This window comes from Pseudomonas sp. TE6288 (assembly GCF_054062095.1).
Genome location: NZ_JBSSEW010000029.1, coordinates 1 through 55,885, shown reverse-complemented (window position 1 = coordinate 55,885; position 55,885 = coordinate 1). Strand labels below are relative to the sequence as shown.

The following is a 55,885-nucleotide window of genomic DNA, read 5'->3' as shown; positions in this document are numbered from 1 at the left end:
GAACGCCGGTTTGTAGATGTGTTTGCTCGCACGAACATCATCCATCAAACCGGCGTTCTTGTTTCTGTCTTTCCCGGGATTCCGTGAAGAACCTTCTTTTTTGGTGAGTGCCTGTATCGCCCAATCGCGGGGCAAGCCCACGTATGCTCGATTCGTGGGAGCGGGCTTGCCCCGCGATTGGCCCATTCATGAAACTTGTTTCATCGCTGTTTTATTTACTTAGCCTGCTAACAAACTCTATAAAGAGGGTGTGCGACACGCTGTCGCAGCCAACTGAAGCAGTGGAGTTTAACGATGACAGTCCAAGTAACCGAACGCGACGAATCGAAAATGTCCCACGAAGGCCTGGCCGCTGGTGTGCGGATCTGGGATGTGCATCAACAGGGCCAACTGGTCGGCATGTTCCATGATGAGCACCAAGCCCAGCAGTACCGCATGGAGCTGGAATACCTAGAGAACCAGCGACCGTCGCAATAACACCCCCTTCAAACGAAAAACCCCGCCTAGGCGGGGTTTTTCATGCTTACCACATCAGATCGTCAGGGATCTTGTAGGCTGCGTACGGGTCGTCCTCGTCCGCCTCCTCGACATGGGTGTTGAGCAGCAGGATGCGATTGGGGTCGCGCTCCTGGATCTTCACCGCCGCCTCGCGTGGAATCACTTCGTAGCCACCGCCATGAGCGACGACGGCCAGCGCGCCGTTGCTCAGCTTGCTGCGCATCAGGGCGTTGACGGCGATGCGCTTGACCTTCTTGTCATCGACGAAGTTGTAGTAGTCCTCGGTATTCAGCTTGGGCAGGCGGGTCGCCTCGATCAATTGCTTGATCTGCGCGGCACGGGCCTTCTGCTCGGCTTTTTCCTGGACCTGGCGGTTCAGCTCCTGGTCTTTTCGGGCTTTCTCGGCCAGGGCCTCCTTGGCCAGGCGCTGCTGGCTGTCGTCCACCTCGGCCTGGCCCTTGTGCTCCAGGCGTTTCTGTTTTTTCTCGGCCTTGTTGGTCTGAGAAACCTGTTTCTGGTTGACCAGACCGGCTTTGAGCAATTGGTCGCGAAGGGAAAGGCTCATGGAAGTTCACTCACTTATGCATCAGCTCAGCCGCAGCTGGGCAGGTTCTTTTCCTGACGCTTGGCCTCGCCCCACAGGGCGTCCAGCTCGTCGAGGGTACGATCTTGGATGTTCAGGCCCTGCTCGCGCAATGCCTGTTCGATGAATCGGAAGCGCCGCTCGAATTTGCGGTTGGCGCGGCGCAGGGCGTTTTCCGGGTCGTGGCGCAGGTGGCGGGCCAGGTTGACGGTGGCGAACAGCAGGTCGCCCAGCTCATCTTCAAGCGCATCGCTGTCGCCATCGGCCATGGCCTGCAACACTTCGTCGAGCTCCTCGCGCACCTTGTCCAGCACCGGCAGCGCGTCCGGCCAGTCGAAGCCGACCGTGGCGGCGCGCTTCTGCAGCTTGGCCGCCCGTGACAGCGCAGGCAAGGCCGCCGGCACATCGTCGAGCAGCGAGAGCTGTTCAGGCTCGCTCCTCTCGGCGCGCTCCTCGGCCTTGATCTCTTCCCAGCGCGACTTGACCTGGGCCTCGTCCAGCTTGGGGGTGTCCAGCGGCGCATAGAGCTCGCCGGTGGGGAATACATGGGGGTGGCGGCGGATCAGCTTGCGGGTGATCGCATCGACCACGCCGTCGAACTCGAAACGCCCTTCTTCCCGTGCCAGCTGGCTGTAGTAGACCACCTGGAACAGCAGGTCGCCCAGCTCGCCCTGCAGGTGCTCGAAGTCGCCGCGCTCGATGGTGTCGGCCACTTCATAGGCCTCTTCGATCGTGTGCGGGACGATGCTGGCGTAGTCCTGCTTGAGGTCCCAGGGGCAACCGTATTGCGGGTCGCGCAGGCGGGCCATCAGGTGCAGCAGGTCGTCGAGGGTGTAGGTCATGGATATCTTTTCCTCAGCGAGGGCCTTGCCCTCGATCGCCGGCAAGCCGGCTCCCACAGGGTTATGCCGTACCTGTGGGAGCTGGCTTGCCAGCGATGGGCCGCACAGCGGCCCCGTTCTGTCTCAAGGGGTACGGTTACGCCGCGTCTCGATGATGTTGGGCAACTGCGAGATCCTGCCAAGCAGGCGCCCGAGGGCGTCCAGCCCAGGGATCTCGATGGTCAGCGACATCAAGGCGGTGTTGTCTTCCTTGTTCGAGCGGGTGTTGACCGCCAGCACGTTGATCTTCTCATTGAGCAGCACCTGCGAAACGTCGCGCAGCAAACCCGGGCGGTCGTAGGCACGGATGATGATGTCGACCGGGTAGGTCTGCACCGGGATCGGCCCCCAGCTGACCTGGATCATGCGCTCCGGCTCCTTGCCCGCCAACTGCAGCACCGAAGCGCAGTCCTGGCGGTGAATGCTCACGCCACGACCCTGGGTGATGTAGCCGACGATGGCATCGCCCGGCAGCGGCTGGCAGCAGCCGGCCATCTGCGTGAGCAGGTTGCCGACGCCCTGGATCTGGATGTCGTTGCGCTTGCCCGAACGGATGCCCCGCGCCTGGCGCGGGATCAGCTCGACCGGCTCCAGGCGCTCGGGTTCGAGCAACTGCTGGGCGGCGTTGACCATATGCGCCAGGCGCAGGTCGCCGGCACCGAGGGCGGCGAACATGTCCTCGGCGGTCTTGACGTTGGCCTTCTCGGCCAGGCGCTCGAAGTCCACCTGCGGCAGGCCCAGACGCGACAGCTCGCGCTCGAGCAGGGTCTTGCCGGCGGCGACGTTCTGGTCGCGGGCCTGCAGCTTGAACCAATGGACGATCTTGGCCCGGGCCCGCGAGGTGGTCACGTAGCCCAGGTTGGAGTTCAGCCAGTCGCGGCTCGGGCTGCCGTGCTTGCTGGTGATGATCTCCACCTGCTCGCCAGTCTGCAGGCTGTAGTTCAGCGGTACGATGCGCCCGTTGATCTTGGCGCCACGGCAGTTGTGGCCGATCTCGGTGTGCACCCGGTAGGCGAAGTCCAGCGGCGTGGAACCCTTGGGCAGGTCGATGGCGTGACCGTCGGGGGTGAACACGTAGACGCGGTCCGGCTCGATATCGACGCGCAGCTGTTCGGCCAGGCCGCCGATATCGCCCAGTTCCTCGTGCCACTCCAGCACCTGGCGCAACCAGGAGATCTTCTCTTCGTAGTGGTTCGAGCTGGGCTTGACGTCGGTACCCTTGTAGCGCCAGTGGGCGCAGACGCCCAGCTCGGCTTCCTCGTGCATGCCATGGGTGCGGATCTGCACCTCGAGCACCTTGCCCTCGGGGCCGATCACCGCGGTGTGCAGGGAGCGATAGCCGTTTTCCTTGGGGTTGGCGATGTAATCGTCGAACTCTTTCGGAATGTGCCGCCACAGGGTGTGGACGATGCCCAGCGCGGTGTAGCAGTCGCGCACTTCCGGCACCAGCACGCGTACCGCACGCACGTCGTAGATCTGGCTGAACTCCAGGCCCTTGCGCTGCATCTTGCGCCAGATCGAATAGATGTGTTTCGCCCGGCCACTGATATCGGCGTTGACACCGGTGGCCAGCAGCTCGTTCTGCAACTGGTTCATCACATCGCTGATGAAACGCTCGCGGTCCAGCCGGCGCTCGTGCAGCAACTTGGCGATCTGCTTGTACTGGTCGGGCTCGAGGTAGCGGAACGACAGGTCCTCGAGTTCCCACTTGATATGGCCGATACCCAGACGGTGCGCCAGCGGCGCATAGATGTCGAACACCTCGCGGGCCACGCGCAGGCGTTTCTCGTCATCGGCGGACTTCACCGCCCGGATGGCGCAGGTGCGTTCGGCCAGCTTGATCAGCGCCACGCGCACGTCGTCGACCATCGCCACGAGCATCTTGCGCAGGTTCTCGACCTGCGCCTGGGAGCCGAGCACCAGCGACTGGCGCGGGCTGAGGCTGGCACTGATGGCCGCCATGCGCAGCACGCCGTCGATCAGCTTCGACACCACCGGCCCGAAGCGCTGGCCGACCTCGGCCAAGGTCACCTTGCCTTCGCGCACCGAACGGTAGATGACCGCCGCCACCAGGGAATCCTGGTCGAGCTTGAGGTCGGCAAGGATTTCGGCGATCTCGAGCCCCGCCTGGAAACTGGACGTGCCATCGGCCCAGGAATGCTTGGCCGGATTGCCTTTCTTCTCGACCTCATGGGCAAACTCGCAGGCCTCTTTCAACCCCGGGCGATCGAGTTGCGAATCGACGCTCACCACATGATCGAGCCATGCTTCGAGATTGATACTGCCGTCGTTGTTGACCGGCTGGTGCACTCTCACCTGTACCATCTTTGCTTTACCTTTCCATACAGCGCACCACGCGGGTGCACTGGCTATCACCTGTGCGCCCCTCACTCCCTGAAGGCCGCACCAAGAGGGCCAGCCCGGCTAGCCCACTTCGAATAACGCCATGGCCTCGACATGCGCCGTCTGAGGAAACATGTCGAGAATCCCGGCCCTTTTTAACCGGTACCCCTGCCCGACCAGCACTTGCGCGTCACGCGCCAGCGTGGCCGGATTGCACGATACGTAGACCAGCCGTTTCGCACCCAGCCGGGCGATGCCCTGCACCACCTCGAAAGCCCCGTCGCGCGGTGGATCCAAGAGTACCGCAGAAAAGCCCTCGACAGCCCATCCGGCGCCCGCCAAAGGCTGCGATAAATCGGTCTGAAAAAACCGTGCGTTATGCACATTGTTGGCGTGGGCGTTGGCCTCGGCACGGCTGACCATCGCCTGCACGCCTTCCACCGCCACCACCTCGCGCGCCTGACGCGCCAGGGGCAAGGCAAAGTTGCCCAGGCCGCAGAACAGGTCCAGCACCCGCTCATGCGCCTCGGGCGCCAGCCAGGCCAAAGCCTGCTGGATCATCAAGGTATTGACCTGGGCATTGACCTGGACGAAGTCGCCCGGTCGCCAGGCCAGCTCCAAGCCCCAGGGCTCCAGGGCAAAGCCCAGTTGCGCCGTAGCCTCCACCGGTGCCGGCTCGCCCTCGCCTTGTAGCCACAATTGGGCGCCGGCTTCGCGGCAGAATGCCTCGAGCCGCGCCAGGTCTTCCCTTGGCAATGGCGCCACATGCCGTACCAACACCGCCTCGGCGGTACCGCTGAACAGCTCCACATGCCCCAGCGCCTGCGGCTTGCTCAAGCTGCGCAACATGGTCCGCAGGTGACGCATGATCGCCTGCAAGGGCTGTACCAGCACCGCGCAGTCGTCGATGGCAACGATGTCCTGGCTGGCCTCGGCGCGGAAACCGACCTCCAGCTGACGCGCCTTGGTATCCCAGCGTACCGCTACTCGCGCCCGGCGGCGGTAGCCGAATTCCGGTCCGCACAAGGGAACAGCCCACTCTTCGGGCTGCACGCCGGCCACCCGCTGCAACTGCTCGGCGAGCAGGCGCTGCTTGAGCGCCAGCTGGCCGTCATGGGGCAGGTGCTGGAGGTTGCAGCCACCACAGCGGGCGTAATGCCGGCAAGGCGCTTCACGGCGCTCGGGGCTGGCCTGGAACACCCGCTCCAGGCGCGCCTCGACCACCTTGCCGCGCGCGGCAAGTACCCGCGCCTCGACGTCCTCGCCGCCCAGCGCGCCGCTGACGAACCAGGTGCGCCCCTCGCTGAAGGCGATGCCGCGGCCGTCACCGGCCACGCGCTCGATCAGCAGGCGCTGCTTCTTGCCCACCGGCACTTGTGCGGCACGGTTGCCGCCGGCCGGCTGGAAGCGCAGGCCGGTGTTGCTTTTCTTTCTGGACATCAGGTCGGATCGAACAGGCCGGTGGAAAGGTAACGGTCGCCGCGGTCGCAGATGATGGCGACCATCACCGCATTCTCGACTTCACGGGACAGGCGCAGCATCGCCGCAACCGCCCCGCCGGAGGATACGCCACAGAAAATGCCCTCTTCGCGGGCCAGGCGACGGGTGGTTTCCTCGGCCTCCTGCTGGGACATGTCGACCACGCGGTCGACCCGGGTGGCGTCGAAGATCTTCGGCAGGTACTCGTGGGGCCAACGGCGAATGCCCGGAATGGCCGAGCCTTCCATCGGCTGCAGGCCAATGATCTGCACCGCCGGGTTCTGCTCCTTGAGGTACTGCGAACAGCCCATGATGGTGCCGGTCGTGCCCATGGAGCTGACGAAGTGGGTGATCGTGCCCTGGGTCTGCTGCCAGATCTCCGGGCCCGTGCTGTTGTAGTGCGCGATCGGGTTGTCGCCGTTGGCGAACTGGTCAAGCACCAGCCCACGGCCTTCGGCCTGCAGTTTTTCCGCGAGATCGCGAGCCCCTTCCATGCCCTCTTCCTTGGTCACCAGGATCAGCTCCGCGCCATAGGCGGTCATGGCCGCCTTGCGTTCGGCGGTGGAGTTGTCCGGCATGATCAGGATCATCTTGTAGCCCTTGATCGCCGCTGCCATGGCCAGGGCGATGCCGGTATTGCCGGAGGTGGCTTCGATGAGGGTGTCGCCAGGCTTGATCTGGCCACGCAGTTCGGCACGGGTGATCATCGACAACGCCGGGCGGTCCTTGACCGAACCTGCCGGGTTGTTGCCTTCGAGCTTGAGCAGCAAGGTATTGCTGGTGTTCCCGGCGATGCGCTGCAGGCGAACCAGCGGCGTATGGCCGACGCAGTCGGCGATGGTTGGGTACTGCAGGGTCATGGGCGTTTTCGCAATCCGGACGGCAGGGGCGCCTATCATACCGGCAAACCCGGCGCGGCCATATCACGCAATTGTCGGTGGTTATAGCGGCTAGCTATAAGGAGTTGCTTCCTGGCAGCGGGCTTGCCCGCGCCGGACCAACCGATGGCCCCGCTTCATGGGCAGGCAGGCGCATGCACAGGCGCAGGCCACGCTCGCCATTGACCGCCCACACCAGCCCACCCTGGCGGCGGATCGCATTGCGGGCAATGCTCAAGCCCAAGCCGAAGCCACCGTCCCCGGGCCGTGCCCCGTCCAACCTGGAAAACGGCGCGAAGATCCGCTCGAGGTCTTCCTCGGCCACGCCACCGCCGTCGTCCTCCAGGTCGATACGCCAATACCCGCCTTCACGCCAGCCGCCCAGACGCACCACCCCCGCCTCGGGCGAGTGCCGGATGGCGTTGCGCAGCATGTTCTCCAGCGCCTGGGCAAGGTCGTTGAGGCTGCCCCGCACCCAGCAGTCCGCCGGCAACGCACAGCGCAACCGCCCAGGTGCCCAGCCGCTTTCGTAACAGGCATTTTCGCTGAGCAGGTCCCACAGCGCCGGCACCTGGATCGGCTCCAGGTTCAGCGGGGCGCGCTCGGCGTCCTGCCAGGCCAGCTGCAAGGTGTCTTCGACCAGCTGCTGCATGCCGTCCACCTCGCGGTGCAGGCGTTCGCGCAGGCGCTGCAGGTCGGTCTCGCCGTCGCAGGCCACGCGCAGGCGACTGAGCGGCGTGCGCAGCTCGTGGGACAGGTCGCGCAGCAACTGCTGCTGCAAGGCCACGGTGCCCTGCAGGCGCTCGGCCATCTGATCGAAGGCCCTGGCCAGTTCGCCCAGCTCGTCCTTGCGCCGGGTGGTGCGCGAATCCAGGCGCGCCGCCAGCTGGTCGGCGCGCCAGGCGCTGGCCTGTTCCCGCAATTGATTGAGCGGCACGATCAGCATGCGGTACAGGCCCACACACAACAGCAAGGTAAACAGTCCAGGGATGATGCCGTTGGTGACGATGCGCCAGAACAACCGGTACTGGCCCGGGTTGAAGCGTTCCGGCAGCTCGATCACCAGCATGCCCTGCTCCGGCGCGCCGGGGAACGGCAGACGCAACCAGGGCTGGCCGATACTGCGCCGGCTCATCGGCCAGTCGACGCCGCGCAGGCGGGTCAGGCGCTGGGCCTGCCCGGCGGTCAGGTCGGCACTGCCCAACGGCTGCAGGTCGCCATCGAGCACCCCCACCCAGCCTTGCTCGCGCCCACGCATCCCGGCCAGCCAGGCGTCGACACCGTCAGCGCCGCCGCTGCGCCAGGCCTGTTCCGCCTCGGCCGCGTAACCCCGCAGCACTTGACGCGCAGGTTCGGAAAGGAAGGCGTCCTGGGTCTCCATATGGCGACCCCAGCTGTAGCTGAGGCCGATCATCAGCAGGCAGAAGCCCACCAGCAGGACGGTCAGTTTCCAGAATAGCGAATGGCGATCGAGCACGGTTCAGTCGGCCTCGCCCACGCCGAACACATAGCCCTTGCCCCAGACGGTGCGGACTTGCCGCTCGTGATAGCCGATGGCCTTGAGCTTGCGGCGGATCTGGCTGACATGCATGTCCAGGCTGCGGTCATGCCGCGAATAGCCACGCTGCAGCACCTGCTGGTAAAGGAACGGCTTGCTCAGCACCTCATCCTGGCTGCGATGCAGGGTGTCGAGCAGGCGGTACTCACTAGGGGTCAGGCCGGCCCAGGCGCCAGCGAGGCAGACATCGGCCGCCTGCTCATCGAAGCGCAACTGCCCCGCCGCCGCCTCGCGTGGCACCAGCGCACGCCGCTCGAAGGCCACCCGGCGCAGGATCGCCTCGATGCGCACCCGCAGCTCGGCGAAACTGAAAGGCTTCGGCAGGTAGTCGTCCGCTCCCCGCTCGAAACCGCTGATACGGTCGGCCTCGGCCCCCAGCGCGGACATCAGGATGACAGGCGTGGCGCTGCACCGGCGCAGGCTGGCCAGGGCATCCAGGCCATTGAGGCCAGGCAGCAGGATATCCAGCAGAACCAAGTCGAAGACCTGTCGCCCCGCCGCCTCGAGGCCTTCCAGGCCACTGCGGCACCAGGTCACTCGGAAACCACCGCGGCGCAGCTCTTCGTGCAGGTAGGCACCCAGCACGGGGTCGTCCTCGATGGCCAGGATATTGGTGGCGCGAATAGCTTCAGGATGCATTGGCAACTGCCATCGATTCTCAGTTGCGTGATTATTGGGCAAGCGCTCCTGGCAAGGCAACCATTGCCCGACTGACGCACCATCGAGGGACCAGCCTCACTTGGCAAACAAAAAGCCTTACAAATGCCCCCGGTGCGGAGTAACGTTCCCGCTGATGCGCGAACAGCGCTTTTAAAGGCACATGACAGGAGACAGGTGTGCTCGACCGTTTGGGAATCCGCAGCCGCGTCCTGCTGCTGGCCTTGCTCCCCGCCAGCCTGATGGCCCTGGTGCTGGGCAGTTACTTCACCTGGTTGCAACAGAGCGACCTGCGCACGCAGCTGCTGCAACGCGGCAAGATGATCGCCGAGCAGTTGGCGCCCCTGGCGGCGCCGGCCCTGGCTCGCCAGTCCCCGGCGCAACTGGAGCGCATCGCGGCCCAGGCCCTGGAGCAGGTCGACGTGCGCGCCGTGGCGTTCCTCGCCGCCGACCGCACGCGCCTGGCCCACGCCGGCCCCAGCATGCTCAACCAGCCGCCCAGCGGCGGTACCGGCACGCAACTGCTGCAGCGCACCGGCAATGATGCCACCCGCTACCTGATGCCGGTGTTCGGCCATCACCGCGACCTGGCCACCGACGCCGTGCCCGCCGAGGCCGAGCGCCTGCTCGGTTGGGTAGAAATCGAGCTGTCCCACGACGGCACCCTGCTGCGCGGCTACCGCAACCTGTTCACCAGCCTGCTGCTGATCCTCGCCTGCCTGAGCCTGACCGCGCTGCTCGCCCTGCGCATGAGCCGCACCATCAACGACCCGATCAACCGCATCAAGCACGCGGTCAACCAGCTCAAGGACGGCCACCTCGACGAACGCCTGCCGGCCATGGGCAGCCACGAGCTCGACGAACTGGGTGCCGGCATCAACCGCATGGCCGAGACCCTGCACAGCGCCCACGAAGAGCTGCAGCACAGCATCGACCAGGCCACCGAGGACGTGCGCCAGAACCTGGAAACCATCGAGATCCAGAACATCGAGCTGGACATGGCGCGCAAGGAGGCCCTGGAGGCCAGCCGCATCAAGTCCGAGTTCCTCGCCAACATGAGCCATGAGATCCGCACCCCGCTCAACGGCATCCTCGGCTTCACCCACCTGTTGCAGAAGAGCGAGCTGAGCCCGCGCCAGCTCGACTACCTCGGCACCATCGAGAAATCCGCCGACAACCTGCTGGGGATCATCAACGAGATCCTCGACTTCTCCAAGATCGAGGCCGGCAAGCTGGTGCTCGACAGCATCCCGCTCAACCTGCGCGACCTGATCCAGGACACCCTGACCATCCTTGCCCCGGCCGCCCACGCCAAACAGCTGGAGCTGCTCAGCCTGGTCTACCGCGACACCCCGTTGTCGCTGGTAGGCGACCCGTTGCGGCTCAAGCAGATCCTCACCAACCTGGTGAGCAATGCCATCAAGTTCACCCGCGAAGGCACCATCGTCGTGCGCGCCATGCTCGAGGACGAGCAGGAAGACAGCGTGCAACTGCGCATCAGCGTCCAGGACACCGGCATCGGCCTGTCGCCGCAGGATGTGCGCACCCTGTTCCAGGCCTTCAGCCAGGCCGACAACTCGCTGTCGCGCCAGCCCGGCGGTACCGGCCTGGGCCTGGTGATCTCCAAGCGCCTGATCGAACAGATGGGGGGCGAAATCGGCGTCGACAGCACGCCGGGCGAAGGCTCGCAGTTCTGGATCAGCCTCAACCTGCCCAAGGCCCACGACGACACCGAGGAGCAACCCGCCCAGGCCCTGGTCGGCCGTAGCGTGGCCATCGTCGACGGGCACGACCTGGCCCGCCAGGCGTTGGAGCACCAACTGGAGGACTGCGGCCTGGCGGTCAGCGTGTTCGCCTCCTGCGACCAGCTGCTGCACGGCGTGCAGGCGGCAAGCCAGGCCGGGCAGCCGTTCGAGTTCGCCGTGCTCGGGGTCAACCTCGGCAGCCTGGCGCCGGAACAATTGGGGCAGTACCACCAACAGCTCGAGCGCCTGGGTTGCCAGTGCGTGGTGCTGTGCCCCACCACCGAGCAACCGCTCTACCATCCTTACCTGCCCAACGCCCACGGCCAATTGCTGGCCAAGCCCACCTGCACGCGCAAGTTGCGCCGCCTGCTGCTGGAACTGGTACAACCCCGCCGCCCAGTATGCGAGCAGCGCAGCAACGGCGGCCAGCGCATGCCCAAGCTCCTCTGCGTCGACGACAACCCGGCCAACCTGCTGCTGGTGCAGACCCTGCTCGAAGGGATGGGCGCCGAGGTACTGGCGGTGAACAGTGGCTATGCCGCGGTGCAGGCCGTGCAGGACGAGCCCTTCGACCTGGTGCTGATGGATGTGCAGATGCCCGGCATGGATGGCCGTGCCTGCACCGAACAGATCCGCCAGTGGGAAGCCAGCCAGAGCGGCCCGCCCCTACCCATCGTGGCCCTCACCGCCCACGCCATGGCCAACGAAAAGCGCGCCCTGCTGCACAGCGGCATGGACGACTACCTGACCAAGCCGATCAGCGAGCGCCAGTTGGCCCAGGTGGTGATGAAATGGACCGGCCTGAGCCTGGGATCACCGCCGCAGGAACGCCCCAGTGAGCGCCTGCCCGACAGCAGCGAGCTGAAGGTGCTCGACCCGGAGGAAGGCCTGCGTCTGGCTGCCGGCAAGCCGGACCTGGCGGCGGATATGCTGGCCATGCTCCTGGCATCGCTGGATTCTGACCGCGAGGCGATCCAGGCCGCTCGCGACGCGGCCGATCGCAATGCCATGATCGAACGGGTACACCGACTCAACGGCGCCTCGCGTTATTGCGGCGTACCGCAGTTGCGGGCGGCCTGTCAGCGCAGCGAGACCTTGCTCAAGCAGGACAGCCCCCAGGCGTTGCAGGCCCTGGACGAACTGGACCAGGCCATCAGCCGACTGGCCGAGCAGGCGCGCGAAAGCGCCTGAATAGGCTTTGCAAGAGTCGTGGGAGCGGCGGTGCATCTTGCCCCGCGACAGGGCCGTCACAGATCAATACCCGATCTCCCTGACGGCCTAGACTGTTGCCGACTCACAGAAGGAAGCCCCCCATGCGCGCCCTGTTGTTCAGCAGCCAGCACTACGACCAGGAAAGCTTCACTCGCGCCGCCAGCGCGGGCGCCCTGGAGCTGCACTACCAGCCCGCCCGCCTGACCCTGGACACCGCAGCCCTCGCCCAGGGCTTCGAGGTGGTCTGCGCCTTCATCAACGATGAACTCGACGCCCAGGTCCTGCAGCGCCTGGCCGCCGGCGGCACACGCCTGATCGCCCTGCGCTCGGCCGGCTACAACCACGTCGACCTGGCCGCCGCGCAGAGTCTCGGGGTCAGCGTGGTGCGCGTCCCGGCTTATTCACCGCACGCCGTCGCCGAACATGCCGTGGCCCTGATCCTGGCCCTCAACCGCCGCCTGCACCGGGCCTACAACCGCACCCGCGAAGGCGATTTCACCCTGCACGGGCTGACCGGCTTCGACCTGCACGGCAAGACCGTCGGCGTGGTCGGCACCGGCCAGATCGGCGCGGCCTTCGCCCGCATCATGGCCGGCTTCGGCTGCCAGCTGCTGGCCTACGACCCCTACCCCAACCCTGAGCTGGTCGCCCTCGGCGCCCGCTACCTGGAACTGCCCGAGCTGCTGCGCCAGGCACGCATCATCAGCCTGCACTGCCCGCTCACCGAGCACACCCGCCACCTGATCAACGCCCAGAGCCTGGCCCAACTGCAGCCCGGCGCCATGCTGATCAACACCGGCCGCGGCGCCCTGGTCGACACCCCGGCACTGATCGATGCGCTCAAGAGCGGCCAGCTTGGCTACCTGGGGCTGGATGTCTATGAAGAGGAAGCGCAGCTGTTCTTCGAGGACCGCTCCGACTTGCCGCTGCAGGACGACGTGCTGGCACGGCTGCTGACCTTCCCCAACGTGATCGTCACCGCGCACCAGGCGTTCCTTACCCGCGAGGCCCTGGATGCCATCGCGGCCACCACCCTGGACAACATCTCCCGCTGGGCGGCAGGCAATCCGCAGAATCTTGTAAACGGTTGATGCTAGTGTGGTGCTTTGCAAATACGCCCCATAAGTCGCGCGTGATTTTTGTGCTCAAGCAAGGCGTCGCGACGAGTCGTAGCCCGGCTACGGCGAGGAGCGACAACGCAGCATGAGCGCAAAAAGCGCCGCGAATTAGGGTCGTTATTTGTGAAGCACCACACTAAGATACGCGGCATTTCTGGAGGACCCATGGTCGAACACGATTTCCGCTACACCCTTTTCAACCCGCAACACACCCTGATCGAGTGCCGCGCGCTGGTGCCGGGCCGCTACCAGGTCACCGGCAACGGCGGCTCGATCCAGAAAGGCGACGCACTGCTGGTTTCGCTCAAAGGCAGCAAAACCCTGTCCATGCGCCTGACCGTGGACAGCGTACGCCACCTGATCAACCCCACCGGGCAGTGGGTGGCCGTGGCCCAGGGGCCAGTATTCAACGAACTGGAAATCCACGAGTGGCAAGTCAAGTGCGACGGCTGCGACGCGGTGCTGGACTTCGAGTTCGCCGCCGAAGCCAAGCTCGGCAAGAAAGGCCACGCCCCGGCAGCCACCGCCCGTGTCCAGGAGCTGGGCTGGGCCAGCCAGGGCGACAAGCACCTGTGCCCGCAGTGCCAGGAGCGCGCCTGAGTGAAACAGCTGCTGACCGGCGTGCTGATCGCCACCGGCCTGATGGGCTGCGCGTCGCAACCTTCGAAGCTGCAGCAGGAGCAAAGCTACCTGCTGGAGTGGATTGGTGAACGCCCGCTGATCGACTACAGCCACCTGACCCTGACCCTGGCCAGCGATGGCCGTGCCTATGGCAATGCCGGCTGTAACCACTGGTTCGCGCCCTACACGCTGGACGGCGAGCACTTGAGCTTCGGCAAGGTCGGCAAGACCCGCAAGCTGTGCGCGCCAGCGCTGATGGAGCAGGAGAAACGCTTCCTGCAGGCGCTGGAGACGGTGCAGCGCTGGGACGTGTCGCCAATCGAGCAGATCCGCTTCTGGCCGGCCGAGGGCAAGCCGCTGCGGTTCTGGCCTGAGGAAGGCTGAAACCATCGCGGAGCAAGCACGCTCCCACGTGGGGGCGGGCTTGCTCCGCGATGCTGGAACTCAGGCGCCGCCCTTGAGCGCCCTGATCTTCGCCTGCAGCCCTTCAAGCGTCTGCTCGCCCAGCAGTTGCTCGCGCACCTTGCCCTTGTCATCGATGATATAGGTCACCGGCAGCGCCTCGCTGCGCGGCAGCTCATAGCGCTCGGCCGGGTCTTGCGCGAGCACGGTGAAACCGATGCCGAGGGTCTCGGCGGCGGCCTTGAGGTCGGCGCCCTGCAAGCCATCGAAGTTCACCCCCAGCACCTTGATGCCCTGGGCATCCCACTGCTTCGCCGCAGCATTGAGCTCGGGGATTTCGGTACGGCACGGGCCGCACCATTCGGCCCAGTAATTGAGCACCAACCAGTGCCCGTCGACCTGTTCGGCCTTCACCGTATTGCCGTGCTGGTCCACGCCGTAGTCCGCACCGCAGCCGCCGAGCAGCAGGCTCGCGGTGATGGCCAGTGCAGCTGCCAAACGCCTTGCCATGGGTCAATCCTTCTCGAAGTTTTCAAGCATTGAAGTCGGTCGCTGCGGTTAGAATAGCCGCCACACCCAGCTGGATGCGACCCGTCATGACCGATCTGACCCTCTATCATAACCCGCGCTGCTCGAAATCCCGCGGCGCCCTGGAACTGCTCGAAGCGCGCGGCCTCGCACCGACCATCGTGCGCTATCTCGAAACCCCGCCGGACGCCGCCACCCTCGAACAGCTGCTCGCCAAGCTGGGCATCGGCGCGCGCCAACTGCTGCGCACCGGCGAAGACGAATACAAGGCACTGGAGCTGGCCAACCCAGCCCTGAGCGACGCTCAGCTGATCAAGGCGATGGTCGAGCATCCCAAGCTGATCGAACGCCCGATCCTGGTCGCAGGCGACAAGGCCGTGATCGGACGCCCACCCGAGAAGGTCCTGGAGATCCTGCCGTGAGCGAACCCTACATCCTGGTGCTGTACTACAGCCGCCACGGCTCCACCAGCGAGATGGCCCGGCACATTGCCCGCGGCGTCGAGATGGCCGGCCTGGAGGCGCGCCTGCGCACGGTGCCGGCTATCTCCACCGAGTGCGAAGCCGTGGCCCCGGACATCCCGGCCAGCGGCGCGCTGTACGCCACCCTCGACGACCTGCGCCACTGCGCGGGCCTGGCCATGGGCAGCCCGACCCGCTTCGGCAACATGGCCGCGCCGCTCAAGTACTTCCTCGACGGCACCAGCAGCCTGTGGCTGGGCGGCGAGCTGGTGGGCAAGCCAGCGGCGGTGTTTACTTCCACCGCCAGCCTGCACGGCGGCCAGGAAACCACCCTGCTGTCGATGCTGCTGCCGCTGATGCACCACGGCATGCTGGTCACCGGCCTGCCCTACAGCGAGTCGGCGCTGCTCGATACCCGCGGCGGCGGCACCCCGTATGGGGCCAGCCACCATGCCGGCGCCGACGGCAAGCGCGAGCTGGACCAGCACGAGATCACCCTGTGCCGCGCCCTCGGCCAACGCCTGGCCAACACCGCCAAGGCCCTGGGTGGCCAGTGTGGCTAGAAAACCCAAGGTGCTGCCGCCGCTGGAGTGGCTCGCCCCACGCGTACGGCTGACCCGCGCCCTGAGCCTGGCTTGCTTCTTCGGCCTGATCGCCCTGCTGCTGGTGAACAACCTGTGGTTCGCCAACCTGCACGGGGCGCGGGTCGAAGTGATCCTGGCCATCGAGCTGATCCCCCTGCTGCTGCTGCTGCCGGGCATGCTGATGGGTAGCGCCCGGGCGCATGCCTGGACCTGCTTCGTGGTCAATATCTACTTCATCAAGGGCGTGCTGGCCGCCTTCGACCCCGCCCGAGCGCTGTTCGGCTGGGTCGAGGTGCTGGTGAGCCTGGGGCTGTTCGTCAGCGGCTTGCTGTTCGTGCGCTGGAAGTTCCAGCAGGATCGACGCCTGGCTGGCGAAGGTGCCTGAACGTATCGGGGCCGCAACGCGGCCCCGGCGATCTCAATGGTTGACGGTATGCGCCAGCATCACCGACAACTGGCATAGTGGCCGCCCGCTTTCGGCGTGCCACTGATTGAACGCCTGCTGCACCAGCGCCAGGTCACGCAGGCTGGTCGGCGGCTTGTCGATGATCTTCTGGGCGATCAACGCGGCGGCCATGTCGTCGGTGGGGATGAAGGTGTCCTTGCCGACCATGCGCAGGAAACGCGGAGCCGATAGTCCGCCCAGCTGGTTGCCATGCTTGGCCAGGTACTTCCACAGCCCGACGATATCGGTCTCGGGCCAGTCGGCGATGAACGCGCCGAAACTGCCCTTCCCCTTCGCCACGTCGAGGATCATCTGCGCATTGCGCGGCACGCTCTTGAGCTTGCCCAGGTGGCGGATGATGCGCTCGTCCTGCATCAGCCGCTCCAGGTGCTCGGCGCCCATCAGCACCACTTTCTCCGGGTCGAAGCCAAAGAACACCTGCTCGAACGCCGGCCACTTGGCATCCACCAGGCTGTGCTTGAGCCCGGCGCGGAACACGCGCAGGGCCAGGGTCGACAGGTAGCGGTCGTCGGTGATGTCGCGCAGCTGCGCGGGTGTGCGCGGCTGCGGCAGGAAGGCTTCCAGCGCCTGGGCCGAACCGAAGCGGTTCAGGCAGTACTCATGCAACCACTGGTAGTCGCGCATAAGGTCAGATGTTCAGCACGTCGAGGAAGCGCGGGGTGGCGCTCTCGTCGATCTTCAGGCTGGTGAAGTCGAACAGGTTGCGGTCGGCCAGCTGCGACGGCGCGACGTTCTGCAGGGCGCGGAAGATGCTCTCGGTACGGCCCGGGTGCTTGCGCTCCCACTCCACCAGCATGTCCTTGACCACCTGGCGCTGCAGGTTTTCCTGCGAGCCGCACAGGTTGCACGGGATGATCGGGAATTCCTTCATGTCCGAGTAGGCCTGGATGTCCTTCTCGCTGCAGTAGGCCAGCGGGCGGATCACCACGTTGCGGCCGTCGTCGGCGCGCAGCTTCGGCGGCATGCCCTTGAGCGCGCCGTTGAAGAACATGTTGAGGAAGAAAGTCTCGACGATGTCGTCGCGGTGGTGCCCCAGGGCCATCTTGGTCGCGCCGATCTCGTCGGCGAAGGTGTACAGGGTGCCGCGACGCAGGCGCGAGCACAGCGAGCAGGTGGTCTTGCCCTCGGGCACCAGCTCCTTGACCACCGAGTAGGTGTCCTTCTCGACGATGTGATACTCGACACCCAGTTCCTTGAGGTAGGCCGGCAGCACGTGCTCGGGGAAGCCCGGCTGCTTCTGGTCCATGTTCACCGCGACGATCTCGAACTTGATCGGCGCCACCTTCTGCAGGTGCAACAGAACGTCGAGCATAGTGTAGCTGTCCTTGCCGCCGGACAGGCAGACCATGACCTTGTCGCCATCCTCGATCATGTTGAAGTCGGTGATGGCTTCGCCGGCGAGGCGACGCAGGCGTTTTTGCAGTTTGTTCTGGTTGACCGAGAGGGTGCCCATAGCGCTTGAATCCGCGAGGTGTGACAAAAGCCGGCTATTTTACGCACAAACCGGGCGGCGCAGTAGGTGAATCCGATAAAGACTTCAAGGGAATCAGCACCGGTCCTGACAGCGCGATTTGCTCTAAAAAGCCGGTTTTCTGTGGGGAACGGCTTCCTATACTGCGACATAAGGCCACATTGGCGCAGCACCTGGTGTCCTGGCCTCGGGCCATAGGCGCTCCATCCGGGGGGCGTTTGGCAACGACGATAGGAGTGACCCGTATGATTCATCACGTTGTTGGGCTGTTCACCCACCCCGACCAGGAGTGGCGGGAGATTCGTGGCGAGGACGAAAGCATCAGCCACATGTACCTGACACACACGCTGATCCTGGCGGCGATTCCCGCCGTGTCGGCGTTCATCGGCACCACCCAGGTCGGCTGGGTGATCGGCGAGCGGCCAGCCGTGATGCTGACCATGGAAAGCGCGTTGTGGATGAGCATCATGTCCTATCTAGCGATGCTCGCCGGGGTCGCGGTGATGGGCGCCTTCATCCACTGGATGGCGCGCACCTACGACGCCAACCCAAGCATGGCGCAGTGCATCGCCTTTGCCACCTACACCGCCACCCCGCTGTTCATCGGCGGCCTCGCGGCACTGTACCCGCACCTGTGGCTGGGCATGCTGATCGGCACGGCGGCGATCTGCTACACCGTGTACCTGCTGTATGTCGGCTTGCCGACCTTCATGAACATACCGTCGGATGAAGGCTTCCTGTTCTCAAGCTCCGTGCTGGCGGTGGGCCTCGTGGTTCTGGTGGCGATCATGGCCGCAACCGTGATCATCTGGGGACTGGGCGTGGGGCCCGTCTACACCAACTAAACGCATACCAACCAGATCCAACCAACACTGGGGCATCACCGAGGCCGCCGCAAGGCGGCCTCGCTTCGTGTGCCTGACCGACGGCTCGGCAGCCGCCCATTGCCTGCGGCATAATGCCCGGTCAGGAGAACTACCCCGCCATGCCCGAGCTGCTCAGACAACGCGTCGAAACCTGTTACCAGCAAGCCGAAACCTTCTTCAAACGCCCCTTCCCGCGCCCGCAGGTCAGCTTCAAGCTGCGCGGACAGAAGGCCGGCGTCGCCCACCTGCACGAAAACCTGCTGCGCTTCAACCTGCAGCTGTACCGCGAGAACGCCGAAGACTTCCTGCGCCAGACCGTGGCCCACGAAGTCGCCCACCTGATCGCCCACCAGCTATTCGGCGAGCGCATCCAGGCCCATGGCGAGGAATGGCAGTTGATCATGCGCGGGGTGTACGAGCTGCCGCCGAACCGCTGCCACAACTACGAGGTGCAGCGGCGCGTGGCGACACGCTACATCTACCGTTGTCCGTGCCCGGAGAGCGATTTCCCGTTCACCGCCCAGCGGCACAAGCTGGTGCGCCAGGGGCGGCGCTACCTGTGCCGGCGCTGCCGGGAGATCCTGGTGTATAGCGGCGAGACCCGGGTCGAATAATCGTCAACGCATGAAAAAGGCGACCCGAGGGTCGCCTTTTGTCTTTCATCTCACGCTCAACGCGCCGGGCCTTCGGCCACGCCCAGGTCGTCGGTCGGACGGGTGTCGATCAGCGGCGAGCCGCCAGACGCCAGTTCCGCCTGCAGGGTGTCGGTGTCCAGCTCCTTGACCCACTTGGCCACGACCACGGTGGCCACGGCGTTGCCGATCAGGTTGGTCAGGGCGCGGGCTTCGGACATGAAGCGGTCGATACCCAGGATCAGCGCCAGGCCGGCAACCGGCAGGTGGCCGACGGCCGACAGGGTGGCGGCCAGGACGATGAAGCCGGAACCGGTGACGCCCGCGGCACCCTTGGAGGCCACCAGCAGCACCAGCAGCAGGGTGATCTGGTGGGTGATGTCCATGGTGGTGTCGGTGGCCTGGGCGATGAACACCGCGGCCATGGTCAGGTAGATCGAGGTACCGTCCAGGTTGAACGAGTAACCGGTCGGGATCACCAGGCCAACCACGGATTTCTTCGCGCCCAGGCGCTCCATCTTGGCCAGCATGCGCGGCAGGGCCGACTCCGAGGACGAGGTGCCCAGCACGATCAGCAGCTCTTCACGGATGTAGCGGATCAGCTTGATGACGCTGAAGCCATGGGCGCGGCAGATACCGCCCAGCACGACCAGGATGAACAGCAGGCAAGTGATGTAGAAGCAGGCCATCAGGTAGCCCAACTGCACCAGCGAACCCACGCCGTACTGGCCGATGGTGAAGGCCATGGCGCCGAAGGCGCCGATCGGCGCCAGCTTCATGATCATGTTGATGATGTTGAACATGACATGGGCGAAGCGATCGATCAGGTCCAGCACCGGCTTGCCGTAGCTGCCCAGGCGGTGCAAGGCGAAGCCGAACAGCACCGAGAACATCAGCACTTGCAGGATGTCGCCGTTGGCGAAGGCGCCGACCACGGTGTTGGGGATGACATTGAGCAGGAAGCCGACGGTGGTCTGCTGCGCGCCGGCGGCGGCATAGGCAGCCACGCTGCTGGCGTTGAGGGTGCTGACGTCGACGTGCATGCCGGCGCCCGGCTGCACCACGTTGACCACCACCAGGCCGATGATCAGGGCGATGGTGGAGACGATCTCGAAGTACAGCAGCGCGTAACCGCCGGTCTTGCCGACCGACTTCATGCTTTGCATGCCCGCGATGCCGCTGACCACGGTACAGAAGATGATCGGCGCGATGACCATCTTGATCAGCTTGACGAAGCCGTCACCCAGGGGTTTGAGGGCTACGCCGGTCTCCGGGTAGTAGTGGCCGAGCAGGATACCGATGGTGATCGCGACGATCACCTGGACATACAGCGATTTGTACAGCGGCTGACGAGTCGTCATGGCTAATTTTTCCTCAAGTGGGCCGGCGCATCCTTCCCAGGATGTCGGGGCACCTGAATCGCGAACCCTCCTGTACCCGGAGGGATTTGTCGTTGTGTTCGAGCGCCTGGGCAGGCCTCTGCCAGGTGAATAGCAAGGGCGATGCCAAAGTGCCCGCTTGAGGTGCACAGCCAATGTTTACAGGGTGTGAATGCCCCGGGACGGGGCGTAAAAGCCAGTAGGTAATGGCGGATTTCCGCCCGATGGCGGAAATCGTACAGGGCGGGTTGGCGGGAATCCGCCCAGCGCGTTTCCTGTAGGAGCGGCTTCAGCCGCGAAGCCAGCGACGCGGTGCATGGCAACGGCTGGGCCGGTGATCGCGGCTAAAGCCGCTCCTACAAGTCTTGCGCGATTTCAATCGAGCCGGAAAGCGATGCGGAACGCAGCCCCGCCCAATTCGGAGTCGCCCAGGCTCAACTCGGCGTCATAGCTGTCGATGATGTCCTTGACCACCGCCAGGCCGATCCCTTGTCCGGGGTGCTGGCGGTCCAGCCGCTCGCCGCGTTCGAGAATGCGCTCACGCTGGTCGGGCGGCACGCCCGGGCCGTCGTCCTCGATCCACAGTTCCAGTTGCCCCGGCGCTTCGCGTAGGCTGACCCGCACCTGCCCCAGGCACAACCGGTAGGCGTTCTCCAGCAGGTTGCCGAGCAGTTCAAGCAAGGCCCCCTGTTCCATCGGCACCCGCGCATCGGCCGGGAGATCGAAACCGACCTCGACGCGTTTGTCGCGATAGACCTTGGCCAAGGTGCTGCACAGGCTGTCGAGCAACGGCTTGAGCTCGACCTGGTGCTTTACCAGGCCACTCTTGCGCAGGCTGGCGCGCTGCAATTGGTAGTCGATCTGCTGGCTCATGCGCTCGATCTGGCTCTGCAGCACCCGCGCCTGCTCGCGGTCGCCCTGCTCCATGCTCTCGCCCACGCCCTGCAGCACCGCCAGCGGGGTCTTCAGGCTGTGGGCCAGGTCGTCGAGCGAGTCGCGGTAGCGCTGGCGCTGCTCGCGCTCGCTGCGCAGCAGGCGGTTGAGCGAGCCGGTCAGGCGCAGCAGTTCGCGTGGGTGCTCGCGACTCAGTCCATCCCTGGCGCCGCTCTCCACGTCGTCCAGCTCGGAGCTGAGCCGACGCAGCGAGCGCAGGCCCCAGGTCAGGCCGGCCCAGAGCAGCACCATCAGCGCCAGCAGCGCCGCGCCGAAGCCGAAGTAGAGTTTCTCGCGCAGGCCATTGAGGGTGTCCTGGTATTCGCGGACCGGTTGCAGGGCGACGATGCTGAACGCCGCGCTCTTGCCGCCAAGCAGCCTGACCTCGACGTCATAGACGAAGAACTCCTCGCCGTCGTCCTGGTGAATACGGGCGAATTCGTTGCCACGCCCGTCATAGCGCGGGTGGTAGTTGATGTTGCGGTTGCGCGTGGCCCGCGACTGCCACACCAGCTTGCCCTGGCGGTCGAAGATGTAGCCGAGCAAGCCTGTATACGGCAGGTTGAAGCGTTCGTCCGGCAGCAGCGCCGGCATCTGCAACTGGCCATGCTCGATGCGCGCGGCGGAAATCAGCGTGGTCACGTCCGAGGCCAGGCGCTGCTCGATGGACTCCTGCAACGCCAGGCTGAAGGCCTTCTGCAGCGCCGGCAGCAACGCCAGCATGAACAGCAGCGCCAGCAACGCCGCCGCCAGCATCAGGCGCACCCGCAGCGAACGGATCATCGGCAGCGCTCGGTGAACAGGTAGCCCAGGCCACGCACGGTATCGATCGGCTTGAAGCCGTTGTCGCCCTCGAGCTTGCGACGCAGGCGGCCGACCAGCACCTCGATGACGTTCGGGTCGCGCTCCTCGTCGTCCGGGTACAGCTGTTCCATCAACCGGTCCTTGGCCACCACCTGCTGGTGATGGCGCATGAGGTACTCGAGGATGCGGTATTCGTAGGCGGTCAGCGCCAGCGGTTGCTCGTCCAGGGTCGCCTGCTTGCGGTTGAGGTCGAGCACCAGCGGGCCGGCGGCGATGGTCGACTGGGTGAAGCCGCTGGAGCGGCGCAGCAAGGCGTTGAGGCGCGCCTCCAGCTCTTCGAACTGGAACGGCTTGACCACATAGTCGTCGGCGCCGGCGGCCAGGCCTTCGACCTTGTCCTGCCAGTTGCCGCGGGCGGTGAGGATCAGGATCGGGAAGGTCTGGCCAAGGTTGCGCAACTGACGGATCAGGTCCAGCCCGCTCATGCCCGGCAGGCCCAGGTCAATCACCGCCAGGTCATGGTTGTACTGCTCGGCCTGGTACAAGGCTTCCTCGGCGTTGGCCACCGCCTGCACCACATGGCCGCCCTCGCCGAGGCGGGTGAACAGGTGATGACGCAGCAGCGCCTCGTCCTCGACCACCAGCAATTTCATGCAGTTCTCCTTACTCGGGTTCGCCGGTTCGATTGCGCTCGCGGGGCAAGCCCGCTCCCACGCAGGCGCATGGGAGCGGGCTTGCCCCGCGCTGAGACCGGTACAGGATAACAGCGACCTCAGAACTTGTAGCTCGCCGCCAGGTAGGTCTGCGCGCTGCTGGTCAGGCGCAGGGTGCCGTCCTTCGGCCCGCCGTGGGCGCCGATCTCGGTGGCGGCGTTGCTGCGCAGGTAACGGTAGCCCATCTCCACCGAGGCCTTGTCGGTGATTTCCTGGATCACGCCGGCCTGCAGGCCCACGGCATAGCCGTAGTCGGTGTCGCGGCTGGCGCCCGGCGAGTCCTGGGTCAGCTTGGTCATGCCCAGGGTGCCGCCGCCGAACAGCTTGGTGGTATCGCCCACCGGCAGGAACAGGTCGTAGCTACCGAGCAGGTTTTCCTGGCGTAGCTTGACGCCGCTGTGGTCACCCGAGACATTGTCGTAGGTCATGTAGTAGCGGCCCTGGTCGTTGATCTTGCCCAGGCGCACGCCCCAGGTGCTGTCCTTGCCGATGATGCCGTCGGCGTTCAGGTTGTCGGTGTTGCGTTGCAGCAGGCCGGACTTGCGCACTTTGTCGCTGGTCTGGCCGTAGGTCAGGCTGGCGAAGTTGTCATCGGCCTGGGCGGCGGTGGTGAGGCCGGCGGCGCAAACCGCCATGGCGGCGATCAGGGTATTGAGCGTTTTCATGGTTCAGGTACTCCGGGTTGGATGCGTTGTTTCTGTCTGGGGACTAGAGTAGGGAGGGCGCCCTGAACCCCTGCTGAACCCGGCCTGAACCTGGGCTGAACGAACCGAACAAGGAGCTCGACCATGCGTACCCTGCTTGCACTGGCCCTGTTGTGCGGCGCCACCCTCGCCCAGGCGGCGGTGCAGACCCGCGAGATCCCCTACCAGGATACCGACGGCAATCGTCTGATCGGCTATTACGCCTACGACGACGCCGTCGAGGGCAAACGCCCGGGCGTGGTGGTGGTGCATGAATGGTGGGGGCTGAACGACTACGCCAAGCGCCGCGCCCGCGACCTCGCGGCGCTGGGCTACAACGCCCTGGCCATCGACATGTACGGCGATGGCAAGAACACCGAACACCCGCAGGATGCCCAGGCGTTCATGGCCGCGGCGATGAAGGACCCAGCGGCCGCCGCCCGGCGCTTCGATGCCGGGCTGGAGCTGCTGAAGATCCAGCCCAACACCAACAAGCACCAGCTGGCGGCCATCGGCTACTGCTTTGGCGGCAAGGTGGTGCTGGACGCGGCGCGCCGCGGTGAGAAGCTCGACGGCGTGGTGAGCTTCCATGGCGCGCTGGTGACCCAGACGCCGGCCAAGCCGGGGGTGGTCCGGGCCAGGATCCTGGTAGAGCATGGCGAGGCCGACAGCATGGTCACCCCGGAGCAGGTGGCGGCGTTCAAGGCGGAGATGGATGCGGCCAAGGCAGACTACAAGTTCGTCGGGATCCCGGGGGCCAAGCATGGCTTCACCAACCCGGATGCCGACCGCTTGAGCCATGGCGAGCATGGCGGGCCGGATATCGGCTATGACAAGGCGGCTGACGAGAGCTCGTGGAAGGATATGCAGGCGTTCCTGAAGGATGCGCTCGACTGATGATCGCCGGGGCCGCTTTGCGGCCCTTTCGCCGGCAAGCCGGCTCCCACAAAAGATGGCGACGCCCCCTGTGGGAGCCGGCTCGCCGGCGAAAGGGCTGCGCAGCAGCCCCAAAATCTGTGCTCCACCACCAGCCACCAGGCTGGCACAATACCCGCCATGAACAGACTCCCCACCTGCTGCGCCCCGCTCCAGCACCATTGGCCCCTGCCGCGCCCGGTCCCCGGCGCGGTGCTGGTCAGTTGTGCCTTCGACCCGGCCAAGCTCGCGCCCGATGACTACCAGCGCGCCGGCATCGAACAGACCGCCAGCCTGCAACGCTCGGTGGCCAAGCGCCAGGCCGAGTACCTGGCCGGTCGGGTCTGCGCCCGCGAGGCGCTACGGATACTCGACGGTCGTAGCTACGCTCCCGCCCCTCATGAAGACCGCTCGCCCATCTGGCCCGCCGGCATCCACGGCTCGATTACCCACGGCCAGGGCTGGGCCGCCGCCGTGGTGGCTACCGACGGCCAATGCCGCGGCCTGGGGCTGGACCAGGAAACCTTGCTCGGCGACGACCGCGCCGAACGCCTGGCCGTGGAGATTCTCACCCCTGCGGAGCTGGAACGCCTGGACCGCAGCCAACAGGCCCTGGCCGTGACCCTGACCTTCTCGCTCAAGGAAAGCCTGTTCAAGACGCTCTACCCGCTGACGAAAAAGCGCTTCTACTTCGAGCATGCCGAACTGCTGGAATGGTCCAGCGACGGCCACGCCCGCCTGCGCTTGCTCACCGACCTGTCGGCCGAGTGGCGCCACGGTGTCGAACTCGATGGCCAGTTCTGCCTGCAGGACGGCCACCTGCTCAGCCTGATCAGCGTTTAATCGCGTGGCTGCTCCCGCGGCCAGCTCAGGCTGAAACACGCCCCGCCCAGCTGCTCGCTGTGCCCGACCAGGGCGCGGCCGCCATGCCAGTAGATGATCCGCCGCACGATCGACAGCCCCAGGCCATGCCCGCCCGAGGCCCGGGTGCGGCTGTCGTCGAGGCGGGTGAAGGGGGTGAAGATCCGGTGCCACACGCCCTCGGGAATCCCGGGACCGTCGTCCTCCACATCAATGCGGCAACGTTGCTGTCCCAGGTGATAGCTCACGCGCACTTCGGACTCGGCATGGCGCATGGCATTGCGCACCAGGTTCTGCAGGGCCCGGTGCAGGTAGCGCGGCTCGGCCTCGACCCGGGCGTCGCCGCCGTCGAGCCCGTGGCATTCGCCGCGCACTACCCGCACCTCGGCGCGCAGCGGCGCCAGCTCCTCGATTACCCGCGCCAGCAGCTCGTCCAGGTCCACCACCTGGAAATGCAGGGCCGGCGCGCCCTGCTCCAGGCGGGCGTAGGTCAGCATCTCGTCGACCAGCTTGTCCAGGTCCTGGATATCGCCGTCCATGCCCGCCAGGTGCTTGGCCCGGGCAGCGTCGGTGCTGGCGCTCTCGATCATCTCCAGGCCAAAGCGCAGCCGCGCCACCGGCGTGCGCAACTCGTGGGACACCGCCCGCACCAGCTCGCGCTGCATGGTCAATGAACGTTGCAGGTGCTCGGCCATGCCATTGAAGGCCTCGGCCAGGCGCCCCACCGAGTCGGCATCGCCGGCCGGCACCCGGGTATCGAGGCTGCCCTGGGCGATGCGCGTGGCCGCCACCTCCAGGCCCGACACTCGCCGCTCCAGCTGGCGCACCAGCAGGTAGACCACCAGGCCGATCAGGCACAAGCCGAGAAAGGCGATGAGGATCAGCAACTGCGGCGGATAGGGGTTGAGCTGATACAGAGGGCCGATCTCCAGCACCCAGGGCGAGCCGGACAGCCCCGAGAACACGCGGATCGAATCGCCATCCCTGCCCAGGGCCATCACCGTGTCGCCCTCCTCCACCCGGCGACGCTGGTCGTCGTCCAGGGCGGCGCGCTCGATGCGCTGCAGGGCGATGTCGAAGCCGAAGCCCTTGCTCTGGCGCAGCTGCGCCAGGCGCGCCTGCTGCTCGGTCACCGGGTAGCGCACCAGCTCGTCGGCCAACAGGTAAAGGGTGGCGCGGGCCAGCTGCTCGCTGATCTGCTTGACCTCAGCCACCAGCACCAGGTCCTCGTGGCCGACCCGGCGCAGCACCCGGGCAGCATGCGGGCCGGTTTTCTCCACCACCACCAGGTCGCGGTACAGGCGCGCCCGCTGCCCACCGTCGAGGGTGAACGCCGACAGCGGCTGCAGGTCCAGCGGCACGCCAAGCAGGCGCTCCCAGATCACCAGCGAACGGGTGCGCTCCACCGCGTTCTGCTGCGCCAGGTTGTCGGCCATCAGGCTGAAGGTGCCCTGGGCCAGGCGCTCGCGGTGCTGGCCGGCGCGAATCTCGTTGAGCAGGTGCAGGCTCAGCACACCAAGCACGGCCACCAGCACCAGCACCGCGAGCATGCCGCCGTAGATGCGCAGGAAGATCGAGTTCATGGCGCCTCGCCGACGAACAGGTAGCCTTTGCTGCGCAGGGTCTTGATCAGCCGCGGGGTGATCGGGTCGTCGCCGATCTTGGGGCGGATCTTGGAGATGCGCACATCGATGGAGCGGTCCTGGCCGTCGTAGCCGACGCCGCGCAGCGAGGTGAAGATCTCCTCGCGGGACAGCACGCGCCCGGCGTTGCTGGCCAGCAGCCAAAGCAGGTCGAATTCGGCGCCGGTCAGCTCGACCAGCTGGCCATGCAGGCGCGCCTCGCGCTGGCGGCTGTCTATATGCAGAGGGCCGAAGGTCAGGTCCTGGCGGCGCTCCGGGGCGTCGCTGCGGCGCAGCAGGGCGTTGATACGCGCCAGCAGCACGCGCGGGCGCACCGGTTTGCATACGTAGTCGTCGGCGCCCAGGTCCAGGCCCTGGACCTGGTCGAGCTCGTCGCTGCGGGCGGTGAGCATGAGGATGGGGCCGGCGTACTGGCCGCGCACGCGGCGGCAGATGCTCAGGCCGTCTTCGCCGGGCAGCATCAGGTCGAGGATCACCAGGTCCGGCTGGCTGTCGATGATACGCCGCGCGGCGCGGCCACCGTCGCCCTCCACCGCCACTTCGAACCCGTTGGCCTGGAGGTATTCGGCAGTCAGTTCGGCCAGGCGCTGGTCGTCCTCGACGATCAGGATGCGGTTGATTGGCTGGTCCATGGCCTCCCCCTTGTGTGCTGGTCTTTTATTGTTGTTTTGCGTTGTCCGCAGCGGCCTCATCGCCGGCAAGCCGGCTCCCACAAAAGCCGCGCCGTACCTGTGGGAGCCGGCTTGCCGGCGATGAGGCCGGTGCAGGCAATGTAAATGCCTGATCCTACGGGTATTCCCTTTCACCAAAGCGCAACATCAGCCCCGGATACTACGTCCCGCCCCCACCCCTGCCAACCACCGCAAACAGCCCTCGACTGAACCGTTTTTTGTGATAGGGTGCGCGCCCTAAAAAATCTTCGCGGCGGCTTAGCACAGGCAAAAAATAGTGCAAACCTCTTGGGACAAGGCCTACAGCGAATACCCACGGATGACTCACAAAGTACCCACAAGTTATCCACAGGCGCCGACCTTGCAAAGCCCCCTGGACCGCATTATCTTGTATCCCTATCGCAACGAACCACTAGATATTGGGTTTTGCGCAAAATCACAAACACAAGTCAACAGGCAAATTCAAGCGAATTTTCTGGCTGAACTTAAGGTGATTTCAACAGCCAAACCGCTCCTGCGGAGGGCGACCGAGGCAAGCCGCAGACGGCCTTGTTCGGGTATGAGTGTTGCAGGCAAGGCCCGCACTCATCAGCAACAGATTTTGGGTACGCCCAGAACCTTTGACTTCGGCCAGGGAGCGGCAGGTTACTGCCCCTAATTCCTGAGTCTGTCCCGAAGTCGGTAAGCCCGAGCGGGCGGATGCGTGTGCTTCACGCGCATCCCCGCCCGGGCCATCGAGCAAGTGGACGGAACGGTGGCGCCCGACAACGGCGCCTGAACAAACTAGAAACTGTGGAGACACCCACCCATGCAAACCGACACAACTCGCGAGAACCCGCAGGCCAAGGCGCCTCAGGCCGCCGATTCGAACCAGGATCTGGCCGCCACCGCCCCTGGCCAACTGCGCGTGATCAAGCGTAACGGCACTGTCGTCCCCTACACCGACGACAAGATCACCGTTGCCATCACCAAGGCGTTCCTCGCAGTTGAAGGCGGCACCGCCGCCGCCTCGTCGCGCATCCACGACACCGTCGCGCGCCTGACCGAGCAGGTCACCGCCACGTTCAAGCGTCGCATGCCATCGGGTGGCACCATCCACATCGAAGAGATCCAGGACCAGGTCGAACTGGCCCTGATGCGCGCCGGCGAGCAGAAAGTCGCCCGCGACTACGTGATCTACCGCGACCAGCGTGCAAAAGAGCGCGCCACCCGCAGCAACGCCGACGCCGTGGTCGAGCCGCACCCAAGCATCCGCATCACCCTCGCCGACGGCAGCCTGGCGCCGCTGGACATGGCGCGCCTGAACACCATCATCAGCGAAGCCTGCGAAGGCCTGGCCGAAGTCGATGGCGAGCTGATCCAGCGCGAAACCCTGAAGAACCTGTACGACGGCGTCGCCCTGAAGGACGTCAACACCGCCCTGGTGATGACCGCCCGTACCCTGGTCGAGCGTGAGCCGAACTACTCGTTCGTCACCGCCCGCCTGCTGATGGACACCCTGCGTGCCGAAGGCCTGGGCTTCCTGAACGTCGCCGACAGCGCCACCCACCACGAGATGGCCGACCTGTACGCCAAGGCCCTGCCGGCCTACGTCGAGAAAGGCGTCGAGTTCGAACTGCTCGACCCAGCCCTGAAAGGCTACGACCTGGAGCGCATGGGCAAGGCGATCAACCACGAGCGCGACCAGCAGTTCACCTACCTGGGCCTGCAGACCCTGTACGACCGCTACTTCATCCACAAGGATGGCGTGCGCTTCGAGCTGCCGCAGGTGTTCTTCATGCGCGTGGCCATGGGCCTGGCGCTGGAAGAGAAAGACAAAGAAGCCCGTGCGATCGAGTTCTACAACCTGCTGTCGTCCTTCGACTACATGGCCTCGACCCCGACCCTGTTCAACGCCGGCACCCTGCGCCCGCAGCTGTCGAGCTGCTACCTGACCACCGTGCCGGACGACCTGTCGGGCATCTACCACGCGATCCACGACAACGCCATGCTGTCGAAATTCGCCGGTGGCCTGGGCAACGACTGGACTCCGGTGCGTGCACTGGGCTCGTACATCAAGGGCACCAACGGCAAGTCGCAAGGCGTCGTGCCGTTCCTGAAAGTGGTCAACGACACCGCCGTCGCCGTGAACCAGGGTGGCAAGCGCAAGGGCGCCGTGTGTGCCTACCTGGAAACTTGGCACCTCGACATCGAAGAGTTCATCGAGCTGCGCAAGAACACCGGTGATGACCGCCGTCGTACCCACGACATGAACACCGCCAACTGGATCCCTGACCTGTTCATGAAGCGCGTCTTCGATGACGGCAAGTGGACCCTGTTCTCGCCATCGGAAGTGCCTGATCTGCACGACCTGACCGGCAAGGCCTTCGAAGAGCGCTACGAGTACTACGAAGCCCTGACCGAGTACAACAAGATCAAGGTATTCAAGACCATCCAGGCCAAAGACCTGTGGCGCAAGATGCTGTCGATGCTGTTCGAGACCGGCCACCCGTGGCTGACCTTCAAGGACCCGTGCAACCTGCGCAGCCCGCAGCAGCACGTGGGCGTGGTCCACAGCTCGAACCTGTGCACCGAGATCACCCTGAACACCAACAAGGACGAGATCGCGGTCTGCAACCTGGGCTCGATCAACCTGCCGAACCACATTGTCGATGGCAAGCTGGACACCGCCAAGCTGCAACGCACCGTGAACACCGCCGTGCGCATGCTCGACAACGTGATCGACATCAACTACTACTCGGTGCCGCAAGCGCGTAACTCGAACTTCAAGCACCGCCCGGTCGGCCTGGGGATCATGGGCTTCCAGGACGCGCTGTACCTGCAGCACATCCCGTACGGCTCCGATGCTGCCGTCGAGTTCGCCGACAAGTCGATGGAAGCGGTCAGCTACTACGCGATCCAGGCTTCCTGCGACCTGGCCGACGAGCGCGGCGCCTACGAGACCTTCCAGGGTTCGCTGTGGTCCAAGGGCATCCTGCCGCTGGATTCTCAACAGATCCTGATCGAGGCCCGTGGCCAGAAGTACATCGACGTCGACCTGACCGAGAGCCTGGACTGGGCACCGGTGCGCGAGCGCGTACAAAAAGGTATTCGTAACTCGAACATCATGGCCATTGCGCCGACCGCGACCATCGCCAACATCACCGGCGTGTCGCAGTCCATCGAGCCGACCTACCAGAACCTGTACGTGAAATCGAACCTGTCGGGCGAATTCACCGTGATCAACCCGTACCTGGTCCGCGACCTGAAGGCCCGCGGCCTGTGGGACTCGGTGATGATCAACGACCTGAAGTACTACGACGGTTCCGTGCAGCAGATCGAGCGTATCCCGCAAGAGCTGAAAGACCTGTACGCCACCGCGTTCGAAGTCGAGACCAAGTGGATCGTCGATGCCGCCTCCCGTCGCCAGAAGTGGATCGACCAGGCCCAGTCGCTGAACCTGTACATCGCCGGCGCTTCGGGCAAGAAGCTGGACGTGACCTACCGCATGGCCTGGTACCGTGGTCTGAAGACCACCTACTACCTCCGTGCCCTGGCCGCGACCAGCACCGAGAAGTCGACCATCAACACCGGCAAGCTCAACGCCGTGTCGAGCGGCGGCGACAGCGCCCCGGTCCAGGCCGCGGGCCCAGCCCCGGTACCGAAGGCCTGCGCCATCGACGAGCCGGATTGCGAAGCCTGCCAATAAGGTAAACACGGGGCGATAGAAGGCTACTTCTCTCGCCCCGTTTTGTAAGAAGTGCTTTTTTCAGGCAATAAAAAGCCCGATGCAGTTGCAGCTGCATCGGGCTCGAATCTCCCATGAGCAAGCGCATCGCTCAAAGGGAGGCTAGATCCTACAGATCTAAAGTGAGCGCGGATCTTCGTGCCTGTCAGGACTAGTGTCAAGTGATGCTCATCAGATTGGAGATACCTATGTCCAAGAAGCCATCATCTAGCGGCCAGAAAATCGGTCGTGACGCGGACAACGGTCGTTTCACCACAGTCGAAAAGGCTCGTCAGAACCCCAAGACTCATGTGGTTGAGACCGTGAAGAAATCGAAGTAAATGCAGAAAAAGCCGGGAGAGCAATACTCCCGGCTTCTGTCGATGAAAGAGGCCCACAAGCTCCCAAAGCCCCATGCGGCCGAGTCGTTGGGCAATCCGTGTAACTAGCCTGCTGATTGTGGGAGCGACCTTGTGTCGCCAAAGGGTTGCGCAACGGCCCCTGCAATTTCAGCGGCGACTTCGTTGCCCCCTACACCCACATTGAAAAAAACCGGAGCTGTTGCTCCAGTTTTTTATGCCTGATTTTCGTCTCCGCGTATCCATTCCCTCGCTTCATTGAGTCAAACCCCCTTCGCTCCATCCCCGTTCGTCAATCGGTTTGCTGATGCTGACCGCCTGTAGCTCCGTTTCCATGCGGCGTTAAGGCCCATCCTCTTGATTCAGGGCAAGCTCGGCTTCGATTTCGCTCTTGTCCCTTCCCCCTCAAAACTATATCGTGTGCTTCGGAACAAGACACAACACCATATAGGCGAATTTAGCCGCTCTGACGTCTTGACAAACTCATCGAAGGTTACCGGGTCTCTTGCCCAAAAAAGAGATCGGAGACACGACATGAAAGCCCCCGAATTGCTGTTTTCCGGTACAATACCGCCCCTCAAAAAGCGGCTCAAAATTCTGATCGCTTGCGATGGTCGGTCCCTGCCTCCGGATGCCTTTCGCGGCCGGTGCGCCAACGAAGCCTGTGATTGCTGATCACCAAGCTCATGGCCATTCAAACCAAAATTCGAAACCTTGTAGGACACCTCGTGAGCCGAGGCGGATCCTACGTGGTCTCTAGCAGTATCACTTCATCTTAAATTTTTTACGGTCGCCCCCATGCGACCCACAAGCGGAGCCAAAACACCATGCTGAGCTGGGACGAATTCGACAAGGACGAAAACGAAGTCACCACTAAAGGCCCAGGTAGCACTCAAGCCAGCCAGCCAGGTATGGACAAGCTCGACAGCGCCGGCGGTGCCGCCGCCCTGGAAGCCCGCGCCGCCACCGCCGCCGACTCCGACGCCGTCAAGCGCGCCAAGGCTGCCCTGGACGCCCTGGACATCGCCGAAGGCCTGGCCGAGCTGGAAGGCTCCTCGGCCCGCGTCGCCGTTGACGAAAAGCGCATGATCAACTGCCGCGCCGACCTCAACCAGCTGGTCCCGTTCAAGTACGACTGGGCCTGGCAGAAGTACCTCGACGGCTGCGCCAACCACTGGATGCCGCAAGAGGTCAACATGACCGCCGACATCGCCCTGTGGAAGAGCATGGACGGCCTGACCGAAGACGAGCGCCGCATCGTGATGCGCAACCTCGGCTTCTTCTCCACCGCCGACTCGCTGGTTGCCAACAACTTGGCCCTGGCCGTGTACCGCCTGATCACCAACCCCGAGTGCCGCCAGTACATCCTGCGCCAGGCCTTCGAAGAGGCGATCCACACCCACGCCTACCAGTACTGCATCGAGTCGCTGGGCATGGATGAAGGCGAGATCTTCAACATGTACCACGAGATCCCATCGGTCGCGAAGAAAGCCGCCTGGGGCCTGAAGTACACCCGCGCCATCTCGGACCCGGAGTTCAACACCGGCACCGTCGAGACCGACAAAGAGCTGCTGCGCAACCTGATCGCCTACTACTGCGTACTGGAAGGCATCTTCTTCTACTGCGGCTTCACCCAGATCCTGTCGATGGGCCGCCGCAACAAGATGACCGGCGTCGCCGAGCAGTTCCAGTACATCCTGCGCGACGAGTCCATGCACCTGAACTTCGGCATCGACGTGATCAACCAGATCAAGATCGAGAACCCGCACCTGTGGGATGCCGCGATGAAGGAAGAGGCTACCCAGATGATTCTGCAGGGTACCCAGCTGGAGATCGAATACGCCCGTGACACCATGCCACGCGGCGTGCTGGGCATGAACGCCGCGATGATGGAGGATTACCTCAAGTTCATTGCCAACCGTCGACTGACCCAGATTGGTCTGAAGGAAGAGTATCCGGGGACTACCAACCCGTTCCCTTGGATGAGCGAGATCATGGACTTGAAGAAGGAGAAGAACTTCTTTGAGACTCGGGTTATTGAGTATCAAACCGGTGGTGCTCTGAGCTGGGACTAATAGATAAAACTCAAACGCCCTAATCATTAGGGCGTTTTTTAACGGGCAACGGAATGACAAAAATTTATTACGTGGAACAAGTATTTGTTCCTGGTGGAATGCCGAAACACACTTACGTCAACCGTGCAGGTAGGGAACTGGAAAAGCGCCTGCAAAAAGTCACAAGAAATCTATGCAAGCTTGTGACGCTTACCGGACCAACTAAATCCGGAAAAACGGTTCTGACGAACAAGTTATTCCCACGCTCCGCAGATGAATGCATCTGGATCGACGGTGGGTCAATAGGAAAAGAAGACGATTTCTGGCATTGCATAATTGACGCAACCGACTCTTACACCAATCATGAAGTATCAGAATCAGCAGAAGACGGCAGCACTATAAATGGAGATGCCAGTCTGGAACTGAGTATTCCTTTCATTTCAAAAGGACAAGGAAAAGTAGGCGCCAGCGTTACTGATAAAAAAACTTCTGCCGCAAAATCATCTCGTAACCTCTCACCTAGAGCTGCAGCAATCGCAGCTTTACGAGCCTCACAAAAAACCCTTGTAATAGATGACTTTCACTATCTAGACAGAGATTTTCAAGGTAGCGTTGTTCGTGCGCTGAAGCCTCTAGTATTTGACGGCCTTCCGGTTGTAGCCATAGCTATTCCTCATCGCCGATATGACGCGGTGAAAGTTGAAAAAGAAATGACTCTTCGCGTAGAGCCAATTCCTGTCCCATCGTGGTCTAAAGATGAGCTAACAGAAATCCCCGGCATCGGCTTTCCATTGTTAAACATTGAAATAGCCCCTTCCATATCTGAGAGGATGGCTAATGAGGCATATGGAAGCCCTCATTTGATGCAGGAATTTTGTTCAGAACTTTCAAGCCAACACGGCATCGAAGAAACTCAAAAAACCAAATTAAAAATCAACTCCCTAGACGATATAATTTTTAAACAAATCGCTGAAAAAACAGGGAAGGTTATTTTCGAAAAATTAGCTAAAGGCCCACGACAGCGATCAGATCGCAAACCTCGCCCCTTGACCGGTGGGGGAACCGCAGACATCTATAAGGTAGTACTTTTGGCGCTAGCAAAATTAGCCCCAGGAATGCAAAAAGTTGAATATGAGGTCCTTCGTTCAGCTATTAAAGAAATTTTAGTCACAGAAGTACCTCAAGCCCACGAAGTTTCCCGAGTCTTGGAAAAGATGTCTGAGATTGCCTCAAATGATGAAGCCTCTACTCCTGTAATCGATTGGGTTAAAGGTGATCAGGAGCTGTATATCACAGACCCTTTCTTCGCATTCTTCCTAAAGTGGGGCACGATGGAAGATTAATATTAATTCTCGGAAATGGACTACACCTCTAGCTATTGGCTTAAAGCGAGCTTTGCGATAGGTTGTCGTCGGCGCCTAAGAAACGCCTAACACGGCGGTCCACCCGCTCCCGACAGATGCGGCTTTTTTGTGCCTGTGGTTTACTGCTGCGCGCAAAATGCACTCCGTTATGTCGGGAGTGGGCTAATACAAGACCCGCAAGGGGAATACGTCCGGCCTGCCGTGTAGGTTTCTTAGCTCCCGACACCCCAGCCTTAAGAAAGCTGACCGCGCACGGAGGTAAAGGAAATGCCTATCGAGTTGAACATTCGCAGGCCCCACGCACATGCGTCCCGCCTGCTCCAAACCCTCAGGACTAGGGAGGTCAGCCATGACTGATCTCCACGACTCCACCCTATTCACCCGCCACAACCGCCCCCTCCACACCCTCTGGCTCGAATCCCAGGCCTGGTTCTGCGCCCACGAACTCGGCCGGATGACCGGGCGCTTCTTCGACGAACACTGCATCCGCAAGCTCGACCCGGACCAGCACCGCACCCTGCAACTGCTGCGCTACGGCCAGTACGGCGAAACCACCATGGTCAGCGAGTCCGGGGCCTATACCCTGCTGGCCCATCATCACATTCCGGAAAACCGCCACCTGCGCCACTGGCTGACCCATGAGGTGGTGGCGGTGCTGCGCGATGGGCAGGACTCGGCGCTGGAAGACCTGCCGCGCCTGGGCAGGATGTGCTGGCCGGGTGGGCATACGGCGAGTCTGTTGTATTGGCAGAGTGAGCCTTGGGTACGGATGCGGGATATGCCGGTGGTGATGGCGGCGGAGGTACCCGTGGTGGTGCCCGAGCGGCGCAAGCTGAGCTGGAAGGAATGTGCGCAGCGGGCGTTGCGGTTGCATGGGGTGGGAGATTGACCAGCGGGAGGCATCAACCCAGGCCGTTGAGAAGGCAAGCGTGTCGGTAGCGCAGGCGATTGCCAGCCACATTCGGTATCTGGCACGAGGCAAGCCGTTCACTATTCAACACTTCACTAAGTTCGGATCACGCTCCGCCGTGGACAAGGCTCTGGCCCGCCTTGTCCGGGCGGGCGCCTTGGAACGCGTGGCGCGAGGTGTGTACATACGCCCAAAGAGCAGCCCCTATGTGGGCAAGGTGCGACCGGGACCTGTCACCGTGATGATGGCAATGGCCAGGGCACGTGGCGAAATCATCCAAGTGCATGGGGCCGAAGCGGTTCGATGGTTCAGGCTCAGCACGCAGGTTCAGATGCGGCCGATGTACTACACCAGTGGCTCCAGTCGTGATCTACGGGTGGGTGATGCGGTCGTCCATCTGCGGCATGTATCAACGGATAAGCTGCAATGTGCAGGTAGTCAGGCCGGCTTGGCGCTGTGTGCGCTTTTCTATATCGGCAGGCGCGAACTGACGGGCGCGATGGTTCAGACGATTCTGTCCAGGCTCGATACCGGGGAGGCAGAGAGATTGATGCGCTGCAGGATGCCTCGGTGGATGCGCAAGATGGTGGATAGGGCGTATGGACAGGTAACGCCCGCCTCAGCCCGAGGAAAGGGCTGAAACGAGCTGTGCGCATTGCTGAAAGGGCCGCGCAGGGGATGGCACCGGTTTCGTTGGTGTCTGCCCGTCAGTACAGGCAACGACGATGACCTTACCGTCCCAATCGCGGGGCAAGCCCGCTCCCACGCCCTCATCTGCTCACTATGGACTTAGTGAGCAACCTCCAACGGCATCCGGTACTCAATCACCCCCGGCTTCTCGGCAATCCAGTCATACAACCGCTGCGCAGTCTTGTTGGTCTCTTGGGTATGCCAGTACAACCGGTCGCACCGCTGCTGCCCAGCCTGGTCCTGGACGAACTCGATCAGCCGCTTGCCGATCATCCTCCCCCGCGCATTCGGCGACACGAACAGGTCTTCCAGGTAACAGAAATCATTGCGCCCCCAGGTCGAGCGGTGGAACACATAGTGAACGAAGCCGAAGATTTGCTCGCCGTCCGTGGCCACGGCGCAGTGCATGGGCTCGGCCGGGTCGAAGAAGCGGGCCCAGGTGCGCTCGGTGATGGTTTGGCCCAGGTCCACTTGGTAGAAGGCCTGATATTGCGCCCAGTAGTCGGACCATGGCTGCAGGTCGGCTTGCTTCACTTCGCGTACGAAAACGGGCAGTTGGGTGGTGGTCATTGTTCAAACCCCTTTTGGACAACACAGCTGAATGAGTGAGGGGGCCGGCCTGTCCGCAGCGCTTGCCTTCCTTGGTGATTGCTTGCGGACCTGGGTTTTATAGCGGATAAATGGCTGGTTTTTACCTGCCAATTATTCGGTAGTTACCAGACCATTTTCAGGGGCGCGATCCGTCCCAGGATAGGCAGGCATCTGTCGAATCCACCCGCCAAGGACCCAGGCCAATGTTCAAACACGCCCAGCTGGAATCGGTAAAAGCCTGGCTAACGGATCCCGCCCATGGCGCACTGGCGCGGCACGTGCGCATCCAGCGGGCCATCCGCCAATTGATCCTTGAGGGTGCCCTGCCGGTCGGCAAGCCGCTGCCGGCATCGCGGTCGCTGGCAAGTTCGCTGGGGGTTTCAAGGGATACCGTGGAGTCGGCCTACAGCCAGTTGCACGCCGAGGGTTTTATCGAACGGCGCGTGGGCAGCGGCAGCTTCGTGTCGCAACGGGCCCGCTGCCTGCCGTCGCGCAAGCGCCAGCGGCCGGCACACAGCGAAGCCCCGGTGCAGTTGAGTCGCCGAGGTGAAGCGCTATTGCACAGCGGTGGCGTCCACAACTTCCAGTCGCCCCGCCCCTTCGCCCCGGGCGTGGCGGAAACCCGGCATTTCCCCCTGGCCGTCTGGGAGAAGCTGGAGCGGCAGGTGTACAAGGAATACGGCACCCGTGCCCTGGAACACAGCGAGCCACAGGGTATGCTCGCCTTGCGCAGTGCAATCGCCGACTACCTCAACCTCGAACGCGGCGCGCAGGCATCCGCTGACCGCATCCTGATCCTCACCAGCTCGCAGCAGGCCCTGAGCCTGTGCGCCCAGGTGCTCATGGACGCAGGCGACCGGGTGCTGGTCGAAGACCCGCTGTACCAGGGCACCCGCAAGGCCATCAGCGCCGCCGGGCTGCAAGGCGTACCGGTGCCGGTGGACGCGCACGGCCTGCAGGTGGATGGCATGGCCCAGCGGGCGCCGGATGCACGGGCGCTGTTCCTCACGCCTTCGCACCAATACCCGACCGGCGCCACCCTGTCGCTGGACCGGCGCCTGCGGGCCATCGACTGGGCGCGCCAGCAGCAGGCGTGGATCATCGAGGACGACTACGACAGCGAATTCCACTACGCCGGCCGCCCCACCGCCTGCGTGCAGGGCCTGGATTCGCACGCGCGCACGCTGTACATCGGCACCTTCACCAAGTCGCTGGGCGCCGGGCTGCGCATCGGCTACCTGCTGCTGCCGCCCCAGCTCGTCGCGCCAATGACCGCCGCGCGAACGTTGCAGGATGGCCACAACGCGTCCGTCGCCCAGCTGACCCTGGCCCGGTTCATGGAAGACGGCCACTTCAACGCCCATGTGCGGGCCATGCGCAGCCTCTATGCCGAGCGACGCGACGTGCTGGCAGACCTGGTGCAGCGGCACCTGGGGGCGTTCCTGCGCCCGCAAGTGCCGGTGGGTGGGCTGCAGATGCCCTGCCATTTCGTTCAGGACTTGGCGGAAGACGCTGTGGTCAGGGCGGCACGCGGGGCGGGGATCGATCTGCTGGGGCTGGGCAGCTTGTATGCGCAGCCGAGGAACGATGCCGGCTTGCTGATGGGGTTTGCGGCACTGACGCCTGCTGAGATGAGGGAGGCGGTGGTGAAACTGGGGAAGGTGCTGGCAGGTTTGGTCACTTCGGGACGCTCGATTCGGTAGCCAGTTCTGCGCGAAACGAAATGTGGTAAACCAAACGCTGAAAACCGCCGCGAACACCAGGATCGGACAACGCCTATAATTCTTGGCGGAAAACCTAAAATACACACTTAACGCCTAGAAAATTAGGCTTTATTCAGTAGCGAATTGCCCTTTTAAGCGCACTATACAAAGCCTAGAATCAGAGGCATTCAGGTCAATAACGGCGTTTTAAGCATAGGATCCTAGGCGTTATGAAAGCCATATCAATGACTGACGACGCTATCGCCAACGAGATCGGCCAACGCATTGAGGCTATCCGCCTGAAGCGTAATATTGGCCAGGACATCGTCGCCCATGAAGCCGGGATTTCCCGGGAGACCTACCGCAAGCTCACGGCAGGCAAAGGCACCCTGGTGAACGTGATTGCCGTCCTGCGAGTGCTGGGAGAGCTTGATCGTCTCGCCTCCCTCATCGAGGACGTCAGGACCAGCCCCGTACAACTGGCAAAAATGCAGGGCAAGCAGCGGATGCGGGCGACCGTCACACGGGCTACACCTTCGGCGCCTGAACACGGAATCAGGACGCCTATCGGCAAGCCCACGCTCATTGGTGCCCCGAAACCCGACAAGGATGACAGCTGGTGATTGCACGGATCTATCTCTGGGATGTGTATGTAGGCGCGCTCAACTGGAACACGCAGACCCAGACCGGGGAGTTCGAATACACCCCCGAGTTCGTCAGGACGGGCCTTGAGATCTCGCCGGTCCATATGCCGTTGCGCCAGGACTACACCTACGTGTTCCAGGGGCTGGACCGCGAAACCTTCAAGGGCCTGCCCTCGATCCTCGCCGACTCCCTGCCCGATGATTTCGGCAACGCGCTGATCGATGCCTGGCTGGCCCAGCAGGGGCGTGACAAGGCAACGTTTACCCCGGTCGAGCGCCTGCTGTACCAGGGCAAGCGCGGCATGGGCGCCCTGGAGTATCGCCCGGCGATGGCCACCGAGCGGGACAAGGGGGAGAGCATCCATATCGATGCACTGGTGCGCCTGGCCAGCGAGGTGTTGTCCGAACGCGAGTCGATCGCCGAGCGCCTGGATGCCAAGGACCCATCGCTGGACGACGGCGCCCTGCAGCACCTCATCCAGATCGGTACCAGCGCGGGCGGCGCCCGGGCCAAGGCGGTGATCGCCATGAATGCCGAAGGCGAGATCCGTTCGGGGCAGGTCACCGCGCCGCCGGGCTTCGAGTACTGGTTGCTCAAGTTCGATGTGGCCAAGGACTCGACCGTGCTGGCTGACTCACAAGGCTACGGGCGCATCGAGTACGCCTACCACCTCATGGCCAAGGCGGCCGGCATCACCATGACCGAGTGCCGATTGCTGGAGGAAGGTGGACGCGCTCACTTCATGACCCGACGCTTCGACCGCACGGCCGAAGGTGAAAAGATCCACGTCGCGACCTTGTGCGCACTCGACCACGCCGACTTCCGCAAGCCTGGCCAATACTCCTATGCCGAGGCCTTCGGGGTGATGCGCGCGCTGCGGATTTCCCGCGACGGCGCCGAACAGTTCTACCGCCGCATGGTGTTCAACCTGGTGGCACGTAACCAGGACGACCACACCAAGAACACGGCCTTCATGATGGACACCGACGGCACCTGGTACCTCACGCCGGCGTATGACGTGTCCTATTCCTACCTGCCTGGAAGCTTCTGGGTCGATAGCCACCAGATGACCGTGAACGGCAAACGCGACGACTTCACCCTCGACGATTTGCTGAGCGTGGCCAGCCAGGTCAGGGGGATGGATGCACGAGGGATCATCAAGGAAGTCTGTGAAGCCGTCGCACAGTGGCCGCGTTTTGCCAGAGAGGCCGGTGTACCCGCCACCGCCAGTAAGCGGATCGGCGAAGTTCATCGCCTGTACCTTGGAGAGGGGCTGTGAACGAAGATCGTCTGCGATCCCCTTAAGGCATTAAGCAGGTAGGCTCGCCCACGCCACAAATCGGCATCTAAAGTGCCAGACAGGAAATCCTGTCGAACGTGGTCATGGGCGAGTTAATAATTAAGCCTAGCGCGGATTTCCAACGCTGCAAACGCAGGACCGAGCGCCGCTCCTCGCTAGCCGCCAGAGCTGTATTGAAAAACCCAGCCCCCCTGTATCTATTGCCGTCTCTCCCTTCCCTCCACCATCCCTTCCACACTCCCCCGGATGGCTAAAGGAACCCGCATCATGGCTGCCCTGCTGCTGCAAATGTCCCCCATAGGCCTGGTGATCACCCTGATCCTGCTGCTGCGCCGCCCACCCGTGCAGGCCGCGCTGGCTGGCGTGGCCGGTGTCCTGCTGCTGTGGGGCCTGGGCGTCGCGCAGCCGCTGTCGACGGCGGTGTCCGGCGCGATCCTGCAAGACACGCTGATCCTGTTTCTCAGCACCACCGGCGTGATCGTCCCGGGCCTGGCCTTTGCCATTCTGGTCGAGCGCGCCGGCGCCCCGCAGGCTATCGGGGCCTGGGTACGGGAGCTGGGCTGGACGCCACCGATGCAGGTGATCTTCATTGTCCTGGGCCTGGCGCCGCTGCTGGAAGCGATGACCGGGTTCGGGGTGTCGCTGATCGCTACCGTGCCATTGCTGATGGGGCTGTTTTGGCGCCAAACGGGCATGAAGATGGCGTTGGGAGGGATGGCGGTGATGCCGTGGGGCACCCTTGGGCTGGCCACGGTGATCGGCGCGCTGCTGGCCCATGTACCGGCGCAGGAACTGGGCAGCCATTCGGCGCTGGTCAGCGCACCGGTGTTTCTCTGCCTAGCCGCCGTGGCACTGGCCTTGGCGGGGATCCGCAGCCTCAAGGCATGGCTAGGGCTGGCGGCGATCTCGCTGCTGTTCAGCACAGTGCTGTATACGGCCAACCGCTGGATCGGGCCCGAGGCTTCGGGGGTGCTGGCCGGGCTGGCGGTGGCCTGCACGGGCCTGGCGCTGTCCTGGGCGCGGCGAGGAACCTTGGTGCACTGGCCACGGGCAGCGTGGCCGTACCTGGCGTTGCTGGGGGTGATCGTCGCCTCGCGTGGGCTGTTCCTGGTCTCGGGCTGGGACGGCGGGTGGGTGGTGCACGGCGCCAATGTGGCGTGGAAGCCACTGGCCTCGCCGGGGCTGGCGCTGCTGCTGGTGGTGCTGGCGATGGCCGCGCGCCAGGGCGGCGGCTTCCCGTGGCGGGCACTGTTCACCCGCGCACGGTTTCCGGTGGCGACGATCTTCCTGTTCCTGCTGCTCTCCCAGGTGATGGTCAAGGCGGGCTTCCTGGTCGAGGCGCAACGGGCCTTGCAGTCGCTGTCCGGCGTATCGCTGGCCGCGACGGTGTCGTTGCTGGCAGGGCTGGCCGGCTATGTCACCAGCTCCAATGTCGGCGGTACCACCTTGGTGATGCCCGCCATCGCGGCATTGTCCGACAGCCATGGTGCGTGGCTGGCCGCCATGGCCAACAGTGCCGCCGGGCACGGCGCGCTGGGCTCGTTGTCGATCCTGGCGCTGATCATCGGGCTGGCCGGTGCCAACCGCGACGAGGAACACGGGCTGATCCGCTTCGGTTTTGCCCTGGTCGTGCTGAACATTGTCATCGTGGCTGCAACCGGCGTGGTTTTGCTCTACCTTTCGGGGGCCTGAACCTGACGCCACAAAGAGCCCCCATGGACCGCATTCCCAAGCCCGACAAGCGCTGGCACACCGTCAACGCCTGGCTGCTGCGCCAGATCGACAGCGGCGAATGGCCCAGCGGCATGCAATTGCCCTCGGTGCGCGAGCTGGCGCGGCTGTTCGACAGCAGCATCGCCACCGTGCAACGGGCCCTGGCGGAGCTGGAGGCCAATGCCTATGTGCAGGCCAGGCCACGGGTGGGCTATTTCGTCGCCAAGGGCGCGGCCCAGGTGCAGGGGTTCGACCTGGCCAGCGTCACCGTCAACGTCGACCACGCGGTGGTCGCCATGCTCGCCCAGGCGGCCAGCAACACCACGCTTTCGCTGAGCTCGGCAGTGCTGCATGACGAACTGGCCCCCCAGGTGCTGCTGAGCAGATGCCTGGCATCGCTGGCGAGCAAGGCCGATCTGGCGCTGGCCGGGCTGATCGCGCCACCCGGCCTGGCCTCGCTGCGCCGGCGTATCGCCGGGCTGATGCTGCAACGCGGCGTGGCCTGCGGGCCGGACGATATCCTGGTGACCTCAGGCGACACCGTGGCGCTGGAACTGGCCCTCGAAGCCGTCGCCCGGCCGGGCGCCACGGTGGCCATCGAGACACCCACCTACTACGGCATCCTGCAGACCATCGAACGCCTGGGGATGCGCGCCCTGCCCATTCGCACCCACGCCGACAGCGGCATGGACCTCGAGCACCTGGAGTGGGCCCTGAAGCGCGGGAAGGTCGATGTGGTGTTCCTCAACCCGACGCTGCAGAACCCCCGGGGCTTCATCATGCCCGACACGGCGCGGGCACGGCTCTCACAGCTGGCGCAGGCGGCGGATGTGCCGATCATCGAGGACGATATCTTCTTCGACCTGGTGGACGAGGCGCAGCGGCCCAGGGCGATCAAGCACTACGACGTGACCGGGCAGACGATCTATTGCTCGTCGTTCTCCAAGACCGTGGCGCCGGGGTACCGGGTGGGCTGGTGCGTGGCCGGACGGTACCGGGATGCGATCCTGGCCCAGATGTTTTCACGCAACCTGGCGGTATCGAGCCTGGCGCAGCGGGTGCTGGATGAATTCATCGGGCGGGGGTACATGGACGAGCACTGCGCGAAACTGCGTGGGCGGCTGGCGGCGCAGGCCGGGGTGATGGAGGCGCTGGTGCGCTCGGTATTTCCGGCGGGGACGCGCTATGTGGCGCCTCGGGGCGGCTTCATCCACTGGGTCGAATTACCGGGAAGGACAGACATGCTGGCGCTGCAACGGCTTGCCGCGGAGCGTGGCTGCAATGTGGGCGCCAGCGGGATGTTCTTTGCCGATGGGGAGTGTGGCACTGGGTTGCGGGTGTGCCTGGGGCGGGTGATTACGCCGCAGGTGATGGGCGGGTTGAGGGTGCTGGCGGAGTGTGCTGGCCTTTCAAGGCCTTGATTGAGCTTGAGGTACTTGGGGCCGCTGCGCAGCAGCCCCAGGTTCCGGAATCACGCCAGATGCGCCTGGCTACGCAAGTGCTCGGCCAACATATCGATAAAGGTCCGCACCTTGGTCGAACCATATTTGCTCTCGCGATGCAGGATATGGATCGGCCACGGCGCCTCCTCGTATTCGGCCAGAATCACCTGCAAGCGCCCGGCCGCCACTTCGTCCGCCACCTGGTACGACAGCAGCCGGGCGATCCCCAGCCCGGCACTGGCCGCGGCGATGGCGGCGTCGTTGCTGGTCACGGTCAGGCGCGGCTTCATGCGGATCAACGTCGGGTCGTCGATGGCGCCGAAACGCCAGTCCGTGCGAGGTGACAGCGTCCCGGCGGCGATGACTTCGTGCTTCTGCAACTCCGAAGGATGGCGCGGCGTGCCGTGGCGTTCGAGGTATTCGGGCGAGGCGCACAGCAGCCGGCGCATCTTGCCCACCCGCAGCGCCTTCAGGCCCGAGTCGGGCAACTGGCCGATGCGCACGGCCACGTCCATGCCCTCCTCCACCAGGTTCACCACGCGGTCGAGGAAGAACGCCGAGACGTCCACCTCGGGGTACTGCTGCAGGTAGCGCACGATGCACGGCATGACGAACTTCTTGCCGAACAGGATCGGCGCGGTCACGGCCAGGTCGCCCTTGGGCGCGGCGTTGATGCCGGCGGCGGCTTCGTTGGCTTCGACAATGCTGGCGAGGATATGCCGGGTGTCTTCCAGATAGCGCCCGCCGGCCTCGGTCAGGCGCACGCTGCGGGTGGTGCGCAGCAGCAGCTTGACCCCGAGCTGTTCCTCCAGGGCGCTGACGGCGCGGGTCACCGCCGCCGGCGAGATGGCCAGGCGGCGAGCGGCGGCGGCGAAGCTTTCCAGCTCGCCCACGGCCACGAACACTTTCATCAGGTGGATCTGGTCCATGCCGCGCCCCACGCGTTGTCGTCGAGCGATTATCGCCGTGGTCACGCTAGAGCTCCAGTACCAGGGGCTGCATGCCTTCCTCGGCCTGGGCCGGAATCGCGCAGCAGATCAGCACGCTACCGGCTTCGGGCAGTTCGGCGGGCGGGTTCGGATAGTGGACCTGGCCGCTGACCAATTTGGTCTTGCAGGTACCGCACGAGCCACCACGGCAGCTGAAGTCCGGCGACAGGCCGCGGCTTTCCGCCAGTTCCAGCAAGGTGCCGCCTCCGGGCGCCCAGCGCGCTTCCTTGGCGGAGCTGGCGAAGTACACCGGCACCGGTTCGCTGGCGGGCGGCGGTTGTTGCAGGGTGGACTGGTTGTCGTCGTTGTGGCGACGCAGGGTCGAAGGGCCGAAGGCTTCGGCATGGATGCGGGCATCCGGTACATGCACCGTGCGCAGGCCTTCGTAAAGGTCCTGGGTGAAACTGGCCGGGCCACAGAGGTAGAAGTCGTAGTCGTCCAGCGGCAGCGTGGCCTTGATCTGCTCGATGCCCAGGCGGCTGGCGAACACGTAGTCGCGGCCCTGCACGGCTTGGGGTTCGGGCAGGCTCAGGGCGCGGTGAATGCTCAGCAGGCCACCGGCGTGCTGCTGGAGTTCGGCAAGCTCGTGCTGGAACGGCAGGTCGGCCAGCGTACGACCACCGTGGAACAGGTAGATGCGCCGCCCCAGCCCCAAGGCCAGTTGCTCGCGGAGCATGGCGATCAACGGGGTGATACCGACGCCAGCACCGACCAGCACGAGGGGCCGGTCGCTGGTGTGATCCAGGGTGAAACTGCCCATGGGCAGGCGCACCTGTAAAGGGTCGCCCACCTTCAGTTGCTGGTGCAGATAGCGTGACGCCGGCCCCTGCGCCTTGACGCTGATGCGCAGGTGGCCATCGGACGGCGCGCTGGACAGGCTGTAGGTGCGGATCAGCGGTGCCTCTCCATCAACCTGCAGGCGCACGGGGATATGCTGGCCGGGCGCGAAGGGCACCGCCTTACCCTCCTCGGGTTGCAGGTAGAACGAACGGATATCGCGGCTTTCCTGCTCGATACGCAGCACGCGCCAGGTCAGCCATTGGCGCTGGCGCTCACGCTGTAGCAGGCGCTCTTGGGCTTCACTCCAGGTACCGGTCATCAGGCTGGTGGGGGCGTACTCCTGAAAGGCCCAGCGCAACGACACGGCAGCCGGGCGGATCACCACCTGCTCGATGTCCAGGGTCCAGATCCGCTCGGCCCCCTCGAAAGCGCTGATCAGCGGGCTGTCGAGAATCACCTCGGTTCGCCCTGAAACCTGCAGCACATCGCCCGTGGTGAAGTCGATGAACAACAGGCCGGCAACCGGGTTGACCAGCAGGTTGCCGAGGGTGTTGAAATGCAGGTTGCCGGCGTAGTCGGGTATGGTCAGGCGATTGCCTTCGACCCTGACGAAACCGGGCCGGCCACCGCGGTGGGACACGTCCACGGCACGTTGGCCATTTTCCTGCTCAACGTAACTGGCGACGAAGAAGGTATCGGCGTGTTCGATCATGGCGCGGGACTCGGTATCGAGTGCCACTGAGTCCCGGCGCCCCTGCGGCGGCTCGTCGACGCGGGTGTACTCGCGCAGCTGGATGTACTGCGGGCAGTTGCCGAACGATTGCTCGACCACCACCTCCAGCTGACCGTTGCCTGCCCGACGGATCAGGCCATTGAGCCGGTTGCGTCGCCGGGTATGCAGTTCGATCCCCAGCAAGCCAATCGCACCGCCATCCACCAGGCCCGGCGTGGCCGGGTCATCAGCGGCAGGCGCGGTGCCGATCAGCAGTTGCCGGGGATCGGGCGAGCTGACGAAGCCTTCCGCGCCTTCGAGCAGCGTCGCCCAAGGGGTGCCGGCGGCATCCACGGCAGCGGCTACCAGGAACGGCAACTGCTGGTAGAACGCGCGATGCTGGTCGGGCATGAAGTCGCGGATGACCTTCTGGCCGAACACCTCCATGCGCTCTGCAACACCGACTTGCTCCTGCAGCCGTTTTTCACCTGCATGCCAGGGCGATCGCATGGCGGCATTCCTCTGGGTTCAGAGCGTGGTCTGCAAACCGATGACGGTGCGTGGCATCGGCACGAAGCCCGGCAGCGCCTCGATCCGGGCCAGCCAGGCGCGCACGTTGGCGTACGGCTCCAGCGATACATTGCCCTCGGGGGCGTGGGCGATGTACGAGTAGTTGGCGATATCGGCGATGGTCGCCTGGTCACCAACCAAGAACGGGCTCTTGGCCAGTTCGGCGTCGATCACCTTGAGCAGGGTGTGGGCGCGGCCAATCACTTCGTCGGTGTTGAACGAGGCGCCGAATACGGTCACCAGGCGGGCGGCAGCCGGGCCGAAGGCCAGCGGGCCTGCCGCCACCGACAACCAGCGCTGCACACGGGCGGCGCCGACCGGATCTTCGGGCAACCAACGCTCGCCGCCATAGGCCTTGGCCAGATAGACGAGGATGGCGTTGGAGTCGGCGATGACGATACCGTTGTCATCGATCACCGGCACCTGGCCGAAGGGGTTGATGGCCAGGAACCCGGGTTGCTTGTGCTCACCCTTGGCCAGGTCGACGAAGACCAGCTCGGTAGGCAGTTCGAGCAGCGACAGCATCAGCTCGATACGGTGGGCGTGGCCGGACTTGGGGAAGTTGTAGAGCTTGATCGGGCTTGGCATGTGCGGGGCTCCAGGTCAGCGCCGGGAGTGGCGCTGCTGGAGGACATGCTGCACGGGATCGGCTGGCAGCAGAATCCGTGCTGGAAGCAATCCAGTATTTCGGCAAGTGGAATAATTACAATCGCGGGGCAAGTCGGGTCGCCGCATCGCCGCTCCCACGCGCCCGCGGTTGCGATCTCAATGCCGGTGCTGTTTCTGGTACTGGTACAACCCCCGCGCCGCCTCGACCACCAGCGGTACACAGGCCTGGCGCTCATCGAAGCTCATCGAGTCGAGCAACTCGAAGTTGTCCTCCAGACCATGCAGCGAAATGGCCTTGAGCAGACGATCCTGCTCCGGCGGCAGCTCGCTCCACTCGGCCACTTGCGTGCCGCGCATGTAGCCGAAGCACCACTCCTCGAGAATGATCGTCGGGCCCTCTTCGCTCTCGCCCTCTTCGAACATCGGCTCGAAGTCCTCGAGGTCCGTGGCCAACTCTTCGGCCACCTGGCTGGCATAACGCAGCATCAGCGCGGTATACGCTTCTTCATGGGCAGGCTTCTTGAACTTGGGCACCTTGCCACCGGCGACAGAGGGCAGCCATTGCTCAGGGTTGACCTTGTTGGGGGAGCTGGCCAGCGCAGTGAAGAAACCGTTGAGCTCGGCGAGGTTGAGTACCGAATAATCGTTGCCGTAGGTGATCAGCAGGTCTTCGAGGCGGTCGAGTTCTTTTTCGCTGAGCGCGGGGAGCATGGGGTGGGTGTCCTGGGTAAATGTGCGTGCACCCTAGCATAGGCAACGCCTGCCCGCTCCCTTCATGGGAACGGGCATCGGGCTATTGCTGCAGCCACTGCGCCAGCTCGGCCTGCCGCCCGCTACCGGCCAGCAGCCACAACAAGAGCCGACATTTGCGCGGGCAAAGCCAGCCGGCCATGTGCAGGCCGCGGGCCTGCAGGTCGATCTCGCCACCGACGAACCCGTAGGTTCCCCGGGCTGTCGGGCCATTGCCGGTGCGGGTGGCGATAATCACTGGCATGGTGTCTGCGACGTCCTCCAAAGCCTCGGCCCAGGCTTCGCAGACATGGCCTGCGCCAAAGCCGGCAACCACCAGCCCTGAATAGCCCATGCCACCAAGGGCTCGCAGCAGCCGCGTATCGGCATCGAGGCAGGTTTCCAGCAGCACGACCTGGTGACCGACCTGCGCCGGCAGGGGCAACACCCAGCGTGGCGCGGCAGCCTGACGATAGATGGGACAGCCCTCCACCACTTCCCCTAACGCCCCTGCGCCGGGCGATTCGAAGGCCGCCATTGCCAGGCTGGCAGTCTTGCGTACCCGGGCGGCCGAGTGAATCTGGTCGTTGATCACCACCAGCACGCCACGCCCCCGGCTGCCATCGGCTATCGCAACCTGCACTGCCGCCAGCAGGTTCGCCGGACCATCTGCGCCCGGCTGGCAGGCCGAGCGCATGGCGCCGGTCATGATCAGCGGAATGTCATGGGGCCAAAGAAGATCGAGGAAATATGCGGTCTCCTCCAGCGTATCGGTGCCCTGGGTAAGCACCACGGCCTGGGCCCCGGCTTGCACTTGTGCGTTTGCCCAGGCCAGCGCATCCAGCATGTCGGTGAATGCCAGGGAGGCGCTCGGCACCAGGCACAACGTGGCGGTGCTGATCTGCGCCAGTTGCTGCAACTGAGGCAGGGCACTCAACAGCGCGGCACAGTCGAGCCGGGGTGTCACACCCTGCCCCGGCGCCCCGGATTGCATGCTGACCGTACCGCCCAGGCTGCCGATGGAAACACGTGGTGCTGTCATGGGTTACCTCCCGCAAGCAGACCAACCAGGGGCACGATACCCAGGGTGCTGATGGCCATGGACAGGACATTGCCGATATAACCGTGCATGTAGCTTGGCAGGCGCTGGCTGATTGCCACGGCAAGCGGTGGCGCGATCAGCGCGCCGAGCACTGCGCTGGCGATGATCACCTGCCAGCTGCCACCCAGTGTCAGCACGGCAGCGGGCACGATCGACACGATGGGAATATAGGTCGGATACCAGCCCCGCTCCTTCCATTGCCGTCGCCAGAACAGCACACCGACCAGCGATGCCAACCCCTGCCCGGCCACCATCTGCAGCACCAGTTGCGATCCGTAGGCCGGTGCCGCCGGGGCCAATACATAAGCCAGCAATACGCCCAGCAGCAAGCCGAGGCTGGCCAGTTCATTGCCAAAGAACGGCGCTTCGCTGAAATCGGCCAGTACCCGACGCAGGGTCCAGGCCACGCCATAGTCCGGCTGGCTGGCTGTCGCTACGAGCGCAGGGCGCTGTCCATCGCGAACCAGCACCGGGAAGCGTTTGCACAGCAGGAACGCCAGCACACTGGCCAGGGCCATGCCACTGACATTGCCGATCACCACCGGCAACTGCAGCGGGTAGCACAGGTAGTTGACCAGCAGCAGGCTGGCCGGCGTCACCAGCACGGCACCGAGCAGCGCGCCATTGATCGCGACGCGCCAACCGCCGCCAAACAGCAGGACCATGGCCGCCGGCAGCGAGACGAAGGCGACGAAGGTCGGCTGCCAGGTACCACCGTCCAGCGTCCAGCCCCACAACGCATGGCTGAGCAGTAGGCCGAGCAGCGAGCTGATAATCAGCCAGGGCCACAGCCCAGTGCCGTAGCAGATGGCGAAGCCCTGCCAGCGATGCCCACGCTGCTGGGCCCAATGCGCAAGGCTCGCCCCCAGCAGCAGCCCCAGTGCCGGCAACTCGTGCTTGTAGAAGGCGACCTCACTGATATCGCCGACCATCCAGCGCAGCCTGCTCAGCGGCTGGTCGAGGGTTGCGACGAGTTGCGCATAATCGGGCCATCCACCCAACATCAGGCTGGCAACGCAAAGCAGCGCGAGGCCCAGGAGTATCAGCGACGACGACCGTTGTCGCGGTAAAGAAAGGTGCTGTTCCATGGCGCCTCCTCAACGTGGCATCGGCGCATGCAGCCGATAACCCAAGGTGGCGTCGTAGAGGTCGGTGCGGCGGTCACGCGGCAGGTCATTGAGGCTGTTCCAGATAGGCGCCGAGCGGGCGGCGCTGAGGTCGACGTCGGCATACAGGATGCACTCCTCCTCGGCACCGGCCACCTCGCCGATGGGCCAGCCGTTGGTGCCGGCAATCAGCGAACAACCGAGGAAGCGCCCGCCCCGTTCCCGACCGATGCGATTGGCGGCGGCGATATAGACATTGTTGACGTGGGCTGCGGTTATCGTCAGATACGAGGCCATGCAGCGTCCGGCCTCGTCGAACAGCGGCGGCGGTGTCCAGACCCAGTTGTTCAGGCTGCAGATGATGTCGGCGCCCTGCGCTGCCATGAGCCGTGGCACCTCCGGGAACCAGATGTCCCAGCAGATCAGCAGGCCGATGCGGCCGATGGGCGTTTCAAAAACCGGGAAGCCCAGGTCGCCGGGGGTAAACCAGAGCTTTTCCTGGTTCCACAAGTGCGCCTTGCGGTAATGCCCGAGCAGCCCCAGCGGGCCGAACAGCACGGCGCTGTCGAAGAGCTTGAGGCCGTCACGCTCGGCGAAGCCTGCAGCCAGATACACCTGCTGCTCACGGGCGAACTCCGCCCAGGCCTGCAGGCATCGTCCATCCTCCAGCGACTCGGCGTGGGCATAGGCCTCGGCGCGGGAGTTGAAGGTGTAGCCGGTGTTGGCCAGCTCCGGCAGCACGATCAGGTTCGCCCCTTCACGCACGGCGCGGCGGGCCAGGGCCAAACCACGGCTCAGGTTGCCATCACAATGGTCCAGGCCGACCTGCGGGTCGTACTGGATGACGGCAATGCGTACGGGGCTGACGGGGGTGGTGTGTTCCTGCATGGCGGCTTCCTTTTCTGGTTGTTATGGAAGGCCGCCAGTAGAACGGGCATGGCAGGTGGAGCGACAGTCAGCAGGATCCTCTGGAACTGAGGGAGAGTGCGAAAATACGGGGAGGAGCACTCCTACAAAGTTGTTTCAAAGCACCTGTAGAGGCACCTGATAATACGGATAGTGTTCGAGGCTGAAGCCATCCTTGAAACGTGCGCCGGTGTTGTTGCAGAGGTTGATCACGGTGTCGATGGCGGTGCGCAGACACGGCTCGGTCCAGCCGGCATCGACAGAGAAAGACTCTCCGGCGAGGTAGAGCCCTGAATGGGCACTCAGTTCGCGGTTGTACTTCATCAGGCTTACCGCGTCGTAATAGGCACCCGGCCGGTACAATTTCGCACAGCCAAGTGCATTCTTGTCTGTCATCCATCTTTGTATGCGAGTATTTCCAAGATCGATGTGCGGCGAGATGGGCTCGCCGATGTTGGCGCAACGCAACAGAATCCGATCGAGTTCCGCTACGCATTTTTCCACCAACTCGGCGTCTGAATACGCCGCCAGCTTGGTGGCATCGTCCTCCCAGGTGTAGCTGAGCAGGATGCAATCGCGGCTGTGCTGATCGTTGTAACGGTAGGCATAGACATCGTGCACGAAGCTGTCGGTGACCAGGATCTGCGGCAGATGGGGATGCTGGTCGAGAAAGCTTTTACGCAGCGGCGCATAAACCTTGCAGCTGGTCTCCCAATGGGCGTGCTTCCAGGCCTCGATAATGTCCGGTGGCAGCATGTTCCGGGAGAACCCCTCCAGGCGCATCCCTGTTTCGATCAACCAGGACGGCGTGGTAAGCACCACGCTGTCGAACACCTCACTTATCGGCTGAGCCTTGGCTTCATCACTGTGCCGCCAACGGTAATCGACGCGGATGCGGCCATCGGCCAATTTGTCCAGGCCATGAACAGAGCTGTCCGTCAGCAGGCCATCCTTACGCGTCACGCATTGGCTGTACAAGGATTCGCCCGAGCCAGCGATGTCCATGAACAGCAGGGCCTCATCCAACGCGGCGATCCCCAGATAGGCAGGTGCCTGGAAATGCAGGCCTTTGCTGTCGGGCACGGTCTCGATACCCTGATACGGCGCGGCAAGCACTCGCCCCCTTTCATCTACACGCCCATGCACAAGCTGCAGATGGCTGCTGAAACCGAAAATGGCAGTACGCAACGGATAGAGGCAACACACGTCGTAGAAGGCGCCCCAACTGCCATCACCGATACCGATTGCATAGAAGATCGCCGATTCGTCACGGTCCATGCCAAGGCCGCCGAAATCGCCTGGGTTGCCAGGGTCCCAAACCTCCTGGCTCGACAGCAATACCAGGTCACGGAACGACAGCCTGTGATATCGCTCGACGATTGCCGACCACATCGCCAGCCAGCCTTCTGTGCCGTAAATGGCGGCCACCTGTTCGGCGAAACGCTCGGCAAAGCGCCGCCACTTGCCATGAATCCTCTGTAGTACCGCGGTAGGTGGTGGAGTGTGACCTTCGGGATTCTTCCAGATCAGCAGCTTCGGATCGCCCTCCCCTTCAAGCTGGCCTTCACGCAGGTAGATACCCGTTGCATTGACCCACTGCGTGCCAGGGTTAGGGAAAGCGGAAAGACGCAGGTCAAACAGGTTGGCGTAGTAAGCCATCAATGAACGGCCTGCCTTGGGCGGCTCGCCGGTTCGGTTGAAGAACGGCATGCGCATGGCGCCCATCTCGAAGGGAGCGGTGCATCCCGGCGGCTTGCCAGCTGGGGTCGACACGGTGAGATGACGTCCCCCGATACGCCGGGCCTGCTCGATCAGGGTGATATGGGTAAAACCACAGCGCAGCAGTTCACGTGCGACGGTAAGGCCGGTGACGCCAGCACCGACAATGCAGATGCGATGTGCAGGACGAGAAGCCTGGGCAATACCGTCCTGTTGTTCGACGAGGCGTCGGTAGTCGAAACACAGGTCAGGCGGGTTCGGGAAGCGTGCGGCCCATGGCAGCACTGGAGAGTGCGGCTCGACGGCCAGGTCGGCGGGATGGTTGTACGTTGAACCAATGGTCATGGTCTCGGGTTCTCAAGGTAGATGAGGAGCCTGAGCATGCCGAGAGCCGGGAGATGGGGAGCGGTAGAGGGGTATCGCGGTGCTGAGTGCGTCGTTGCCAGAACAGACGCAATCGCGGGGCAAGCCCGCTCCCACGCTACCCATTCCCACAAGCCCTGTATTAGCTCTGTGGTTGCGGATGGCGTGGGAGCGGGCTTGCCCCGCGATGAGGATGCTACGGTTTAGACCGCCAGCGCGCGCTCACGCAGCTCGCTGTTGAGGATGCGGTCGTTCTCGCTGTAGTCGACCGGGCAGTCGATCACGTGCACGCCAGGGGTCTTGATGCAGTGCTCGAGCAGCGGCAGGAAGGCTTCGGCGCTTTCCACGCGGTGGCCATTGGCACCGTAGGCTTCGGCGTATTTGACGAAGTCCGGGTTGCCGTAGTCCAGGCCGAAATCGGTGAAGCCCATGTTGGCCTGCTTCCAGCGGATCATGCCGTAGCCGTCGTCACGCAGGATCACCACGGTGATGTGCATACCCAGGCGGACGGCCGTTTCCAGCTCCTGGCTGTTCATCATGAAGCCGCCGTCGCCGCAGACCGAGATGACCGGGCGATCCGGGTACACCAGGTGCGAGGCCATGGCCGATGGCAGGCCGGCGCCCATGGTCGCCAGGGCGTTGTCCAGCAGCACGGTGTTGGGCTTGTGGGCCTTGTAGTTGCGGGCGAACCAGATCTTGTAGATACCGTTGTCCAGGGCGACGATGCCTTCAGACGGCAGGGCGCGACGGATGTCGGCAACCATGCGCTGCGGATAGACCGGGAAGCGGTCGTCGTCGGCGCCTTCGGCGATCTGCGCTTCGTTCGCTTCGCGGATGGCCATCAGGCGGGTGAAGTCCCAGTGGCTTGTATCGGTCAGCGCTTCGCTGATCTGCCATACGGCGTTGGCAATGTCGCCGATCACTTCTACTTGCGGGAAGTACACGGCATCGACTTCAGCCGAGCGGAAGCTCACGTGGATCACTTCGGTGCCGCCACGAACCATGAAGAACGGTGGCTTCTCGATCACGTCGTGGCCGATGTTGACAATCAGGTCGGCAGCTTCGACGGCGCGGTGAACGAAGTCACCGGAGGACAGCGCAGCGTTACCCAGGAAGCGCGGGTGACGCTCGTCGACCACACCTTTACCCATCTGGGTGGTGATGAACGGGATGCCGGTCTTGTCGATCAGTTGCTTGAGGACCTTGGCGGTCATCTTGCGGTTGGCGCCGGCACCGATCACCAGGATCGGGTTGCGAGCGTTCTGCAGTTTCTGCACGGCGGCTTCGATGGCCACGTGCTCGGCCAGCGGGCGACGGTGCAGGCTGCGCGGAATCGGCAGGGCGTCGGTCTGCTCGGCGGCGATGTCTTCCGGCAATTCCAGGTGCACGGCGCCCGGCTTCTCTTCTTCCGCCAGGCGGAAGGCTTCACGCATGCGCGCAGGAATGTTGTCGGCCGAGGCGAACTGGTGAGTGTACTTGGTGATGGGGTCCATCATGCCGCACACGTCGATGATCTGGAAACGGCCTTGCTTGGACTTCTTGATCGGTTTCTGGCCGGTGATCATCATCATCGGCATGCCGCCCAGGTAGGCATAGGCGCTGGCGGTCACCAGGTTGGTCGCGCCAGGGCCGAGGGTCGACAGGCTGACGCCGGTCTTGCCGGTCAGGCGGCCGTAGGTGGCGGCCATGAAGCCCGCGGATTGCTCGTGGCGGGTCAGTACCAGCTTGATCTTCGACTTGCGCAGGGACTCGAGCAGGTCGAGGTTTTCCTCACCGGGAATGCCGAACACATACTCGACACCTTCGTTTTCCAGGCATTGCACAACGACATCGGCGGCCTTGGCCATCTTGCTTCTAACCTCAAGTAATAGGACGGTGAAAGTCCAGAAATGCGCAGCACGGTACGCTGGCATCGCTCGGTCCGGGTGCCAGGATTGCCCCGAACCTAAGCCTTGACGCAGGGTAGGTACGGGGAAGTCACTTAATGTGACGGCAATATTGTCGCACCTGTGACGCGGCGATGTGAGGTAGCCGACGAGCAAAGGATTTTTGCGTGATTGTCAGCAAGCGGATCCCGTGTAGGAACAACATACCGTGGGAGCGGGCTTGTCGGAACGCGCAAAGACAAAACCCCTACCTGCTTGCGCAGATAGGGGTTTTGCGAAATGAATCTTGACGATGACCTACTCTCACATGGGGAAACCCCACACTACCATCGGCGATGCATCGTTTCACTGC

48 protein-coding genes are annotated in these 55,885 nt (G+C 63.9%); 22 read left to right on the top strand and 26 right to left on the bottom strand.

Translation table 11 applies throughout. The features are described from left to right. The first annotated feature begins 294 nt into the window (after positions 1–294). Entirely contained in the window at positions 295–477 is a 183-nt protein-coding gene (locus ACVWY1_RS24080) for a hypothetical protein (RefSeq protein WP_023630170.1), read from the top strand. A 46-nt stretch (positions 478–523) separates the two neighbouring features. On the opposite strand, the gene ACVWY1_RS24075 is transcribed toward ACVWY1_RS24080, so the two are convergent. The 7 genes from ACVWY1_RS24075 to ACVWY1_RS24045 all read right to left on the bottom strand — a co-directional run bounded on the left by ACVWY1_RS24075 (position 524) and on the right by ACVWY1_RS24045 (position 8,859). Further along, the gene (locus ACVWY1_RS24075; protein ID WP_110701163.1) at positions 524–1,063 is read right to left on the bottom strand and encodes a DUF2058 domain-containing protein; all 540 of its coding nucleotides are present in this window, start codon (positions 1,061–1,063) and stop codon (positions 524–526) included. 26 nt (positions 1,064–1,089) lie between these two features. Continuing rightward, positions 1,090–1,923 (bottom strand): nucleoside triphosphate pyrophosphohydrolase, encoded by an 834-nt coding sequence (mazG, locus tag ACVWY1_RS24070; RefSeq protein WP_277505430.1) that lies wholly within the window; start codon positions 1,921–1,923, stop codon positions 1,090–1,092. Positions 1,924–2,046: 123 nt separating this feature from the next. Next, positions 2,047–4,287 (bottom strand): GTP diphosphokinase, encoded by a 2,241-nt coding sequence (gene relA / locus ACVWY1_RS24065; protein WP_046854530.1) that lies wholly within the window; start codon positions 4,285–4,287, stop codon positions 2,047–2,049. Between the two features lie 99 nt (positions 4,288–4,386). Beyond that, complete coding sequence (gene rlmD, locus ACVWY1_RS24060; RefSeq protein ID WP_457378848.1) at positions 4,387–5,745, bottom strand: 23S rRNA (uracil(1939)-C(5))-methyltransferase RlmD; 1,359 nt, start codon at positions 5,743–5,745, stop codon at positions 4,387–4,389. Further along, positions 5,745–6,644, bottom strand: coding sequence for a cysteine synthase CysM (gene cysM / locus ACVWY1_RS24055; RefSeq protein WP_046854528.1), 900 nt, complete (start codon positions 6,642–6,644; stop codon positions 5,745–5,747). Before cysM ends, rlmD begins: the two co-directional genes overlap by 1 nt. Positions 6,645–6,738: 94 nt before the next feature. Beyond that, the gene (locus tag ACVWY1_RS24050) at positions 6,739–8,139 is read right to left on the bottom strand and encodes a HAMP domain-containing sensor histidine kinase (RefSeq protein WP_277505434.1); all 1,401 of its coding nucleotides are present in this window, start codon (positions 8,137–8,139) and stop codon (positions 6,739–6,741) included. A gap of 3 nt (positions 8,140–8,142) precedes the next feature. Next, on the bottom strand, positions 8,143–8,859 hold the full coding sequence (locus ACVWY1_RS24045) for a response regulator transcription factor (RefSeq protein WP_102683620.1): 717 nt from the start codon (positions 8,857–8,859) through the stop codon (positions 8,143–8,145). A gap of 197 nt (positions 8,860–9,056) precedes the next feature. Between ACVWY1_RS24045 and ACVWY1_RS24040 the strand changes: the two genes are divergently transcribed. From ACVWY1_RS24040 to ACVWY1_RS24025, 4 genes are all read left to right on the top strand, one after another. Beyond that, positions 9,057–11,813, top strand: coding sequence for a response regulator (locus tag ACVWY1_RS24040; RefSeq protein WP_457378847.1), 2,757 nt, complete (start codon positions 9,057–9,059; stop codon positions 11,811–11,813). A 122-nt stretch (positions 11,814–11,935) separates the two neighbouring features. Continuing rightward, on the top strand, positions 11,936–12,925 hold the full coding sequence (locus ACVWY1_RS24035; RefSeq protein ID WP_277505437.1) for a 2-hydroxyacid dehydrogenase: 990 nt from the start codon (positions 11,936–11,938) through the stop codon (positions 12,923–12,925). 192 nt (positions 12,926–13,117) lie between these two features. Beyond that, the gene (locus ACVWY1_RS24030) at positions 13,118–13,552 is read left to right on the top strand and encodes a hypothetical protein (protein WP_094011801.1); all 435 of its coding nucleotides are present in this window, start codon (positions 13,118–13,120) and stop codon (positions 13,550–13,552) included. Continuing rightward, positions 13,553–13,957 (top strand): META domain-containing protein, encoded by a 405-nt coding sequence (locus ACVWY1_RS24025; protein ID WP_110701179.1) that lies wholly within the window; start codon positions 13,553–13,555, stop codon positions 13,955–13,957. A gap of 60 nt (positions 13,958–14,017) precedes the next feature. Here ACVWY1_RS24025 and ACVWY1_RS24020 read toward each other — a convergent pair whose 3' ends face one another. Next, positions 14,018–14,485 carry a TlpA disulfide reductase family protein gene (locus ACVWY1_RS24020; protein WP_457378846.1) on the bottom strand — a complete coding sequence of 156 codons (468 nt, stop codon included), beginning with the start codon at positions 14,483–14,485 and terminating at the stop codon, positions 14,018–14,020. An 86-nt stretch (positions 14,486–14,571) separates the two neighbouring features. Between ACVWY1_RS24020 and arsC the strand changes: the two genes are divergently transcribed. The 3 genes from arsC to ACVWY1_RS24005 are packed head-to-tail and all read left to right on the top strand — an operon-like array spanning position 14,572 to position 15,933. Continuing rightward, the gene (gene arsC / locus ACVWY1_RS24015; protein WP_110701183.1) at positions 14,572–14,925 is read left to right on the top strand and encodes an arsenate reductase (glutaredoxin); all 354 of its coding nucleotides are present in this window, start codon (positions 14,572–14,574) and stop codon (positions 14,923–14,925) included. After that, positions 14,922–15,527: an NAD(P)H:quinone oxidoreductase gene (gene wrbA / locus ACVWY1_RS24010; RefSeq protein ID WP_457378845.1), complete on the top strand. Its 606-nt coding sequence runs from the start codon at positions 14,922–14,924 to the stop codon at positions 15,525–15,527. The genes arsC and wrbA overlap by 4 nt, the downstream gene beginning before the upstream one ends. Continuing rightward, the gene (locus tag ACVWY1_RS24005; RefSeq protein WP_046857701.1) at positions 15,520–15,933 is read left to right on the top strand and encodes a DUF2069 domain-containing protein; all 414 of its coding nucleotides are present in this window, start codon (positions 15,520–15,522) and stop codon (positions 15,931–15,933) included. The genes wrbA and ACVWY1_RS24005 overlap by 8 nt, the downstream gene beginning before the upstream one ends. Positions 15,934–15,966: 33 nt before the next feature. Here ACVWY1_RS24005 and ACVWY1_RS24000 read toward each other — a convergent pair whose 3' ends face one another. Then, positions 15,967–16,638 (bottom strand): DNA-3-methyladenine glycosylase I, encoded by a 672-nt coding sequence (locus tag ACVWY1_RS24000; RefSeq protein ID WP_457378844.1) that lies wholly within the window; start codon positions 16,636–16,638, stop codon positions 15,967–15,969. Between the two features lie 4 nt (positions 16,639–16,642). Next, a complete protein-coding gene (gene ttcA / locus ACVWY1_RS23995; RefSeq protein ID WP_023630777.1) occupies positions 16,643–17,467 on the bottom strand; it encodes a tRNA 2-thiocytidine(32) synthetase TtcA in 825 nt (274 codons plus the stop codon). Positions 17,468–17,730: 263 nt separating this feature from the next. On the opposite strand from ttcA, the gene ACVWY1_RS23990 reads away from it, so the two are divergent. Together ACVWY1_RS23990 and ACVWY1_RS23985 are read left to right on the top strand one after the other, a co-directional pair. Continuing rightward, complete coding sequence (locus ACVWY1_RS23990; protein WP_023630778.1) at positions 17,731–18,330, top strand: Yip1 family protein; 600 nt, start codon at positions 17,731–17,733, stop codon at positions 18,328–18,330. A 140-nt stretch (positions 18,331–18,470) separates the two neighbouring features. Then, positions 18,471–18,965 carry a SprT family zinc-dependent metalloprotease gene (locus ACVWY1_RS23985; protein WP_046854519.1) on the top strand — a complete coding sequence of 165 codons (495 nt, stop codon included), beginning with the start codon at positions 18,471–18,473 and terminating at the stop codon, positions 18,963–18,965. Between the two features lie 56 nt (positions 18,966–19,021). On the opposite strand, the gene ACVWY1_RS23980 is transcribed toward ACVWY1_RS23985, so the two are convergent. The 4 genes from ACVWY1_RS23980 to ACVWY1_RS23965 all read right to left on the bottom strand — a co-directional run bounded on the left by ACVWY1_RS23980 (position 19,022) and on the right by ACVWY1_RS23965 (position 23,477). Next, on the bottom strand, positions 19,022–20,344 hold the full coding sequence (locus tag ACVWY1_RS23980; protein WP_102683610.1) for a dicarboxylate/amino acid:cation symporter: 1,323 nt from the start codon (positions 20,342–20,344) through the stop codon (positions 19,022–19,024). 393 nt (positions 20,345–20,737) lie between these two features. Further along, a complete protein-coding gene (locus ACVWY1_RS23975) occupies positions 20,738–22,078 on the bottom strand; it encodes an ATP-binding protein (RefSeq protein WP_457378843.1) in 1,341 nt (446 codons plus the stop codon). Further along, positions 22,075–22,752, bottom strand: a complete 678-nt coding sequence (locus ACVWY1_RS23970; RefSeq protein ID WP_023632177.1) for a response regulator — start codon at positions 22,750–22,752, stop codon at positions 22,075–22,077. Before ACVWY1_RS23970 ends, ACVWY1_RS23975 begins: the two co-directional genes overlap by 4 nt. A 119-nt stretch (positions 22,753–22,871) precedes the next feature. Continuing rightward, on the bottom strand, positions 22,872–23,477 hold the full coding sequence (locus tag ACVWY1_RS23965) for an outer membrane beta-barrel protein (protein WP_102683608.1): 606 nt from the start codon (positions 23,475–23,477) through the stop codon (positions 22,872–22,874). Positions 23,478–23,600: 123 nt separating this feature from the next. On the opposite strand from ACVWY1_RS23965, the gene ACVWY1_RS23960 reads away from it, so the two are divergent. Continuing rightward, positions 23,601–24,392, top strand: coding sequence for a dienelactone hydrolase family protein (locus tag ACVWY1_RS23960; protein ID WP_457378842.1), 792 nt, complete (start codon positions 23,601–23,603; stop codon positions 24,390–24,392). A gap of 159 nt (positions 24,393–24,551) precedes the next feature. Continuing rightward, on the top strand, positions 24,552–25,253 hold the full coding sequence (locus ACVWY1_RS23955; protein WP_457378841.1) for a 4'-phosphopantetheinyl transferase family protein: 702 nt from the start codon (positions 24,552–24,554) through the stop codon (positions 25,251–25,253). On the opposite strand, the gene ACVWY1_RS23950 is transcribed toward ACVWY1_RS23955, so the two are convergent. Both ACVWY1_RS23950 and ACVWY1_RS23945 read right to left on the bottom strand, forming a co-directional pair. Further along, positions 25,250–26,854: an ATP-binding protein gene (locus ACVWY1_RS23950; protein ID WP_457378840.1), complete on the bottom strand. Its 1,605-nt coding sequence runs from the start codon at positions 26,852–26,854 to the stop codon at positions 25,250–25,252. The genes ACVWY1_RS23955 and ACVWY1_RS23950 overlap by 4 nt on opposite strands. Beyond that, on the bottom strand, positions 26,851–27,546 hold the full coding sequence (locus tag ACVWY1_RS23945) for a response regulator transcription factor (RefSeq protein WP_102683604.1): 696 nt from the start codon (positions 27,544–27,546) through the stop codon (positions 26,851–26,853). The genes ACVWY1_RS23950 and ACVWY1_RS23945 overlap by 4 nt, the downstream gene beginning before the upstream one ends. Positions 27,547–28,393: 847 nt before the next feature. Between ACVWY1_RS23945 and ACVWY1_RS23940 the strand changes: the two genes are divergently transcribed. The 5 genes from ACVWY1_RS23940 (at position 28,394) to ACVWY1_RS23920 (ending at position 36,618) form a co-directional block, all read left to right on the top strand. Next, positions 28,394–31,273 carry a ribonucleoside-diphosphate reductase subunit alpha gene (locus ACVWY1_RS23940; RefSeq protein WP_139673606.1) on the top strand — a complete coding sequence of 960 codons (2,880 nt, stop codon included), beginning with the start codon at positions 28,394–28,396 and terminating at the stop codon, positions 31,271–31,273. Positions 31,274–32,477: 1,204 nt separating this feature from the next. Beyond that, a complete protein-coding gene (locus tag ACVWY1_RS23935; RefSeq protein ID WP_457340565.1) occupies positions 32,478–33,725 on the top strand; it encodes a ribonucleotide-diphosphate reductase subunit beta in 1,248 nt (415 codons plus the stop codon). Between the two features lie 71 nt (positions 33,726–33,796). Continuing rightward, a complete protein-coding gene (locus ACVWY1_RS23930; protein WP_457378839.1) occupies positions 33,797–35,047 on the top strand; it encodes a hypothetical protein in 1,251 nt (416 codons plus the stop codon). 370 nt (positions 35,048–35,417) lie between these two features. Beyond that, on the top strand, positions 35,418–35,957 hold the full coding sequence (locus ACVWY1_RS23925; protein ID WP_457378838.1) for a BRO-N domain-containing protein: 540 nt from the start codon (positions 35,418–35,420) through the stop codon (positions 35,955–35,957). Between the two features lie 40 nt (positions 35,958–35,997). Continuing rightward, entirely contained in the window at positions 35,998–36,618 is a 621-nt protein-coding gene (locus ACVWY1_RS23920; protein WP_457378837.1) for a DUF6088 family protein, read from the top strand. Positions 36,619–36,767: 149 nt separating this feature from the next. On the opposite strand, the gene ACVWY1_RS23915 is transcribed toward ACVWY1_RS23920, so the two are convergent. Beyond that, positions 36,768–37,238 carry an N-acetyltransferase family protein gene (locus tag ACVWY1_RS23915; RefSeq protein ID WP_457378836.1) on the bottom strand — a complete coding sequence of 157 codons (471 nt, stop codon included), beginning with the start codon at positions 37,236–37,238 and terminating at the stop codon, positions 36,768–36,770. A gap of 224 nt (positions 37,239–37,462) precedes the next feature. Here ACVWY1_RS23915 and pdxR point away from each other — a divergent pair, with 224 nt between their 5' ends. The 5 genes from pdxR to ACVWY1_RS23890 all read left to right on the top strand — a co-directional run bounded on the left by pdxR (position 37,463) and on the right by ACVWY1_RS23890 (position 44,041). Next, entirely contained in the window at positions 37,463–38,962 is a 1,500-nt protein-coding gene (gene pdxR / locus ACVWY1_RS23910; RefSeq protein WP_457378835.1) for a MocR-like pyridoxine biosynthesis transcription factor PdxR, read from the top strand. Between the two features lie 245 nt (positions 38,963–39,207). Next, a complete protein-coding gene (locus ACVWY1_RS23905) occupies positions 39,208–39,585 on the top strand; it encodes a helix-turn-helix domain-containing protein (protein ID WP_177431934.1) in 378 nt (125 codons plus the stop codon). Further along, a complete protein-coding gene (locus ACVWY1_RS23900; protein WP_102685186.1) occupies positions 39,582–40,886 on the top strand; it encodes a type II toxin-antitoxin system HipA family toxin in 1,305 nt (434 codons plus the stop codon). The genes ACVWY1_RS23905 and ACVWY1_RS23900 overlap by 4 nt, the downstream gene beginning before the upstream one ends. Before the next feature lie 288 nt (positions 40,887–41,174). Then, on the top strand, positions 41,175–42,599 hold the full coding sequence (locus tag ACVWY1_RS23895; RefSeq protein WP_457378834.1) for a transporter: 1,425 nt from the start codon (positions 41,175–41,177) through the stop codon (positions 42,597–42,599). A gap of 23 nt (positions 42,600–42,622) precedes the next feature. Then, positions 42,623–44,041 carry an aminotransferase-like domain-containing protein gene (locus ACVWY1_RS23890; RefSeq protein WP_277505476.1) on the top strand — a complete coding sequence of 473 codons (1,419 nt, stop codon included), beginning with the start codon at positions 42,623–42,625 and terminating at the stop codon, positions 44,039–44,041. Between the two features lie 50 nt (positions 44,042–44,091). Here the strand turns inward: ACVWY1_RS23890 and ACVWY1_RS23885 are convergent, their stop codons facing one another. From ACVWY1_RS23885 to ACVWY1_RS23845, 9 genes are all read right to left on the bottom strand, one after another. After that, positions 44,092–44,991 carry a LysR family transcriptional regulator gene (locus ACVWY1_RS23885; protein ID WP_102685189.1) on the bottom strand — a complete coding sequence of 300 codons (900 nt, stop codon included), beginning with the start codon at positions 44,989–44,991 and terminating at the stop codon, positions 44,092–44,094. A gap of 46 nt (positions 44,992–45,037) precedes the next feature. Then, positions 45,038–47,053: a 2Fe-2S iron-sulfur cluster-binding protein gene (locus ACVWY1_RS23880; protein WP_457378833.1), complete on the bottom strand. Its 2,016-nt coding sequence runs from the start codon at positions 47,051–47,053 to the stop codon at positions 45,038–45,040. An 18-nt stretch (positions 47,054–47,071) separates the two neighbouring features. Further along, complete coding sequence (locus tag ACVWY1_RS23875) at positions 47,072–47,701, bottom strand: glutathione S-transferase family protein (RefSeq protein WP_102685191.1); 630 nt, start codon at positions 47,699–47,701, stop codon at positions 47,072–47,074. 177 nt (positions 47,702–47,878) lie between these two features. After that, entirely contained in the window at positions 47,879–48,433 is a 555-nt protein-coding gene (locus ACVWY1_RS23870; RefSeq protein WP_277505479.1) for a UPF0149 family protein, read from the bottom strand. Between the two features lie 82 nt (positions 48,434–48,515). Then, complete coding sequence (locus ACVWY1_RS23865; RefSeq protein ID WP_139673642.1) at positions 48,516–49,493, bottom strand: asparaginase; 978 nt, start codon at positions 49,491–49,493, stop codon at positions 48,516–48,518. Beyond that, positions 49,490–50,557, bottom strand: a complete 1,068-nt coding sequence (locus ACVWY1_RS23860; RefSeq protein ID WP_232968190.1) for a hypothetical protein — start codon at positions 50,555–50,557, stop codon at positions 49,490–49,492. The genes ACVWY1_RS23865 and ACVWY1_RS23860 overlap by 4 nt, the downstream gene beginning before the upstream one ends. Before the next feature lie 93 nt (positions 50,558–50,650). After that, positions 50,651–51,547, bottom strand: a complete 897-nt coding sequence (locus ACVWY1_RS23855) for a nitrilase family protein (RefSeq protein WP_102685195.1) — start codon at positions 51,545–51,547, stop codon at positions 50,651–50,653. A gap of 135 nt (positions 51,548–51,682) precedes the next feature. Beyond that, positions 51,683–53,629, bottom strand: coding sequence for a flavin monoamine oxidase family protein (locus tag ACVWY1_RS23850; protein WP_457378832.1), 1,947 nt, complete (start codon positions 53,627–53,629; stop codon positions 51,683–51,685). 221 nt (positions 53,630–53,850) lie between these two features. Continuing rightward, entirely contained in the window at positions 53,851–55,494 is a 1,644-nt protein-coding gene (locus ACVWY1_RS23845; protein ID WP_102685196.1) for an acetolactate synthase large subunit, read from the bottom strand. Positions 55,495–55,885 lie beyond the last annotated feature (391 nt).

Coding starts and splice junctions, on each gene's coding strand:
- ACVWY1_RS24080 (WP_023630170.1), top strand. CDS start 295: ATGACAGTCCAAGTAACCGAACGCGACGAATCGAAAATGTCCCACGAA.
- ACVWY1_RS24075 (WP_110701163.1), bottom strand. CDS start 1,063: ATGAGCCTTTCCCTTCGCGACCAATTGCTCAAAGCCGGTCTGGTCAAC.
- mazG (WP_277505430.1), bottom strand. CDS start 1,923: ATGACCTACACCCTCGACGACCTGCTGCACCTGATGGCCCGCCTGCGC.
- relA (WP_046854530.1), bottom strand. CDS start 4,287: ATGGTACAGGTGAGAGTGCACCAGCCGGTCAACAACGACGGCAGTATC.
- rlmD (WP_457378848.1), bottom strand. CDS start 5,745: ATGTCCAGAAAGAAAAGCAACACCGGCCTGCGCTTCCAGCCGGCCGGC.
- cysM (WP_046854528.1), bottom strand. CDS start 6,644: ATGACCCTGCAGTACCCAACCATCGCCGACTGCGTCGGCCATACGCCG.
- ACVWY1_RS24045 (WP_102683620.1), bottom strand. CDS start 8,859: ATGCATCCTGAAGCTATTCGCGCCACCAATATCCTGGCCATCGAGGAC.
- ACVWY1_RS24035 (WP_277505437.1), top strand. CDS start 11,936: ATGCGCGCCCTGTTGTTCAGCAGCCAGCACTACGACCAGGAAAGCTTC.
- ACVWY1_RS24030 (WP_094011801.1), top strand. CDS start 13,118: ATGGTCGAACACGATTTCCGCTACACCCTTTTCAACCCGCAACACACC.
- ACVWY1_RS24020 (WP_457378846.1), bottom strand. CDS start 14,485: ATGGCAAGGCGTTTGGCAGCTGCACTGGCCATCACCGCGAGCCTGCTG.
- arsC (WP_110701183.1), top strand. CDS start 14,572: ATGACCGATCTGACCCTCTATCATAACCCGCGCTGCTCGAAATCCCGC.
- ACVWY1_RS24000 (WP_457378844.1), bottom strand. CDS start 16,638: ATGCGCGACTACCAGTGGTTGCATGAGTACTGCCTGAACCGCTTCGGT.
- ttcA (WP_023630777.1), bottom strand. CDS start 17,467: ATGGGCACCCTCTCGGTCAACCAGAACAAACTGCAAAAACGCCTGCGT.
- ACVWY1_RS23990 (WP_023630778.1), top strand. CDS start 17,731: ATGATTCATCACGTTGTTGGGCTGTTCACCCACCCCGACCAGGAGTGG.
- ACVWY1_RS23985 (WP_046854519.1), top strand. CDS start 18,471: ATGCCCGAGCTGCTCAGACAACGCGTCGAAACCTGTTACCAGCAAGCC.
- ACVWY1_RS23980 (WP_102683610.1), bottom strand. CDS start 20,344: ATGACGACTCGTCAGCCGCTGTACAAATCGCTGTATGTCCAGGTGATC.
- ACVWY1_RS23975 (WP_457378843.1), bottom strand. CDS start 22,078: ATGATCCGTTCGCTGCGGGTGCGCCTGATGCTGGCGGCGGCGTTGCTG.
- ACVWY1_RS23970 (WP_023632177.1), bottom strand. CDS start 22,752: ATGAAATTGCTGGTGGTCGAGGACGAGGCGCTGCTGCGTCATCACCTG.
- ACVWY1_RS23965 (WP_102683608.1), bottom strand. CDS start 23,477: ATGAAAACGCTCAATACCCTGATCGCCGCCATGGCGGTTTGCGCCGCC.
- ACVWY1_RS23960 (WP_457378842.1), top strand. CDS start 23,601: ATGCGTACCCTGCTTGCACTGGCCCTGTTGTGCGGCGCCACCCTCGCC.
- ACVWY1_RS23955 (WP_457378841.1), top strand. CDS start 24,552: ATGAACAGACTCCCCACCTGCTGCGCCCCGCTCCAGCACCATTGGCCC.
- ACVWY1_RS23950 (WP_457378840.1), bottom strand. CDS start 26,854: ATGAACTCGATCTTCCTGCGCATCTACGGCGGCATGCTCGCGGTGCTG.
- ACVWY1_RS23945 (WP_102683604.1), bottom strand. CDS start 27,546: ATGGACCAGCCAATCAACCGCATCCTGATCGTCGAGGACGACCAGCGC.
- ACVWY1_RS23940 (WP_139673606.1), top strand. CDS start 28,394: ATGCAAACCGACACAACTCGCGAGAACCCGCAGGCCAAGGCGCCTCAG.
- ACVWY1_RS23935 (WP_457340565.1), top strand. CDS start 32,478: ATGCTGAGCTGGGACGAATTCGACAAGGACGAAAACGAAGTCACCACT.
- ACVWY1_RS23925 (WP_457378838.1), top strand. CDS start 35,418: ATGACTGATCTCCACGACTCCACCCTATTCACCCGCCACAACCGCCCC.
- ACVWY1_RS23915 (WP_457378836.1), bottom strand. CDS start 37,238: ATGACCACCACCCAACTGCCCGTTTTCGTACGCGAAGTGAAGCAAGCC.
- pdxR (WP_457378835.1), top strand. CDS start 37,463: ATGTTCAAACACGCCCAGCTGGAATCGGTAAAAGCCTGGCTAACGGAT.
- ACVWY1_RS23905 (WP_177431934.1), top strand. CDS start 39,208: ATGACTGACGACGCTATCGCCAACGAGATCGGCCAACGCATTGAGGCT.
- ACVWY1_RS23895 (WP_457378834.1), top strand. CDS start 41,175: ATGGCTGCCCTGCTGCTGCAAATGTCCCCCATAGGCCTGGTGATCACC.
- ACVWY1_RS23890 (WP_277505476.1), top strand. CDS start 42,623: ATGGACCGCATTCCCAAGCCCGACAAGCGCTGGCACACCGTCAACGCC.
- ACVWY1_RS23885 (WP_102685189.1), bottom strand. CDS start 44,991: ATGGACCAGATCCACCTGATGAAAGTGTTCGTGGCCGTGGGCGAGCTG.
- ACVWY1_RS23880 (WP_457378833.1), bottom strand. CDS start 47,053: ATGCGATCGCCCTGGCATGCAGGTGAAAAACGGCTGCAGGAGCAAGTC.
- ACVWY1_RS23875 (WP_102685191.1), bottom strand. CDS start 47,701: ATGCCAAGCCCGATCAAGCTCTACAACTTCCCCAAGTCCGGCCACGCC.
- ACVWY1_RS23870 (WP_277505479.1), bottom strand. CDS start 48,433: ATGCTCCCCGCGCTCAGCGAAAAAGAACTCGACCGCCTCGAAGACCTG.
- ACVWY1_RS23865 (WP_139673642.1), bottom strand. CDS start 49,493: ATGACAGCACCACGTGTTTCCATCGGCAGCCTGGGCGGTACGGTCAGC.
- ACVWY1_RS23860 (WP_232968190.1), bottom strand. CDS start 50,557: ATGTTGGGTGGATGGCCCGATTATGCGCAACTCGTCGCAACCCTCGAC.
- ACVWY1_RS23855 (WP_102685195.1), bottom strand. CDS start 51,547: ATGCAGGAACACACCACCCCCGTCAGCCCCGTACGCATTGCCGTCATC.
- ACVWY1_RS23850 (WP_457378832.1), bottom strand. CDS start 53,629: ATGACCATTGGTTCAACGTACAACCATCCCGCCGACCTGGCCGTCGAG.
- ACVWY1_RS23845 (WP_102685196.1), bottom strand. CDS start 55,494: ATGGCCAAGGCCGCCGATGTCGTTGTGCAATGCCTGGAAAACGAAGGT.